At 60.0% G+C, this 55,028-nt stretch carries 56 protein-coding genes, 3 tRNA genes and 1 pseudogene (2 of these 60 cut by a window edge); 39 read left to right on the forward strand and 21 right to left on the reverse strand.

The genetic code is table 11. From position 1 onward, the window contains the following. The 3 genes from mscM to rsgA form a co-directional block, all read right to left on the reverse strand. Positions 1 to 1,170: the 5' portion of a miniconductance mechanosensitive channel MscM gene (gene mscM, locus ACJ8MK_RS19095; protein WP_033648710.1), read on the reverse strand. Its footprint begins 2,178 nt before the window's first position; 1,170 of the gene's 3,348 nt are visible here — the first part of the coding sequence; the start codon lies at positions 1,168 to 1,170; its stop codon lies off the left edge, out of view. A gap of 13 nt (positions 1,171 to 1,183) precedes the next feature. After that, positions 1,184 to 2,077: an archaetidylserine decarboxylase gene (asd, locus tag ACJ8MK_RS19100; RefSeq protein ID WP_033636775.1), complete on the reverse strand. Its 894-nt coding sequence runs from the start codon at positions 2,075 to 2,077 to the stop codon at positions 1,184 to 1,186. Positions 2,078 to 2,153: 76 nt separating this feature from the next. Then, entirely contained in the window at positions 2,154 to 3,203 is a 1,050-nt protein-coding gene (rsgA, locus tag ACJ8MK_RS19105) for a small ribosomal subunit biogenesis GTPase RsgA (protein WP_033638924.1), read from the reverse strand. Positions 3,204 to 3,443: 240 nt separating this feature from the next. Between rsgA and orn the strand changes: the two genes are divergently transcribed. The 4 genes from orn (at position 3,444) to ACJ8MK_RS19125 (ending at position 4,528) form a co-directional block, all read left to right on the forward strand. Beyond that, positions 3,444 to 3,989, forward strand: a complete 546-nt coding sequence (gene orn / locus ACJ8MK_RS19110) for an oligoribonuclease (protein ID WP_033636776.1) — start codon at positions 3,444 to 3,446, stop codon at positions 3,987 to 3,989. A 191-nt stretch (positions 3,990 to 4,180) separates the two neighbouring features. Further along, positions 4,181 to 4,256 (forward strand) — tRNA-Gly (locus ACJ8MK_RS19115). Between the two features lie 66 nt (positions 4,257 to 4,322). Further along, positions 4,323 to 4,398, forward strand: a tRNA-Gly gene (locus ACJ8MK_RS19120). A 54-nt stretch (positions 4,399 to 4,452) separates the two neighbouring features. Beyond that, a tRNA-Gly gene (locus tag ACJ8MK_RS19125) sits at positions 4,453 to 4,528 on the forward strand. Between the two features lie 311 nt (positions 4,529 to 4,839). Here ACJ8MK_RS19125 and queG read toward each other — a convergent pair. Beyond that, complete coding sequence (gene queG, locus ACJ8MK_RS19130; protein WP_033648708.1) at positions 4,840 to 5,979, reverse strand: tRNA epoxyqueuosine(34) reductase QueG; 1,140 nt, start codon at positions 5,977 to 5,979, stop codon at positions 4,840 to 4,842. Between queG and nnr the strand changes: the two genes are divergently transcribed. The 16 genes from nnr to ACJ8MK_RS19210 all read left to right on the forward strand — a co-directional run bounded on the left by nnr (position 5,978) and on the right by ACJ8MK_RS19210 (position 24,639). Next, complete coding sequence (gene nnr / locus ACJ8MK_RS19135) at positions 5,978 to 7,492, forward strand: bifunctional ADP-dependent NAD(P)H-hydrate dehydratase/NAD(P)H-hydrate epimerase (protein ID WP_060419651.1); 1,515 nt, start codon at positions 5,978 to 5,980, stop codon at positions 7,490 to 7,492. The genes queG and nnr overlap by 2 nt on opposite strands. A 10-nt stretch (positions 7,493 to 7,502) precedes the next feature. After that, complete coding sequence (gene tsaE, locus ACJ8MK_RS19140; protein ID WP_033648706.1) at positions 7,503 to 7,973, forward strand: tRNA (adenosine(37)-N6)-threonylcarbamoyltransferase complex ATPase subunit type 1 TsaE; 471 nt, start codon at positions 7,503 to 7,505, stop codon at positions 7,971 to 7,973. 7 nt (positions 7,974 to 7,980) lie between these two features. Then, on the forward strand, positions 7,981 to 9,813 hold the full coding sequence (amiB, locus tag ACJ8MK_RS19145) for an N-acetylmuramoyl-L-alanine amidase AmiB (RefSeq protein ID WP_033648705.1): 1,833 nt from the start codon (positions 7,981 to 7,983) through the stop codon (positions 9,811 to 9,813). Between the two features lie 22 nt (positions 9,814 to 9,835). Continuing rightward, entirely contained in the window at positions 9,836 to 11,719 is a 1,884-nt protein-coding gene (mutL, locus tag ACJ8MK_RS19150; protein ID WP_442517977.1) for a DNA mismatch repair endonuclease MutL, read from the forward strand. After that, positions 11,712 to 12,653, forward strand: coding sequence for a tRNA (adenosine(37)-N6)-dimethylallyltransferase MiaA (gene miaA, locus ACJ8MK_RS19155; protein ID WP_442517978.1), 942 nt, complete (start codon positions 11,712 to 11,714; stop codon positions 12,651 to 12,653). Before mutL ends, miaA begins: the two co-directional genes overlap by 8 nt. A 114-nt stretch (positions 12,654 to 12,767) precedes the next feature. Then, positions 12,768 to 13,076 carry an RNA chaperone Hfq gene (hfq, locus tag ACJ8MK_RS19160; protein WP_004933678.1) on the forward strand — a complete coding sequence of 103 codons (309 nt, stop codon included), beginning with the start codon at positions 12,768 to 12,770 and terminating at the stop codon, positions 13,074 to 13,076. 98 nt (positions 13,077 to 13,174) lie between these two features. Further along, complete coding sequence (hflX, locus tag ACJ8MK_RS19165; protein ID WP_004933675.1) at positions 13,175 to 14,455, forward strand: ribosome rescue GTPase HflX; 1,281 nt, start codon at positions 13,175 to 13,177, stop codon at positions 14,453 to 14,455. Positions 14,456 to 14,523: 68 nt separating this feature from the next. Next, on the forward strand, positions 14,524 to 15,774 hold the full coding sequence (gene hflK / locus ACJ8MK_RS19170; RefSeq protein ID WP_033636782.1) for an FtsH protease activity modulator HflK: 1,251 nt from the start codon (positions 14,524 to 14,526) through the stop codon (positions 15,772 to 15,774). A 3-nt stretch (positions 15,775 to 15,777) separates the two neighbouring features. Further along, positions 15,778 to 16,782: a protease modulator HflC gene (gene hflC / locus ACJ8MK_RS19175; RefSeq protein ID WP_033648702.1), complete on the forward strand. Its 1,005-nt coding sequence runs from the start codon at positions 15,778 to 15,780 to the stop codon at positions 16,780 to 16,782. A gap of 63 nt (positions 16,783 to 16,845) precedes the next feature. Beyond that, positions 16,846 to 17,046 carry a DUF2065 domain-containing protein gene (locus tag ACJ8MK_RS19180; RefSeq protein WP_004933666.1) on the forward strand — a complete coding sequence of 67 codons (201 nt, stop codon included), beginning with the start codon at positions 16,846 to 16,848 and terminating at the stop codon, positions 17,044 to 17,046. 98 nt (positions 17,047 to 17,144) lie between these two features. Then, positions 17,145 to 18,443 carry an adenylosuccinate synthase gene (locus tag ACJ8MK_RS19185; RefSeq protein ID WP_033648701.1) on the forward strand — a complete coding sequence of 433 codons (1,299 nt, stop codon included), beginning with the start codon at positions 17,145 to 17,147 and terminating at the stop codon, positions 18,441 to 18,443. A gap of 233 nt (positions 18,444 to 18,676) precedes the next feature. Continuing rightward, positions 18,677 to 19,102, forward strand: a complete 426-nt coding sequence (gene nsrR, locus ACJ8MK_RS19190) for a nitric oxide-sensing transcriptional repressor NsrR (protein WP_033636784.1) — start codon at positions 18,677 to 18,679, stop codon at positions 19,100 to 19,102. A gap of 59 nt (positions 19,103 to 19,161) precedes the next feature. Next, a complete protein-coding gene (gene rnr, locus ACJ8MK_RS19195) occupies positions 19,162 to 21,636 on the forward strand; it encodes a ribonuclease R (RefSeq protein ID WP_060422749.1) in 2,475 nt (824 codons plus the stop codon). Positions 21,637 to 21,697: 61 nt separating this feature from the next. Next, complete coding sequence (rlmB, locus tag ACJ8MK_RS19200) at positions 21,698 to 22,429, forward strand: 23S rRNA (guanosine(2251)-2'-O)-methyltransferase RlmB (protein ID WP_004933653.1); 732 nt, start codon at positions 21,698 to 21,700, stop codon at positions 22,427 to 22,429. Between the two features lie 116 nt (positions 22,430 to 22,545). After that, entirely contained in the window at positions 22,546 to 24,174 is a 1,629-nt protein-coding gene (locus ACJ8MK_RS19205) for an isovaleryl-CoA dehydrogenase (RefSeq protein WP_033654894.1), read from the forward strand. A gap of 66 nt (positions 24,175 to 24,240) precedes the next feature. Continuing rightward, positions 24,241 to 24,639, forward strand: a complete 399-nt coding sequence (locus ACJ8MK_RS19210) for a DUF350 domain-containing protein (RefSeq protein ID WP_033636787.1) — start codon at positions 24,241 to 24,243, stop codon at positions 24,637 to 24,639. Here ACJ8MK_RS19210 and ACJ8MK_RS19215 read toward each other — a convergent pair. Beyond that, positions 24,636 to 24,911: a DUF1471 domain-containing protein gene (locus ACJ8MK_RS19215; protein ID WP_033638652.1), complete on the reverse strand. Its 276-nt coding sequence runs from the start codon at positions 24,909 to 24,911 to the stop codon at positions 24,636 to 24,638. The genes ACJ8MK_RS19210 and ACJ8MK_RS19215 overlap by 4 nt on opposite strands. A gap of 122 nt (positions 24,912 to 25,033) precedes the next feature. After that, a complete protein-coding gene (gene bsmA, locus ACJ8MK_RS19220; RefSeq protein ID WP_033648696.1) occupies positions 25,034 to 25,342 on the reverse strand; it encodes a biofilm peroxide resistance protein BsmA in 309 nt (102 codons plus the stop codon). Positions 25,343 to 25,468: 126 nt separating this feature from the next. Between bsmA and yjfP the strand changes: the two genes are divergently transcribed. Both yjfP and ACJ8MK_RS19230 read left to right on the forward strand, forming a co-directional pair. Next, on the forward strand, positions 25,469 to 26,221 hold the full coding sequence (gene yjfP, locus ACJ8MK_RS19225) for an esterase (RefSeq protein ID WP_442517979.1): 753 nt from the start codon (positions 25,469 to 25,471) through the stop codon (positions 26,219 to 26,221). Between the two features lie 123 nt (positions 26,222 to 26,344). Beyond that, entirely contained in the window at positions 26,345 to 26,707 is a 363-nt protein-coding gene (locus ACJ8MK_RS19230) for a hypothetical protein (RefSeq protein WP_126191948.1), read from the forward strand. A 95-nt stretch (positions 26,708 to 26,802) separates the two neighbouring features. Here ACJ8MK_RS19230 and ACJ8MK_RS19235 read toward each other — a convergent pair whose 3' ends face one another. Together ACJ8MK_RS19235 and ACJ8MK_RS19240 are read right to left on the reverse strand one after the other, a co-directional pair. Then, the gene (locus tag ACJ8MK_RS19235) at positions 26,803 to 27,069 is read right to left on the reverse strand and encodes a DUF1471 domain-containing protein (protein ID WP_033636793.1); all 267 of its coding nucleotides are present in this window, start codon (positions 27,067 to 27,069) and stop codon (positions 26,803 to 26,805) included. 10 nt (positions 27,070 to 27,079) lie between these two features. After that, positions 27,080 to 27,286, reverse strand: coding sequence for a hypothetical protein (locus ACJ8MK_RS19240; RefSeq protein ID WP_125863085.1), 207 nt, complete (start codon positions 27,284 to 27,286; stop codon positions 27,080 to 27,082). A gap of 236 nt (positions 27,287 to 27,522) precedes the next feature. Between ACJ8MK_RS19240 and rpsF the strand changes: the two genes are divergently transcribed. The 5 genes from rpsF to ACJ8MK_RS19265 all read left to right on the forward strand — a co-directional run bounded on the left by rpsF (position 27,523) and on the right by ACJ8MK_RS19265 (position 29,436). Then, the gene (gene rpsF / locus ACJ8MK_RS19245; protein WP_004933634.1) at positions 27,523 to 27,921 is read left to right on the forward strand and encodes a 30S ribosomal protein S6; all 399 of its coding nucleotides are present in this window, start codon (positions 27,523 to 27,525) and stop codon (positions 27,919 to 27,921) included. Between the two features lie 8 nt (positions 27,922 to 27,929). Further along, the gene (gene priB / locus ACJ8MK_RS19250; RefSeq protein ID WP_049233092.1) at positions 27,930 to 28,247 is read left to right on the forward strand and encodes a primosomal replication protein N; all 318 of its coding nucleotides are present in this window, start codon (positions 27,930 to 27,932) and stop codon (positions 28,245 to 28,247) included. A 4-nt stretch (positions 28,248 to 28,251) separates the two neighbouring features. Further along, complete coding sequence (gene rpsR, locus ACJ8MK_RS19255) at positions 28,252 to 28,479, forward strand: 30S ribosomal protein S18 (protein ID WP_000135199.1); 228 nt, start codon at positions 28,252 to 28,254, stop codon at positions 28,477 to 28,479. 39 nt (positions 28,480 to 28,518) lie between these two features. Continuing rightward, positions 28,519 to 28,971: a 50S ribosomal protein L9 gene (rplI, locus tag ACJ8MK_RS19260; RefSeq protein ID WP_004933629.1), complete on the forward strand. Its 453-nt coding sequence runs from the start codon at positions 28,519 to 28,521 to the stop codon at positions 28,969 to 28,971. 111 nt (positions 28,972 to 29,082) lie between these two features. Continuing rightward, positions 29,083 to 29,436, forward strand: coding sequence for a DUF488 domain-containing protein (locus tag ACJ8MK_RS19265; protein ID WP_049195403.1), 354 nt, complete (start codon positions 29,083 to 29,085; stop codon positions 29,434 to 29,436). A 3-nt stretch (positions 29,437 to 29,439) separates the two neighbouring features. Here ACJ8MK_RS19265 and ACJ8MK_RS19270 read toward each other — a convergent pair whose 3' ends face one another. After that, positions 29,440 to 30,111 (reverse strand): OapA family protein, encoded by a 672-nt coding sequence (locus ACJ8MK_RS19270; protein ID WP_442517980.1) that lies wholly within the window; start codon positions 30,109 to 30,111, stop codon positions 29,440 to 29,442. A gap of 267 nt (positions 30,112 to 30,378) precedes the next feature. Here ACJ8MK_RS19270 and fklB point away from each other — a divergent pair, with 267 nt between their 5' ends. Beyond that, positions 30,379 to 30,999, forward strand: coding sequence for an FKBP-type peptidyl-prolyl cis-trans isomerase (gene fklB / locus ACJ8MK_RS19275; protein WP_004933618.1), 621 nt, complete (start codon positions 30,379 to 30,381; stop codon positions 30,997 to 30,999). Positions 31,000 to 31,042: 43 nt separating this feature from the next. Here fklB and ytfE read toward each other — a convergent pair whose 3' ends face one another. Further along, complete coding sequence (gene ytfE, locus ACJ8MK_RS19280) at positions 31,043 to 31,708, reverse strand: iron-sulfur cluster repair protein YtfE (RefSeq protein ID WP_033648691.1); 666 nt, start codon at positions 31,706 to 31,708, stop codon at positions 31,043 to 31,045. A 114-nt stretch (positions 31,709 to 31,822) separates the two neighbouring features. Further along, positions 31,823 to 33,775, reverse strand: a complete 1,953-nt coding sequence (locus tag ACJ8MK_RS19285) for a bifunctional 2',3'-cyclic-nucleotide 2'-phosphodiesterase/3'-nucleotidase (RefSeq protein WP_060426716.1) — start codon at positions 33,773 to 33,775, stop codon at positions 31,823 to 31,825. A 254-nt stretch (positions 33,776 to 34,029) separates the two neighbouring features. Between ACJ8MK_RS19285 and cysQ the strand changes: the two genes are divergently transcribed. Beyond that, a complete protein-coding gene (gene cysQ, locus ACJ8MK_RS19290) occupies positions 34,030 to 34,770 on the forward strand; it encodes a 3'(2'),5'-bisphosphate nucleotidase CysQ (RefSeq protein WP_033638653.1) in 741 nt (246 codons plus the stop codon). Between the two features lies 1 nt (position 34,771). Here the strand turns inward: cysQ and ACJ8MK_RS19295 are convergent, their stop codons facing one another. After that, positions 34,772 to 35,329: a YtfJ family protein gene (locus ACJ8MK_RS19295; RefSeq protein WP_033636799.1), complete on the reverse strand. Its 558-nt coding sequence runs from the start codon at positions 35,327 to 35,329 to the stop codon at positions 34,772 to 34,774. A gap of 330 nt (positions 35,330 to 35,659) precedes the next feature. Here ACJ8MK_RS19295 and ACJ8MK_RS19300 point away from each other — a divergent pair, with 330 nt between their 5' ends. After that, positions 35,660 to 35,866, forward strand: a complete 207-nt coding sequence (locus ACJ8MK_RS19300) for a DUF1107 domain-containing protein (protein ID WP_033636801.1) — start codon at positions 35,660 to 35,662, stop codon at positions 35,864 to 35,866. A 73-nt stretch (positions 35,867 to 35,939) separates the two neighbouring features. Here the strand turns inward: ACJ8MK_RS19300 and ACJ8MK_RS19305 are convergent, their stop codons facing one another. Both ACJ8MK_RS19305 and msrA read right to left on the reverse strand, forming a co-directional pair. Next, entirely contained in the window at positions 35,940 to 37,265 is a 1,326-nt protein-coding gene (locus ACJ8MK_RS19305; RefSeq protein WP_033636802.1) for a hemolysin family protein, read from the reverse strand. A 180-nt stretch (positions 37,266 to 37,445) separates the two neighbouring features. Next, positions 37,446 to 38,087, reverse strand: coding sequence for a peptide-methionine (S)-S-oxide reductase MsrA (gene msrA / locus ACJ8MK_RS19310; RefSeq protein ID WP_033648689.1), 642 nt, complete (start codon positions 38,085 to 38,087; stop codon positions 37,446 to 37,448). A 304-nt stretch (positions 38,088 to 38,391) separates the two neighbouring features. Here msrA and tamA point away from each other — a divergent pair, with 304 nt between their 5' ends. From tamA to ACJ8MK_RS19325, 3 genes are read left to right on the forward strand one after another with little or no spacing between them, the layout of a single operon-like run. Continuing rightward, positions 38,392 to 40,110, forward strand: coding sequence for an autotransporter assembly complex protein TamA (gene tamA / locus ACJ8MK_RS19315; protein ID WP_194243329.1), 1,719 nt, complete (start codon positions 38,392 to 38,394; stop codon positions 40,108 to 40,110). Continuing rightward, positions 40,107 to 43,925 (forward strand): autotransporter assembly complex protein TamB, encoded by a 3,819-nt coding sequence (gene tamB, locus ACJ8MK_RS19320; protein ID WP_442517981.1) that lies wholly within the window; start codon positions 40,107 to 40,109, stop codon positions 43,923 to 43,925. Before tamA ends, tamB begins: the two co-directional genes overlap by 4 nt. Positions 43,926 to 43,927: 2 nt before the next feature. After that, the gene (locus tag ACJ8MK_RS19325; RefSeq protein WP_033648686.1) at positions 43,928 to 44,275 is read left to right on the forward strand and encodes a gamma-glutamylcyclotransferase family protein; all 348 of its coding nucleotides are present in this window, start codon (positions 43,928 to 43,930) and stop codon (positions 44,273 to 44,275) included. Between the two features lie 54 nt (positions 44,276 to 44,329). On the opposite strand, the gene ppa is transcribed toward ACJ8MK_RS19325, so the two are convergent. Beyond that, positions 44,330 to 44,860 carry an inorganic diphosphatase gene (gene ppa, locus ACJ8MK_RS19330; RefSeq protein ID WP_004933594.1) on the reverse strand — a complete coding sequence of 177 codons (531 nt, stop codon included), beginning with the start codon at positions 44,858 to 44,860 and terminating at the stop codon, positions 44,330 to 44,332. A 260-nt stretch (positions 44,861 to 45,120) separates the two neighbouring features. Between ppa and ACJ8MK_RS19335 the strand changes: the two genes are divergently transcribed. After that, positions 45,121 to 46,674, forward strand: coding sequence for a methyl-accepting chemotaxis protein (locus ACJ8MK_RS19335; protein WP_041037590.1), 1,554 nt, complete (start codon positions 45,121 to 45,123; stop codon positions 46,672 to 46,674). A gap of 45 nt (positions 46,675 to 46,719) precedes the next feature. Here ACJ8MK_RS19335 and fbp read toward each other — a convergent pair whose 3' ends face one another. Then, a complete protein-coding gene (gene fbp / locus ACJ8MK_RS19340; protein WP_004933587.1) occupies positions 46,720 to 47,724 on the reverse strand; it encodes a class 1 fructose-bisphosphatase in 1,005 nt (334 codons plus the stop codon). A 169-nt stretch (positions 47,725 to 47,893) separates the two neighbouring features. Between fbp and mpl the strand changes: the two are divergent. After that, positions 47,894 to 49,268 (forward strand): annotated as a pseudogene (mpl, locus tag ACJ8MK_RS19345) (UDP-N-acetylmuramate:L-alanyl-gamma-D-glutamyl-meso-diaminopimelate ligase). 197 nt (positions 49,269 to 49,465) lie between these two features. Here mpl and yhcN (ACJ8MK_RS19350) read toward each other — a convergent pair. The 3 genes from yhcN (ACJ8MK_RS19350) to argR form a co-directional block, all read right to left on the reverse strand. Further along, entirely contained in the window at positions 49,466 to 49,729 is a 264-nt protein-coding gene (yhcN, locus tag ACJ8MK_RS19350; protein ID WP_033638654.1) for a peroxide/acid stress response protein YhcN, read from the reverse strand. Between the two features lie 120 nt (positions 49,730 to 49,849). Continuing rightward, positions 49,850 to 50,113: a peroxide/acid stress response protein YhcN gene (gene yhcN / locus ACJ8MK_RS19355; RefSeq protein WP_033638655.1), complete on the reverse strand. Its 264-nt coding sequence runs from the start codon at positions 50,111 to 50,113 to the stop codon at positions 49,850 to 49,852. 403 nt (positions 50,114 to 50,516) lie between these two features. Continuing rightward, a complete protein-coding gene (gene argR, locus ACJ8MK_RS19360) occupies positions 50,517 to 50,987 on the reverse strand; it encodes a transcriptional regulator ArgR (RefSeq protein WP_004933572.1) in 471 nt (156 codons plus the stop codon). Between the two features lie 464 nt (positions 50,988 to 51,451). Between argR and mdh the strand changes: the two genes are divergently transcribed. After that, positions 51,452 to 52,390 carry a malate dehydrogenase gene (mdh, locus tag ACJ8MK_RS19365; protein ID WP_033636811.1) on the forward strand — a complete coding sequence of 313 codons (939 nt, stop codon included), beginning with the start codon at positions 51,452 to 51,454 and terminating at the stop codon, positions 52,388 to 52,390. 66 nt (positions 52,391 to 52,456) lie between these two features. On the opposite strand, the gene ACJ8MK_RS19370 is transcribed toward mdh, so the two are convergent. Beyond that, a complete protein-coding gene (locus ACJ8MK_RS19370) occupies positions 52,457 to 52,717 on the reverse strand; it encodes a helix-turn-helix domain-containing protein (RefSeq protein ID WP_033636812.1) in 261 nt (86 codons plus the stop codon). 181 nt (positions 52,718 to 52,898) lie between these two features. Here ACJ8MK_RS19370 and ACJ8MK_RS19375 point away from each other — a divergent pair, with 181 nt between their 5' ends. Beyond that, entirely contained in the window at positions 52,899 to 53,255 is a 357-nt protein-coding gene (locus ACJ8MK_RS19375; protein WP_033655297.1) for a DNA-binding protein, read from the forward strand. 48 nt (positions 53,256 to 53,303) lie between these two features. On the opposite strand, the gene ispB is transcribed toward ACJ8MK_RS19375, so the two are convergent. Further along, positions 53,304 to 54,275 carry an octaprenyl diphosphate synthase gene (ispB, locus tag ACJ8MK_RS19380; protein WP_033636815.1) on the reverse strand — a complete coding sequence of 324 codons (972 nt, stop codon included), beginning with the start codon at positions 54,273 to 54,275 and terminating at the stop codon, positions 53,304 to 53,306. Positions 54,276 to 54,545: 270 nt separating this feature from the next. Here ispB and rplU point away from each other — a divergent pair, with 270 nt between their 5' ends. Both rplU and rpmA read left to right on the forward strand, forming a co-directional pair. Further along, entirely contained in the window at positions 54,546 to 54,857 is a 312-nt protein-coding gene (gene rplU / locus ACJ8MK_RS19385) for a 50S ribosomal protein L21 (RefSeq protein WP_004933561.1), read from the forward strand. A gap of 17 nt (positions 54,858 to 54,874) precedes the next feature. Beyond that, positions 54,875 to 55,028 carry the 5' portion of a 50S ribosomal protein L27 gene (gene rpmA, locus ACJ8MK_RS19390; RefSeq protein WP_004933559.1) on the forward strand. 104 nt of this gene lie beyond the right edge of the window, so 154 of the gene's 258 nt are visible here — the first part of the coding sequence; its start codon is at positions 54,875 to 54,877; its stop codon lies beyond the right edge, outside the window.

Below are 55,028 nucleotides of genomic sequence, written 5' to 3' on the forward strand. Positions count from 1 at the left end.
GCGCTGGGTGCGCAGCTGGGCATCGACGATGCGCTGCTCCTGGTTGGTCAGCGCGCTGCCGTCGTCGCGCTTGAATTCGCGCTGCGACAGTTTTTCCAGCTGAGTTTCAAACTGCAGGCGCTGCACGCGCAGCTGAGCCATGTCGCCGTCCAGCTGTTGCGGCTTGGGCATTTCCGGCAGCGTCGCCACCTGGGCGCGCAGGGTTTCCCCCAGCGCCGACGACGAACCGAGCCACTGGGCCTGCTCGATGATGGTGCTCAGCGCCTGGCGCACCTGCAGCGTCTGCGCCGCCGCCTGCCGCTGCTGCGATGAAATCAGATCCATGCGCTGCGCCTGGCTGTTCAGCGCGGCGGACAGTTCGCGGTTGATCTGCAGCTGTTGGCTGATGCTTTTTGGCAAATCGCCGTTCTGCTCGGCCAGCTGCTCGGTTTTTTCCAGCGCCTGTTCCGCTTCGCGTTGGCGCTGGGCGTTGAGGTTGTTGCGCAGCGCCTGCAGCTGAACGTCTATTTTCTCGTGGCGCTTTTTATAGACTTCGGCGCGCATGCGCGCCAGCTCCTGCCGGTTGTTGGCCGACAGCTGCGCCAGTTCCAGCTCGTCCACTTTGGCCTTGCGCGCCGCGGCTTCGGTCTGCAGCAGGGCCAGGGCGGCCTGCGCGTACGGCGTGGTCGGGTTGGCGGGCTGCGCCTGCAGGCGGCGCTGCACTTCCGTCAGCGCACGGCGGGCGTCGGTCTGCTGCTGCGGCAGCTGGCCGAGCGAATCGCTGATTTCCCGCGTGCGATCCTGCTCTTGCTGCAGCAGGCGCGCCTGTTCCAGCAGCAGACTGCTGGTTTGCAGGATCTGCTGTTCCAACTCGGCGGCCGGCAGATCGTCGCCGTTCGGCAGGATCTTGTTGCTTTCCAGCACCAGCTGGCGGCGCAGTTCCTGCGTCATCTTCGGGAAATCGTCGATCACCCTCTGATACTGCTCGGAGCGAGTCTGCGACTCTTTACGCTCCGCCAGCCAGTTGAGGGCGCTTTGCAGCGCCTCGGTGGTCTCCGCCTGATTCGGCGCGTTTTTGCTGCTTTCCGCCTGCTTCAGCTCTTGCTTGAGCTGGGTCTCGGTCGGCAGGGGAGCGGCCAGCGCCGGTTGCCACAGCAGGCAACCGAGCAAAAGCGTGATGATCAGGCGCACGGCGTCGATTCCTTTAGAGCGGGGTCTGTGGTGTTTCAGCGGCGGCCGGGATTTCGGCGAACGCCTCACCCATGCGGGTGACGGTGCCGTTTTGCAACTGCGGCGCGAGCTGCACGCTGCCTGCGGTAAACAGATTGATCACCGTGGAGCCAAGCTTGAAGCGGCCCATCTCGGCGCCTTTTTCCAGCGCGATGGCGCCCTCTTCACCGGCGGCCGGGTAGGTCCAGCGTTTGATGATGCCTTCGCGCGGCGGCGTGACGGTGCCGGCCCAAACGGTTTCGATGCTGCCGACGATGGTGGCGCCGACCAGAATTTGCACCATCGGCCCGATGTCGGTGTCGAACACGCAGATCACGCGCTCGTTGCGCGCGAACAGGTTAGGCACGTTGGCGGCGGTGAGCGGGTTGACCGAGAACAGATCGCCCGGCACATAGATCATTTCGCGCAGCACGCCGGCGCATGGCATGTGCACGCGGTGGTAATCGCGCGGCGCCAGATAGGTCGTGGCGAACAGGCCGTTGCGGAACGGTTCGGCCAGCAGGTAGTTGCCGGCCAGCAGCGCTTCCAGGCTGTAGTGATGGCCTTTGGCCTGGAAGATTTGATCGTCGCGGATCGGGCCGAGCTGGCTGATGGCGCCATCGGCGGGCAGCGCCAGCCAGTTGGCGTCGGCGATGATTGGGCGTGCGCCATCGCGCAGCGGGCGCACGAAGAAGTCGTTGAAGGTGGCGTAAGACGCCAGGTCCGGATTTTGCGCTTCCTGCATGTCCACGCGGTAGAAGCGGGCGAAGGCCTTGATCACCAGTTGGGTCAGCCAGCCGGCCCGTTTGTCGGCGCCCCAGCCCGCCAGGCGGGTCAGCGCCAGCTTCGGTAGCCAATATTGCAATTTAATCTTGATGCTATCCAGCACGTTAACCTCGTGAATCAGGGTAAAGGGCGCGCATTGTAACGAGGGCCTCGCCATCGTCAATGCCCGCCCGTCAGTGTCAGTCTGCGGCGTCCGTGAAGTTCTTGCGAACCTTCACCTGCGCCATGCTTTCCAGAATGCGGTGATAGTTGTCGAAACGCTCTTCCGCGATATCGCCTTTCTCCATCGCCGCGCGGATGGCGCAGCCGGGATCGGTATCGTGGCGGCAGTCGCGGAATTTGCAACCGCCTAAATAATCACGGAATTCGACAAATCCGCGGGTGATTTGTTCCGGCTCCAGGTGCCACAGGCCAAACTCTCGCACCCCCGGGGAGTCGATCACGTCGCCGCCGTGCTGGAAATGGTACAGCCGCGCGGCGGTGGTGGTATGTTGCCCGAGGCCCGATACGTCGGAAACCTGATTTACCAGAATTTGCTCTTCGGACGGCGGCAGCAGCGCATTCAGCAGGCTGGATTTGCCGACGCCGGACTGGCCGGCGAAGATGCTGATGCGCCCGGCCAGCGCCTGTTCGAACTCCGCCATGCCTTCCCGCGTCTGGCTGGAGACTTCCAGCACCCGGTAGCCAATCTTGCGATAGATATCCATCATGCCGTCGACCAGCTTGCGCGCTTCGGCGTCCAGCAGGTCGATTTTGTTGAGCACGATCAGCGGCTCGACTTCGAGCGTTTCGCAGGCCACCAGATAGCGGTCGATGATGTTCAGCGACAGCTCGGGCAGGATCGCCGACACGATGACGATCTGATTGATATTGGCGGCGATCGGCTTCACGCCGTCGTAGAAGTCCGGGCGCGTCAGCACCGAGGTGCGTTCGTGCACCGCTTCCACGATGCCCTTCACCCCTTCATGGGCGCCCAGGCCGGGGCGCCACACCACGCGATCGCCGGTGACCAGCGAACGCAGCGTACGGCGGATATTGCAGCGGTGCTGAGTGCCATCCGGCGCCTCAACGTCGGCGTGCATGCCGAAACGGCTGATGACGACGCCTTCCTGCGGCTCGCCCAGTTGGGAATCATCCGGTTCCGGTTTGTTATCAGCGCGCTTCAGACGGCGCTGATGGTTCGCCTGCACGCGGCGTTGCTGACCTTTGGACAGTTTGTTCTTACTCACTGCGCCTCACTTGACTCGATTTTATACCTTTACACGTACGGCGGCGGTTGGGGCCTTCCCCGGCCGCAGCCTTGAACCCGTCGGGGTATATGTCGCCCAGGGCGACCAAAAAGACTATGATACACGCTATTTTATATTAAATAACCGTTGTTAGCCGTCGGCTGCGGCGCGTCGCCACCGGCGGCGCCCGCCGTCTCGTCCGCACAGCGTTTTTCTCTCGGCTTTTAGGCAGGAAACATCATGACAGGAAACGAAAATAACCTGATTTGGATCGATTTGGAGATGACCGGGCTGGATCCCGAGCGTGACCGCATCATCGAGATCGCCACGCTGGTCACCGACGCCAACCTGAACATCCTGGCGGAAGGGCCGGTGATCGCCGTGCATCAGTCCGACGAACAGCTGGCGCTGATGGACGAGTGGAACGTGCGCACCCATACCGGCAGCGGGCTGGTGGAGCGGGTGAAAGCCAGCCGCCAGGACGATCGCGCCGCCGAGCTGGAAACGATAGCCTTCCTGCAGCAGTGGGTGCCGGCCGGCAAATCGCCGATCTGCGGCAACAGCGTGGGCCAGGATCGCCGTTTCCTGTTCCGCTATATGCCGGAGCTGGAGGCCTACTTCCATTACCGCTACCTGGACGTCAGCACGCTGAAGGAGCTGGCGCGCCGCTGGAAGCCGGAAATTCTCGCCGGCTTTAAAAAGCAGGGCACCCATCAGGCGCTGGACGACATTCGTGAATCGGTGGCCGAACTGGCGTATTACCGCGAACATTTCATCCAGCTCTAAGGTGCGAGGGCCTCTGCGGGGAAAAAATGCCGGTTTTAGCCGCTTAATTCGCCAATCTGGCGCTTTAATCGGCAATCAAACAAAAATCGCGTTTTTTTGCTTTCAGGGGCTTGCGGCAAAAAGGATTTCTCGTATAATGCGCACCCCGTACCGATGAAGAATTTCGTAACGTTCCACCATCGATACGCCGGGCGGGAATAGCTCAGTTGGTAGAGCACGACCTTGCCAAGGTCGGGGTCGCGAGTTCGAGTCTCGTTTCCCGCTCCAAATTCAACAATGTCGCGATGCGGCATGATGAATAAATAAAGCAGTATCAAGCAGTACCTATGCGACGCGGGAATAGCTCAGTTGGTAGAGCGCAACCTTGCCAAGGTTGAGGTCGCGAGTTCGAGCCTCGTTTCCCGCTCCAAAAATTCAAAGGTCACGCCAGTGTTTGGTGGCCGGATGCCAAAAGCATCTCAATGCGGGAATAGCTCAGTTGGTAGAGCACGACCTTGCCAAGGTCGGGGTCGCGAGTTCGAGTCTCGTTTCCCGCTCCAATTTTCTCTTCGTTTCAAACTCAAATCCAACGCCTTATCCGGCGCGGGTTTTTGTCCCGTTTTACACGCCTGGTAAAAATGTTGTGAACAGAGTTATCCACAGCCTCTGCACATAAACTCGCCTGCCTGAAAAATCAACGTCATACAAATTAAATATTTATCTATTTGATTTATAAGTTTATTTATTTATCCCAAAACGTTATGCCGATCACTTGCTCTTTTTGTTGCAGTTGAAAGACAACGTGTTTTTATTTTTATGCACAAATCCACAGAGTGAGTATTCCGGCGCTACGTCCGAATGGCGCACGCCGTCAGGCATCCCTTGGCAAACCTTTTTCCACAGCCCGTATCAGCCGTTTTTTCTGCGCCGTTTGCACCTCGATGCCCTGCGCTTCGCGGCGGGCGAGCTGTTGCGCCAGCGCCCAGTGGATATGTTCGTCCAGCATGGCGTTCTGGCCCAAACGGGTGCGCAGTGCGAGCACGATGCCGTCCTCGTAGGGCGCATTGCCCAGCGCCACGGCGATATTGCGCAGCCAGCGCAGGTGGCCGATGCGGCGTATCGCCGAGCCTTCGGTGATGCGCAGGAATTTTTCCTCCGTCCAGTTGAACAGATCGATCAACTGCGGCGCATGCAGCGCGGCGCGCGGGCTGAAATCGTCTTCGTCGGTAAGCTGCGAAAAGCGGTTCCACGGGCATATCAGCTGGCAGTCGTCGCAGCCGTAGATGCGGTTGCCGAGCAGCGGGCGGAACTCCTCCGGGATCGCGCCTTCCAGCTCGATGGTAAGGTAGGAGATGCAGCGCCGGGCGTCTACGGTATAGGGGGCGACGATGGCGCCGGTCGGGCAGGTGGTGATGCAGGCGACGCAGCGGCCGCACTGCTCTTCCTGCGGCTGGTCTACCGGCAGCGGCAGATCGATCAGCAATTCGCCGAGGAAAAACCACGACCCGGCTTCACGGTTGAGAATTAGTGAGTGTTTACCAACCCAGCCAATGCCCGCCTTGGCGGCCAGCGCGCGTTCCATCACCGGCGCAGAATCGACAAAGGGGCGGAAATTCAACTCGCCGCAGTAGGCCTGGATCTGATCGCCCAACTTTTTCAGGCGCTGGCGCAACAGCTTGTGATAGTCGCGCCCCAGCGCATAGCGGCTGACGTAGCCCAGCTGCGGATTTTGCAAGGTGCTGGCAAATGCCGCCTTGGCCGGCAGGTAGTTCATGCGTACGCTGATCACTCGCAGCGTGCCCGGCAACAGTTCGTGAGGGCGTGCGCGCAGCATGCCGTGGCGCGCCATCCATTCCATTTCGCCGTGGTACTGTTTGTCGAGCCAGGCCTGCAGCTTCGGCTCTTCAAGGCTCAAATCGGTATCGCAGATGCCAACCTGCTGGAATCCTAGCGATTGCCCCCATTGCTTGATATGTTGGGCGAGTTGATGGAGATCGAGGGGGTGCGTCATGACGGGCCACAGTGAAAAAGCATACGCTGACAGTTTACCACACTCTGTCTGGCCTGCGGATTGGATCCGTCGCTCGGAACCCGCAGCGGCGGCCTCGCTCGGTATTTCTCTTTACGATTTGATGCAGCGCGCCGGTCAGGCGGCCTACGCGCTGGCGCGCAACGCGTATCCCTCCCGCGACCACTGGCTGGTGCTGTGCGGCCACGGCAACAACGGCGGCGACGGCTATGTGGTGGCGCGCCTGGCGAAGGCGGCGGGCGTGCAGGTGACGCTGATCGCCTGCGACGGCGCACGGCCTTTGCCACCGGAAGCCGCAGCGGCCCGCGAGGCCTGGCAAGCCGCAGGCGGCGACATTCTGCCGGCGAGCAGCCGCTGGCCGGCGTCTGTTTCTCTCATCATCGACGGCCTGTTAGGTACCGGCCTGGGCAGCGCGCCGCGTGCGCCCTACGACGCGCTGATCGAGGCCGCCAACCGCCATTCGGCACCGGTGGTGGCTCTTGACATCCCGTCCGGCCTGCTGGCGGAGAGCGGCGCGGCGCCGGGCGCGGTCGTGCGTGCCGCGCACACCGTCACGTTCATCGGCCTCAAGCCGGGGTTGCTGACCGGCCAGGCGCGCGACTGGGTCGGGCAACTTCATCAGAATGCGCTAGGCTTATCGGGTTGGTTGGCGAAGCAACCGGAGCAGATTCAGCGGCTTACCGCCGAGGTGTTGCCGCGTTGGCTGCATCCGCGCCGTCCCTGCGCCCATAAGGGCGAGCATGGCCGCCTGCTGTTGGTGGGCGGCGATCGCGGGTTCGGCGGCGCCATTCGCATGGCGGCAGAGGCGGCGCTGCGCAGCGGGGCTGGATTGGTGCGAGTGCTTACTCACATAGAGCATGTCGCGCCGCTGTTGGCGGCCCGGCCTGAGCTGATGGCGCAGGCGCTGGACGAGGCGACGCTGCGGCAGGCGATGCAATGGGCGGATGTGCTGGTGATTGGCCCGGGTCTGGGCCAGGCTGAGTGGGGCAAAAACGCCCTGAACGTGCTGCAAACCAGCGATAAACCGGCCTTGTGGGACGCCGATGCGCTGAACTTGCTGGCATTAAATCCCGAGAAACGGCAGAATCGCGTGATGACTCCGCATCCTGGAGAGGCGGCGCGGTTGTTGAGCTGCAGCACTGCCGACATCGAGAGTGATCGCTTACTTGCCGTGCGCAAGCTGACGGCGCGCTACGGTGGCGTGGCGGTGCTGAAAGGCGCAGGTACGCTGATCGCCGATGAGCAGGGGCAGATGGCGATCGCCGATGTCGGCAACGCCGGCATGGCCTCCGGCGGCATGGGCGATGTGCTGTCGGGCATCATCGGCGGTTTGCTGGCGCAAAAGCTCTCGCTGTATGATGCCGCCTGTGCGGGCTGCGTTGTACACGGCGCGGCCGGCGATCGCGTAGCGGAAAGACAAGGAACAAGAGGCATGTTGGCGACCGATTTACTGCCGGACATCCTTCATTTCGTTAACCCTGAGTGGGCAAAATAGACTTTATCGAATGAAAGAACTCGTTTTACCTCTGCCGGACGAGGCAGCGACTGTCGCTTTGGGCACCACTTTGGCCCAGGCCTGCGATCGCGCCAGCGTCATCTATCTCTACGGCGACCTGGGCGCCGGTAAAACCACCTTCAGCCGTGGTTTCCTGCAGGCGTTAGGGCATCAGGGCAACGTCAAAAGCCCGACCTACACGCTGGTGGAACCCTATGCCTTGCAGCCGCTGGCGGTGTATCACTTCGATCTGTATCGCCTGGCCGATCCGGAAGAGCTTGAATTCATGGGCATTCGCGATTACTTCGCGCAAGACGCCATCTGCCTGGTCGAATGGCCGCAGCAGGGCACCGGCGTGCTGCCGGAGCCGGATCTGGCGCTGCATCTTAGCTATCAGGGCGAGGGGCGAGAGGCGAAGATCGAGGCGATTTCCGCATACGGCAGCCAGCTGTTAGACCGCATTCATGGATCACAGGGATGATGCTGCAATGACGCACGTGTTGAAAAAATTTGCGGTCATCATGCTGATCGCCGTGCTGGGGCCGCTCGGCGCGTTGAACGCGCTGGCGGCGTCCTCGCTGTCCGATATCAAAGTGTCCAACGCCCAACGCGAAGCGACGGTGTCGGTGAGCTTCAATGGCCCGCCGGACTATGCGTTTTTCCCGCTGCACGGCCCGGAACGCGTGGTGCTGGACGTTAACCAGAAGGGCAAGGTCGGCGGTCTTCCGCTCAATTTCAGCGGGCAAAACCTGGTGAAAAGCATTCGTTCCAGCGCGCCGAAAGACGCGCAGAGCGTGCGCCTGGTGTTTGATCTGACCCAGCGCGCCAAAACCCGCGTCGCCACCCGCCAGAACGGCGGCGTGCATACCGTGGTGTTCACCATTACGGCCGAAGGCGGCGCCAATACCGTGGTGCGTAAAGCGCCGGTGCAAACGCCTGCGCCGGTTGCGGTCAATCCACCGCCGCGTCAGGCGCCGGTCACGGTCAGCCAGCCACCGCGCCAGGCGCCGGTCGCGGTGCGTGAAGCGCCGGAGCCGCCGCTGCGCAAAGCGCCGACAGGATCGAATCCCTTCACCAATAAACAGACCGTGGTCGCAGGCACCGCCACAGAGGTCACGCCGCGCAGCAGCCGCGTTTCCGCCGGTTCCGGCGATCGGGTGGTGGTAGCGATCGACGCCGGCCACGGCGGCCAGGATCCGGGCGCCATTGGCCCGAGCGGGCTGAAAGAAAAGAATGTCACCATCGCCATCGCGCGCCGCCTGCAGGCGATGCTGGACGCCGATCCGCAGTTCAAACCGGTGCTGACCCGTACCGGCGACTATTTCATCTCGGTGATGGGGCGCTCCGATGTGGCGCGTAAACAGGGCGCCAACGTGCTGGTCTCCATCCACGCCGACGCCGCGCCAAACCGCAGCGCCAGCGGGGCCTCCGTCTGGGTGCTGTCCAATCGCCGCGCCAACAGCGAAATGGCCGGCTGGCTCGAACAGCATGAGAAACAGTCCGAGCTGCTCGGCGGCGCCGGCGATCTGCTGGCCAACAGCCAGGCTGACCCTTACCTGAGCCAGGCAGTGCTGGATCTGCAGTTCGGCCACTCGCAGCGCGTGGGATACGACGTGGCGGTGAAAGTGCTGCAGCAGCTGCAGAGTGTCGGATCGTTGCATAAACGCCGGCCGGAACACGCCAGCCTGGGCGTGCTGCGTTCGCCGGATATTCCCTCGCTGCTGGTGGAAACCGGATTTATCAGCAATAGCACGGAGGAGCGGCTGCTGGGCAGTAGCGCGTATCAGGAGAAGATTGCCAGAGCCATTCATAACGGCCTGCGCAGCTACTTCCTGGCGCATCCGCTGCAAGCCGACCCAAAGGTGGAAAACCGACCGCTGGACGTCGCAGCGGCGGTTAACACCTCAACACCAGACGTGCGCCAGCCTGAGCCTATCGTCAGCTCGGCCGGCGCGAGCCGCAGCGTAAGCGGCAAGACCCGGATCCACGTGGTGAAGCGGGCGGAAACGCTGTCCGGCATCGCCGACAGCTACGGCACCACCATGGCGGCGCTGCGTGATCTGAACAAACTGAAAAAAGACGGCGTGTGGGTAGGGCAACGTCTGAAGGTGCCGGCGGGGAAAGCCGCCGCCGTCACCACCACCGTCGCCAAGGCGAAAACGCCGGCGAAGAAAACGTCTAAACATAAAGTGGCCCGCGGGGATACGCTCTCCTCCATCGCTTCTCGCTACGGGGTCAGCGTCGGCGATCTGAAACGGGTCAATAATCTGAAGTCGGACGTCGCGCCGCTGGATCGGACGCTGACCATTCCGCAGGCCTAGCGCCATCGCTACAGGAGCCAGCATGCCTATCCAGGTGTTACCGCCGCAGCTTGCCAACCAGATTGCCGCCGGAGAGGTGGTTGAACGCCCCGCGTCGGTCGTCAAGGAGCTGGTGGAAAACAGCCTGGACGCCGGCGCGACGCGCATCGATATCGATATTGAACGCGGCGGTGCCAAGCTGATCCGCATTCGCGACAACGGCTGCGGCATCGGCAAGGACGATCTGGCGTTGGCGCTGGCGCGGCACGCTACCAGTAAAATCAGCACGCTCGACGATCTGGAGGCTATCGTCAGCCTCGGTTTCCGCGGCGAAGCGCTGGCCAGTATCAGCTCGGTTTCCCGTTTGACCCTGACGTCGCGCACCGCCGAGCAAAGCGAGGCGTGGCAAGCCTATGCCGAAGGGCGCGAGCAGGCGGTGACCGTCAAACCCGCCGCGCACCCGGTCGGGAGCACGCTGGAAGTGCTGGATCTGTTTTACAATACGCCGGCGCGCCGCAAGTTCATGCGCACCGAAAAAACCGAATTCGGCCATATCGATGAAGTGGTGCGGCGCATTGCGCTGGCGCGTTTCGATGTGGCGATCAACCTCAGCCACAACGGCAAACTGATCCGCCAATACCGGGCGGCGAAAGAAGAGAGCCAGCACGAACGCCGTTTGGGCAGCATCTGCGGCCCGGCGTTTTTGCAGCATGCGCTGAACATCGACTGGCAGCACGGCGATTTGAGCATCCGCGGTTGGGTGGCGGATCCGGCCGGGGCGCGCCAGCTGGGTGAAATGCAGTATTGCTACGTCAACTGCCGCATGATGCGCGATCGCTTGCTCAATCACGCTATTCGTCAGGCCTATCAGGATCAGCTGAAGGACGATCAGCAGCCCGCTTACGTGCTGTATCTGGAGGTCGATCCGCATCAGGTGGACGTCAACGTTCATCCCGCCAAGCACGAGGTGCGTTTCCATCAGGCGCGGCTGGTGCACGATTTTATCTACCAGGCGGTAACCACCGTGCTGCAGCAGGCCGGTCAGACGCCGCCGCTGCCGCTGGCGGAAACGCCTGACGAAGCGCCCGCGCCGGTCTGGCAGCCGGAGAACCGCATCGCCGCCGGCGGCAACCATTTTTCTCAGCCTGCGCCGCGCCGTGAAACGCCGCCACCGGCCGGCACCGCCCGCGAGCGGGCGCCGCAGCCGGGTTGGCAAACGGCGGGCGGTTACCAGAAACGCGAAGGCGAGCTGTACGGTAAACTGATGCAGCCCGCCGCCGAGCCGCAGGCCGATGCCGCGCCGGAAGTTTCGAGCAAGCCGCCGCTGTTCCCGCCGGCGAAAGCCGCAGCGGAAACGCCGTTGGCGGGCGGCCAACACAGTTTTGGCCGGGTGTTGATGATCCATCCGCCGTGCTACGCGCTGATTGAGCAGCGCCAGCAGCCGGCGCTGCTCAATCTGGCGGTAGCCGAACGCTGGCTGCGCCAGGCGCAGCTCAACCCGCCGGCGGAAGGGCTGCGGCCGCAGCCGCTGCTGATCCCGATTAAGCTGACGTTGGAGAAGCGCGAAGCGGCGGCCATTGCGCGGCATCAGGCGCTGCTCGTGGCGATGGGGCTGGATCTGCAGACGGATCACGGCCGTGTGACGCTGCGCGCAGTGCCTTTACCATTACGCCAACAAAATTTACAAAAACTGATACCCGAACTGTTAGGCTATCTGGCCGAACATCAGGAGATGTCGCCCGCGGTGCTTGCCACCTGGCTCGCTCGCCGTCTTGGCAGCGAACATGAACAGTGGAACACCTCGCAAGCGATACAATTGTTGACCGACGTTGAACGACTTTGCCCGCAGCTGGTCAAATCGCCACCGAGCGGACTTTTACAACCCGTTGATTTACAGGCCGCACTGGCGGCCCTCAAGCATGACTGACACTGAAATGACACCACGTCCCCCGGCTATTTTCATCATGGGGCCGACCGCCTCGGGCAAGACCGCGCTGGCGATCGCGCTGCGCGAACGCCTGCCGGTGGAACTGATCAGCGTCGATTCCGCGCTGATTTACCGCGGCATGGATATTGGCACCGCCAAGCCGAGCGCCGAAGAATTGGCGCAGGCGCCGCATCGGCTGATCGATATCCGCGATCCCGCCGAAGCCTACTCGGCTGCGGAGTTTCGCACCGACGCGCTGAAGGAGATGGCCGACATCACCGCCGCCGGGCGCATTCCGCTGCTGGTCGGCGGCACCATGTTGTATTTCAAGGCGTTGCTGGAAGGATTGTCGCCGCTGCCGTCCGCCGATCCCGCGGTGCGCGAGCGCATCGAACGGCAAGCGGCGGAGCAGGGCTGGGAGGCGTTGCATCGGCAGTTGCAGGCGATCGATCCGGTCGCGGCATTGAGAATTCATCCGAATGATCCGCAGAGACTGTCCAGAGCACTGGAAGTTTTTTTTATTTCGGGTAAAACTTTAACGGAACTGACTAAAATTTCGGGTGAATCGTTGCCGTATCAAGTTCACCAATTTGCGATAGCGCCGACCAGCCGTGAGTTGATCCATCAACGCATCGAGCTGCGGTACCATCAAATGTTGGCGGCGGGTTTTGAGACGGAAGCGCGTGCACTTTTCGCACGGGGTGATTTGCATACGGACTTGCCCTCCATTCGCTGTGTCGGTTACCGCCAGATGTGGTCATACTTGTCTGGTGAAATTAGTTACGATGAGATGGTTTATCGTGGTATTTGCGCAACACGTCAGTTGGCTAAACGCCAGATGACCTGGTTACGGGGTTGGGAGTCGGTCCATTGGTTGGACAGTGAAAAGCCGGGAGAGGCTTTGGACTCGGTGACACAGGTTGTTAGTGCATAGGTTGGGTGATTGTGTACAATTGCTGAGTATTCAGCGCGCAAATTTTTTACGTCGTTTATTTTAGAGCCGACAGGTTCTTAGTTACAAACAACAAGCAAATAAGGAAAAGATAGAATGGCTAAGGGGCAATCTTTGCAAGATCCGTTCCTGAACGCATTGCGTCGTGAACGTGTTCCGGTTTCTATTTATTTGGTGAATGGTATTAAGCTGCAAGGCCAGATTGAGTCTTTTGACCAGTTTGTCATCCTGTTGAAGAACACGGTTAGCCAGATGGTGTACAAGCACGCTATCTCTACCGTTGTCCCGTCTCGCCCGGTCTCGCATCACAGCAACAACCCGAGCGGCGGTTCAAGCAACTATCACCATGGCAACAATCCGTCTGCGCAGCAACAGCCGCAGCAGGAAAGCGATGACGCTGAATAAAGCGCGTTGCAAGTCAACCATGACGGGGAGCATAAGCAGCCGCGGGCTGTTTATGTCCCCCAAACTCACGGTGAGTGTCCGTTTGAGAGGTTGCACGCTTGTTTGACCGTTATGAAGCCGGTGAGCAGGCCGTACTGGTTCATATCTATTTCTCGCAAGACAAAGATACGGAAGACCTCAACGAGTTCGAATCGTTGGTTTCCTCAGCCGGTGTCGAAGCTTTGCAAGTGGTGACCGGTAGCCGCAAAGCCCCGCATCCGAAGTACTTTGTCGGCGAAGGAAAGGCCGAAGAAATTGCAGATGCGGTGAAAGCCAGCGGCGCGTCTGTTGTCCTGTTTGATCATTCCCTTTCCCCGGCGCAGGAAAGAAACCTCGAGCGCCTGTGCGAATGCCGGGTGATCGATCGCACCGGGCTGATTTTAGACATCTTCGCCCAGCGTGCCCGCACCCATGAAGGTAAGCTGCAGGTGGAGCTGGCGCAGTTGCGTCACATCGCCACGCGTCTGGTACGCGGCTGGACGCACCTGGAGCGGCAAAAAGGGGGGATTGGCCTGCGCGGACCGGGGGAAACCCAGCTTGAGACCGACCGTCGCCTGTTGCGCGATCGCATCAGCTTGATTCTGCGCCGCCTGGAGCGGGTAGAAAAGCAGCGTGAACAAGGCCGACGCGCGCGGACCCGCGCCGATGTGCCGACCGTATCGCTGGTGGGCTACACCAACGCCGGCAAATCCACCCTGTTTAACCGAATAACGTCTGCCGAGGTGTATGCGGCGGACCAGCTATTTGCCACCCTGGATCCTACGTTGCGGCGCATTGACGTGCCGGACGTGGGGGATACCGTGTTGGCGGATACCGTAGGCTTTATCCGGCACCTGCCGCACGATCTGGTGGCCGCCTTCAAGGCGACGCTGCAGGAAACGCGCCAGGCATCTCTGCTGCTGCACGTCATCGATGCCGCAGATCCGCGCGTCGATGAGAACATCGAAGCGGTGAACACCGTGCTGGCGGAGATAGACTCGGATGAAATCCCTACACTGTTAGTGATGAACAAAATAGATATGCTGGACGATTTTGTGCCGCGTATCGACCGCAACGACGAAAACCTGCCGATCCGGGTGTGGCTGTCCGCCGCCAGCGGAGAGGGTATTCCGTTGCTGTATCAGGCGTTGACGGAGCGCTTATCGGGGGAGATCGCGCATTACGAATTGCGCTTACCGCCACGGGCAGGCCGTCTTCGCAGCCGTTTTTACCAGCTTCAGGCGATTGAAAAAGAGTGGAACGAGGAGGACGGCAGCATTGGCGTGGTGGTGCGAATGCCGATCGTCGAATGGCGTCGTCTCTGCAAGCAAGAACAGGACCTGATTGACTTTATCGTATGATCATATCCTGTTACATTTATGCTTCGCGAAAGCCTGAAGTACCCAATCACAGAATATGGAGCTAAAACATGGCGTGGAATCAGCCCGGTAATAACGGACAGGACCGCGACCCGTGGGGGAGCAGCAATAACAATGGCGGCAACTCTGGCGGTAACAACAAAGGCGGTCGTGATCAAGGGCCACCTGATTTGGACGATATCTTCCGCAAACTGAGCAAGAAATTGAGCGGTTTCGGCGGGGGCAAAGGCTCCAACAGCAATAGCGGCGGCACCGGCACCTCTGGTCCGGGCTTCAGCGGCCGCATTATCGGTATCGCGGCGGTGGCCGTGGTGGTGATTTGGGCCGCCAGCGGCTTCTACACCATCAAGGAAGCCGAGCGCGGCGTCGTGACGCGTTTCGGCAAGTTCAGCCACCTGGTGCAGCCGGGCCTGAACTGGAAGCCGACCTTCATCGACGACGTGCGTCCGGTGAACGTGGAGTCCGTGCGCGAGCTGGCGGCGTCCGGCGTGATGCTGACCTCCGATGAAAACGTGGTGCGCGTGGAAATGAACGTGCAGTACCGCGTGACCAACCCGGAAGCGTACCTGTTCAGCGTCGTCAATGCCGACGACAGCCTGAGCCAGGCGACCGACAGCGCCCTGCGCGGCGTGATCGGCAAATACTCGATGGACCGCATCCTGACCGAAGGCCGTACCGTGGTGCGTAACGATACGCAGCGCATGCTGGAAGAGACCATTCGTCCTTACAACATGGGCATCACGTTGCTGGACGTCAACTTCCAGGCGGCGCGTCCGCCGGAAGAGGTGAAGGCATCCTTCGACGATGCGATCGCCGCGCGTGAGAACGAGCAGCAATACATCCGTGAAGCGGAAGCTTACGCCAACGAAGTTCAGCCGCGTGCGAACGGCCAGGCGCAGCGTCTGCTGGAAGACTCCAAGGCTTATAAGGACCGTACCGTCCTGGAAGCCCAGGGTGAGGTGGCGCGCTTTGCCAAGCTGTTGCCGGAATACAAGTCCGCACCGCAGATCACCCGCGAGCGTCTGTATATCGAAACCATGGAAAAAGTGCTGGGCCATACCCGTAAGGTGTTGGTGAGCGACAAAGGCAACAACCTGATGGTGCTGCCGCTGGATCAGATGCTGCGCGGCCAAGGCGCGGCGCCGGAGAGCGGCAACAAGGATACCAGCCTGATTCGCCTCAATCCGAATCCTGCGCCGGCTGCCAACAGCAGCGCCCCGCGCACCAGCGGCGGTTCGATTATGGATCAGCGCCGGGCGAATGCGCAGCGTGACGACACCACTCGCGTAGGGAGAGAGTAATCAATGCGTAAGTCTTTTGTAGTTATTGTCCTCGCGGTGCTGGTGGTGCTGTACGCTTCGCTGTTCGTGGTGCAGGAAGGCCAGCGCGGCATCGTGCTGCGCTTCGGCAAGGTTCTGCGCGACGGCGAAAACAAGCCGCTGGTGTATGCGCCGGGTCTGCACCTCAAGATCCCGTTCATTGAGACCGTGAAGAACCTGGATGCGCGCATCCAGACCATGGACAACCAGGCCGATCGCTTCGTGACCAGCGAGAAGAAAGACCTGATCGTCGACTCCTATCTGAAGTGGCGCATCAGCGACTTCAGCCGTTACTACCTGGCGACCGGCGGCGGCGACGTCTCCCAGGCCGAAGTGCTGCTGAAACGCAAGTTCAGCGACCGTCTGCGTTCCGAAATCGGCCGCCTGGACGTGAAAGACATCGTGACCGACTCGCGCGGCAAGCTGATGTCCGACGTGCGTGACGCGCTGAACACCGGCACCGTGGGTGACGGCGAAGAAGTGGCGACCACCGAAGCCGATGACGCTATCGCCTCTGCGGCGGCGCGCGTTGAGCGGGAAACCACCGGCAAACAGCCGCAGGTTAACCCGAACAGCATGGCGGCGCTGGGCATCGAAGTGATCGACGTGCGTATCAAGCAGATCAACCTGCCGGCCGAAGTGTCCGACGCCATCTACCAGCGTATGCGCGCCGAGCGTGAAGCGGTAGCCCGTCGTCTGCGCTCGCAGGGCCAGGAAGAAGCCGAGAAGCTGCGCGCCAGCGCGGACTACGAGGTGACCCGCACCTTGGCTGAAGCCGAGCGTCAGGCGCGTATCACCCGCGGTGAAGGCGATGCCGAAGCGGCCAAGCTGTTCGCCAACGCGTTCAGCCAGGATCCGGACTTCTATGCCTTTATCCGCAGCCTGCGTGCCTATGAAGCCAGCTTCAAGGACAACCAGGACGTGCTGGTACTTAGCCCGGACAGCGATTTCTTCCGCTACATGAAGTCGCCTGATAGCCTGCGCAAGTAAGCGCGGCAGGCAATCTGATCGAGGGCCCGTTTTCGCGGGCCCTTTCTCGTTTTTGGGGGATGTATGAACTCAACGATTTGGCTGGCGCTCGGGCTGGTTCTGGTGTTGGAAGGATTAGGGCCGATGCTGTTTCCGCAGGCCTGGCGCAAAATGATTGTGGCGATGTCGCAGTTGCCGGACGCGACGCTGCGGCGATTTGGCGGTGGAATAGTGGTTGCGGGCTGCGTGATCTACTACATGTTGAGCGGCCGCACGGGTCTTTAAAGTCTAGCCCAAAATTTATGCAATCGTATGCTAAAAGTGCTGAAAATCGAAAATTACGGTGGTAGAATCCATTTTTAAGCAATCGGTGATTTTGAAAAATGGGTAAGAACGTCGTCGTACTGGGCACCCAATGGGGTGACGAAGGTAAAGGCAAGGTTGTAGACCTGCTGACTGAACGGGCTCAATATGTTGTGCGCTACCAAGGTGGCCATAACGCTGGCCACACTCTGGTAATCAACGGTGAAAAAACCGTTCTTCATTTAATTCCTTCAGGTATTCTGCGTGAAAACGTCACCAGCATCATCGGCAACGGTGTTGTTCTGGCGCCGGACGCATTGATGAAAGAAATGGGTGAACTCGAAGCGCGTGGCATCCCGGTACGCGAACGTCTGTTACTCTCTGAAGCTTGCCCGTTGATCCTGCCTTACCACGTTGCGTTGGATAACGCGCGTGAGAAAGCGCGCGGCGCAAAAGCGATCGGCACCACCGGTCGCGGTATCGGCCCGGCTTACGAAGATAAAGTCGCTCGTCGCGGCCTGCGCGTTAGCGACCTGTTCAACAAAGAAACCTTCGCCGTTAAGCTCAAAGAGATCGTCGATTACCACAACTTCCAGCTGGTCAACTACTACAAAGTTGAAGCCGTCGATTATCAGGCGACGCTGGACTACGTGCTGTCTATCGCCGACATCCTGACCGCCATGGTGGTTGACGTTTCCGAACTGCTGGACGGCGCGCGCAAGCGTGGCGACCTGATCATGTTCGAAGGCGCTCAGGGCACCCTGCTGGATATCGACCACGGTACTTACCCGTACGTTACCTCTTCCAACACCACCGCCGGCGGCGTGGCTACCGGTTCCGGCATCGGCCCGCGTTATGTGGACTACGTGCTGGGCATCGTGAAAGCCTACTCCACTCGCGTGGGTGCAGGCCCGTTCCCAACCGAACTGTTCGATGAAACCGGCGAGTACCTGTGCAAGCAGGGTAACGAGTTCGGCGCCACCACCGGCCGTCGTCGTCGTACCGGCTGGCTGGACGCGGTAGCGGTGCGTCGTGCCGTGCAGATCAACTCCCTGTCCGGCTTCTGCCTGACCAAGCTGGACGTCCTGGACGGCCTGAAAGAAGTGAAGATCTGCGTGGGCTACCGCATGCCGGACGGCCGTGAAGTGGATACCACTCCGCTGGCGGCTGAAGGCTGGGAAGGCATCGAGCCTATCTACGAAACCATGCCAGGCTGGAGTGAAACCACCTTTGGCGTGAAAGAGCACAGCAAGCTGCCTCAGGCTGCGCTGAACTACATCAAGCGCATCGAAGAAGTGACCGGCGTACCGGTAGATATCATCTCTACCGGCCCGGATCGCAGCGAAACCATGATCCTGCGCGACCCGTTCGACGCATAATCAGGCTTTGCGGCATTAAACAAACCGGGCGCGTCCCGGTTTGTTTTTATCCTGACTCCCTCCGATTGCGGTTTCACGTCAAAAAATCCTTTCATAAACCCGCCTTAGGGCGCGGGATTCGCTAAATAATTAGCGACGAACTCTCCGGCTGGTTTATTATCCAATGAGTAATCTTTTGAATAGCGCCGAAAAGCGGCGTATCAGACGGGTAAAACGATACCCAGAGGTAAGATGTGCAGTTAACAAGTTTTACTGATTATGGCCTGCGGGCGTTGATCTACATGGCCTCGTTGCCGCAGGACAAGATGACCAGCATCTCGGAAGTGACCGAGGTTTACGGCGTGTCTCGCAACCATATGGTGAAGATCATCAATCAGTTGAGCCGGGTAGGTTTTGTCACGGCGGTGCGCGGCAAGCATGGCGGCATTCGCTTGGGCAAACCGGCCGAGAGCATTCGCCTCGGCGACGTGGTGCGGGCGCTGGAGCCGCTCGCGCTGGTTAACTGCAGCAGTGATTTTTGCCACATCACCCCTGCCTGCCGATTGAAGCAGGTGCTCCACCAGGGCGTACAGAATTTCCTTGAAGAGCTGGATAAGCATACGTTGGCCGACATGGTCGAAGACAATCCGCCGCTCTACAAGCTATTGCTTGTCGAATAAAACGACGTTGAGAAGACAAGGCTCAACGTCATCCTGCTGATGACAACGGAGGAACCGCAATGTCACAAGATCCATTCCTGGAACGAGAAGCAGAAAAATACGAATCCCCTATCCCCAGTCGTGAATATATCCTGGCCCATTTGGCGAAAAGAGAAACGCCGGCCAGCCGCGAAGAACTGGGCAACGAACTGGGCCTCAGCGGTGAAGAGCAGCTGGAAGCGCTGCGTCGCCGCCTGCGCGCCATGGAGCGCGATGGCCAGTTAGTGTTTACCCGCCGCCAGTGCTACGCGCTGCCGGAACGTCTGGATCTGCTGCGCGGCACGGTGATCGGCCACCGCGACGGCTACGGCTTCCTGCGCGTTGAAGGCAGCAAAGACGATCTGTACCTGTCTGCCGAACAGATGAAAATGGCGATACACGGTGACGTGGTGCTGGCGCAGGCGCTGGGCGCGGATCGCAAAGGGCGCCGCGAAGCGCGCATCGTGCGCGTGCTGGTGCCGAAAACCAGCCAGATTGTCGGCCGCTTCTTCATGGACGCCGGTACCGGCTTCGTGGTGCCGGACGACAGCCGTCTGAGCTTCGATATTCTGATCCCGGCGGACAGCGTCAGCGGCGCGCGCATGGGCTTTATGGTGGTGGTGGAGCTGACTCAGCGCCCGACCCGCCGCACCAAGGCGGTCGGCAAGATCGTCGAGATCCTCGGCGACAAGATGGGCACCAGCATGGCGGTGGACATCGCGCTGCGCACCCATGAGATCCCGCATACCTGGCCGCCGCAGGTGGAAAAACAGGTGGCCGATCTCAGCGAGCAGGTGCCGGAAGCGGCCAAGAAGGGCCGCGTCGATCTGCGCAAGCTGCCGTTGGTGACCATCGACGGTGAAGACGCACGCGACTTCGATGACGCCGTGTACTGTGAGAAGAAACGCGGCGGCGGCTGGCGCCTGTGGGTGGCGATCGCCGACGTCAGTTACTACGTGCGCCCGCGCACCGCGCTGGACGACGAAGCGCGCAGCCGCGGCAACTCGGTGTACTTCCCGTCGCAGGTGATCCCGATGCTGCCGGAAGTGCTGTCCAACGGGCTGTGCTCCCTGAACCCGCAGGTCGATCGCCTGTGCATGGTGTGCGAGATGACCATCTCCGCCCAGGGGCGCCTGTCCACGGCCAAGTTTTACGAGGCGGTGATGAGCTCGCACGCTCGCCTGACCTACAACAAGGTGTGGCACATTCTGCAGGGCGATCAGGAGCTGCGCGAGCACTACCATCCGCTGGTCAAGCACCTGGAAGAGCTGCACGTGATGTACAAGGTGCTGGATAAGGCGCGCGCCGAGCGCGGCGGCATCGCGTTTGAAACCGAAGAAGCCAAGTTCATTTTCAACGCCGAGCGTCGCATCGAGCGCGTGGAGCCGACGGTGCGCAACGACGCCCACAAGCTGATCGAAGAGTGCATGATCATGGCCAACGTGGCGGCCGCGCGCTTCGTCGAGAAACGCAACGAGCCGGCGCTGTACCGCGTGCACGATCGTCCGAGCGACGACCACATCTCCGCGCTGCGCAGCGTGCTGAGCGAGCTGGGGCTGACGCTGGGCGGCGGCAACAAGCCGCAGCCGAAGGACTATGCGGTGCTGATGGATGAAGTGTCCGAGCGCCCTGACCACGAAATGCTGCAAACCATGTTGCTGCGCTCGATGAAGCAGGCGATTTACGATCCGGAAAACCGCGGCCACTTCGGCCTGGCGCTGGCGTCTTACGGCCACTTCACCTCGCCAATCCGTCGCTATCCGGATCTGGCGCTGCACCGCGCGATCAAATATCAGCTGGCCAAAGAACACGGCGAGCCGAAAGAGCGCTGGACGCCGACCGGCGGCTGGCACAGTGAATTCGAAGAGATGCTGCAGCTGGGCGAACACTGCTCGATGACCGAACGCCGCGCGGACGAAGCGACGCGTAACGTCGCCGACTGGCTGAAGTGCGACTTCATGCAGGATCACGTCGGTGAAGTGTTCAGCGGCATCATCTCCAGCGTGACCGGCTTCGGTTTCTTCGTGCGCCTGAACGATCTGTTCATCGACGGGCTGGTGCACGTATCAACGCTGGATAATGATTACTATCGCTACGATAATATCGGCCAGCGCCTGATCGGCGAATCTTCCGGCACCGTCTATCGCCTGGGGGATACGGTGGAGATCCGCGTGGACGCGGTGCATATGGACGAGCGCAAGATTGACTTCGCGCTGGTGTCCAGCACCCGCAAAGCGCGCGGTGAAGGTAAAACCGAGCGCGATCGCGCCAAGAAGGGCGGCCAGCGTACGCTGCGCGACAACGGCAACGCGGGGCGCGGCAAGCGCCGCGGCGGCAAACCGCCGGCCAACTTCGAGCCGGACAGCGCCTTCCGCAAGCAGGATGACGCCAAGCCCGCGGACAACGTGAAGAAGGCGAAAAAGAAAGCCAAGAAAGCGTCCGACAAAACGCGGAAAATCGCGGCGGCGACCAAAGCCAAACGCGCAGCCAAGAAGAAAGGTGCCGAGCAGGCTTAACCTGCCGCACATCGTTATCATCGGCCGGTTATCGCCGGCCGCACGAATTTAAAAGAGCATCATGAGCGAAATTATTTACGGCATCCACGCCGTCAAAGCCCTGTTAGAGCGCGATCCGCAACGCTTCCTGGAAGTGTTTATCCTGAAAGGCCGCGAAGATCGCCGCCTGCAACCGCTGATCGCCGAGCTGGAAGCGACCGGCATCGTGATCCAGGTGGCGAACCGCCAATGGCTGGATGACAAGGTTGAAGGCGCGGTGCACCAAGGGATCATCGCCCGGGTGCGCGAGGGGCGTCAGTATCAGGAGAACGATCTGCCGGGCCTGCTGGAAAGCGTGGAGACACCGTTCCTGCTGGTGCTGGACGGCGTGACCGACCCGCACAACCTCGGCGCCTGCCTGCGCAGCGCCGACGCTGCCGGCGTGCACGCGGTGATCGTGCCGCGCGACCGTTCCGCCCAGCTGAACGCCACCGCCAAGAAAGTGGCCTGCGGCGCCGCCGAAAACGTGCCGCTGATCCGCGTGACCAACCTGGCGCGCACGCTGCGTCTGCTGCAGGAAATGAACGTTTGGGTGGTGGGCACCGCCGGCGAAGCCGACCATACGCTGTATCAGAGCAAAATGACCGGCCCGATGGCGCTGGTGATGGGCGCGGAAGGCGAAGGCATGCGCCGTCTGACCCGCGAACACTGCGACGAACTGATCAGCATCCCGATGGCCGGCACCGTCTCTTCGCTGAACGTGTCGGTCGCCACCGGCATCTGCCTGTTCGAAGCGGTGCGCCAGCGCGGCTGATTCTTCTGACGGGGGCTTAGTGCTCCCGTTAATTCCCCCTCTTGTGATCCCGCCTGCGGCAGAAATCTCTGCGCCGACCATACTTACTCCTGACGCTTTTCTCAGGGAGCACTCTCATGGTCTGGACTACGCACACCGTTTTTAACCAACCCAAGCCGCTGGGCAACAGCAACCTGTTTCTCTCCGATACGCCGCTGCGCGAAGCGTTGCAGCGCGAGCAGGGCGGCTGGGATGCCGAGGTATTGGCCTCGCTGGGCCAGCAGCTCGGCACCCAGGAGTCGCTGGAGCTGGGGCGCCTGGCCAATGCCAATCCGCCGGAGCTGCTGCGCTACGACGCCACCGGCCAGCGGCTGGACGACGTTCGCTTTCACCCCGCCTGGCATATCCTGATGCAGGGGCTGATCGCCAACCGGGTGCACAACCTGCCCTGGCAGGAGGATGCGCGCATCGGTTCCTTCGTGGCGCGCGCCGCGCGCTTTATGCTGCATGCGCAGGTCGAGGCCGGCACGCTGTGCCCGGTGACCATGACCTTCGGCGCTACGCCGCTGTTGCTGCAGGCGTTACCGGCCGAGTTTCGCTCCTGGCTGACGCCGCTGCTGTCGGATCGTTATGACGCTCACCTGCTGCCTGGCGGGCAAAAGCGCGGCCTGCTGATCGGCATGGGCATGACGGAGAAACAGGGCGGCTCCGATGTGCTGAGCAATACCACCACCGCCGCGCCGCTCGGCGCGCGCGGGCCGGGTGAAGCCTACCGGCTGGTGGGGCACAAGTGGTTCTTCTCGGTGCCGCAGAGCGATGCGCACCTGGTGTTGGCGCAGGCCGAAGGCGGGTTGTCCTGCTTCTTCCTGCCGCGCATTTTGCCGGACGGCAGCCGCAACGCCATTCGCCTGGAGCGGTTGAAAGACAAGCTGGGCAACCGTTCCAACGCCAGCAGCGAAGTGGAATTTCAGGACGCCACCGCCTGGCTGCTGGGGGAGGAGGGCGACGGCGTGCGGCATATCCTGAAGATGGGCGGCCTGACCCGTTTCGACTGCTCGCTCGGCAGCCACGGTCTGATGCGCCGCGGGTTGTCGGTGGCGCTGTATCATGCGCTGCAGCGGCAGGCGTTCGGCAAGCTCTTGATCGAACAGCCGCTGATGCGTCAGGTTCTGGCGCGCATGGCGCTGCGGCTGGAAGGGCATACCGCGTTGCTGTTCCGGCTGGCCCGCGCCTGGGAGAGCCGCAGCAATGAGGGCGAACTGATCTACAGCCGCCTGCTGACCCCGGCGGCCAAATACAGCATCTGCCGCCAGGGCATGCCGTTCATCGCCGAGGCGATGGAGGTGCTGGGCGGCATCGGCTACTGCGAAGAGAGCGAGCTGCCGCGCCTGTATCGCGAGATGCCGGTCAACAGCATCTGGGAAGGTTCCGGCAACATCATGTGTCTGGACGTGTTGCGCAGCCTGCACAAACTGCCGGGCGCGCTCGAGATGCTGCAGTTCGAACTGCAGCCGGTGCGCGGCCAGAATCGGTTGTTCGATCATGCCTGGCGGCAGTGGCAGCAGCGCGCCCGGCAACCGAGTGAGGAGATGGGGCGGCTGCTGACCCAGCAGCTGTTCGATCTGTGCTGCGCCGCGCAGCTGCTGCAGCACGCCAGCCCGCAGGTAGCCGACGCCTGGTGCCATCTGACGCTGGATCACCGCGGCGAGAGCCTGCTGTCGGCCGAGGTGTGCGAACTGCTGCTGAACCGCGCCATCGGCGGTTAGGGAAAAGGGTGGCGCACGGCGGCGAAAACCTTTTTAATTCAGTCTCACTCTGACAGGAAAATGCACATGGATATTCTCAGCGCGTTGGCGGCGTTCGCCTCTTACTTCTTCAGCGGTTTCGCCATGGTTTTGGTGTTTCTGTTCGTCTATACCCGCATCACCCCGCACGACGAATGGGCGTTGATCAAGGCCGATAACCAATCCGCCGCCTTTGCTTTCATCGGCGCTTGCCTGGGGTATGTGATCCCGTTGGCCAGCGCGGCGATCAACTCGATCAGCCTGCTGGATTACCTGCTGTGGGGCGTGGTGGCGCTGGTGGTGCAACTGCTGTTGTTCGCGGCCGTGAAGATCTACATGCCGCGCATCAGCGACAAGATCGAAGCGAACCACCTGGCCGCCGGGATTTTCCTGGGGGGCGTCTCCGTCAGCGGCGGCGTGTTGAATGCGGCTTGCATGAGCTACTAAAGGTATAAGATGGCCGAGGCGCGCCAGCCAAGCGGGTGCGCCTGTTCTTCCATCCGCAGGATGCGGTAATAGCTGGCGCCGTGCTGGCCGGCGGTGCGGGCGATGGCCTGCTCCGCCTCCTGCGGTGAACCGGGCAGATCGTTAAAGGTGATCTCGGCGATTTCACTGAGCGGCGTCACGCGATCGGCGGGCGCCAGTTCGGCGGACTGTGCGCCGGTGCTGAGCAGCCCTACTGAAAGCAGGAGGGAGGTGAGTGCGGTGGAGCGTTTCATGGCGTTCCCCTTCGTCAGATCCTGAATCGCACCCGCAACATGCGGCATGCTGTCCGCCAGTGTGCAACACCCTACTTCAGCCTGTGCAAAGCCAGTGTAAATCTGCTTAAAAAATCCCCGCCTTACCGATACAGGATCGCCTGGGAATACCATTGGCCCGGCACGACGGTTTCGCTGTTCATGATGATCACGTAATACCGGGCGCCGGCGGCGGTGGCCTTGCGCTGGATCTCCGCTTCCACGTCCATCGGGCTGCCGCGCACTACGGCGGTGACGGTACCTATCTTCACCAGCTCGGCGGTCTGCGCGCGGACGATCTCCTGCGCCTGTGCGGTGGGCGGCGGCGGCGGTTTCGGCGTGGTGGTCATGATGCCGCAGGCGGAAAGCTGTGCGGCCAGCGTCAGGATGATGAGTGTACGGACAAGCGTCATGATGACCTCGGAAGAGCCGGTAGATGGCTTCAGTGTAACGCAATATAAGCTGGAACAGATTGAGCTAACGCTGGCCGGCGCAAGTTTGTCATGATGAGTGCCAACAGGTGCGTTGAGGATGAACGGATGATCGAAATTCATGACGAGCGGGCGCGCGATATCGCGGTGATCCATGCGGTGCCGGCGGGGCAGTATCATCGGCCGTTGCCGACGGTGTTCTTCTGTCACGGCTATACCTCGTCGAAAGAGGTGTACGCCTACTTCGCCTATGCGCTGGCGCGCGTCGGTTTTCGGGTGGTATTGCCGGATGCCGATCGGCACGGCGAGCGGTTCGACGGCGATGAGGCGCGGCGTCTGGCCACGTTTTGGGAGATCCTGCGCAGCAATATCGACGAGCTGCCGCAGATCAAGGCGCACTTCGAGCGGCTCGGCCTGATTGCCGACGGGCGTATCGGCGTCGCCGGCGCCTCTATGGGGGGCATGACCGCGCTTGGCGCCTTCGCGCGCTTCCCGTGGGTCCGGGCGGCCGCCAGCCTGATGGGTTCCGGCTATTACCGTTCGCTGGCGCAAACGCTGTATCCGCCGTTGGGCGCAGAGGGCGAGGCGCTCTCGCCGGCGGCGTTTGCGGCGCGCACCGCCGTGCTGGCGGAATATGAGCTGGAGGGGCGTTTGGAGACGATCGCCGGGCGGCCGCTGCTGCTGTGGCACGGCGAGACGGACGACGTGGTGCCGGCGGCGGACAGCCTGCGTTTGGCGGCTGAACTGCGCCGGCAAGGTGCGGACAGCCGTCTGACGTCGCTCGTCGAACCGGGGGTGAAGCACCGCATCACGCCGCTAGCGCTGTCCGCCACGGCCGACTTCTTCCGCCGCGAGCTGTAATGCTCCGCCGGGTGCGATGCAGGGAATTGCAGCGCTCTGTGCCTGCTGTTTCGGCCATCATTTGGCCGAATAAAGGGGAGAATGCCAGCGTGAATTCTTTCAGGGCAGCAAGGAGCAAAGGGCATGATAAAAAACATCGGCAGTGCGGCCGGTTTAATGGGAACGATGAAAGCACGCGCTGAGCTTAACTCAGCGGCCTTCAGCGAGATGTTGGGGGCCGCCGACGGCAAGGCGCGGCAAAACAAGGCGAATCCGCTGTCGCGCATCACCGCGCAGACGATGCAAAACGTGACGGCGCTGTTCGCCTCCGCGGCGAAAGCGGCGCCCACTCACCCCGCGGCAGCCGGTGCGCTCTCGTTCGAACAGCGGGCGACGCTGGCGGAAAGCGCAGAGCTGCTGCAAACGCGAACGAACTATCTGCGGACGGCGCTGCAATTGCACAATCCGGGCAAGGCGTTCAGCATGCCGGCGCTGCTCAAGCTGTGATGAGGAAAGCGGAGCGCCCAACGGGCGGCGCTCCGGTGCGGACTGAACGGGCTTTCTGATGAAGCCCTGGGGATTTCCCTGGCGTGGCTTGTCTCTTAGCGATACAGCTCGGCGCTGACGTGCATCGTGCTGTTGTCGCCCGGTTCGTGCAGGGCGATGATGCGATAAGAGGTCGCGCCGCGTTGATCGGCGATTTTACTGACCTGGCTGCTGGCGTCATCCGGCGAAACCACGTTCTGGTTCAGGGTGACGAAGCCGACGCTCTGGCGTTGATCGGCCTGGTGCGACGTGATCTCCGTGGCGGCCATTACGTTGGCGGAGAACAGGGCGGCCAGCGCCGTTGCGAGAATGATGCGTTTCATAGTGCCTCTCTTACTTTTTGCCGTTACGGCCTGACAGCGAGTGTCGCTGCGGCAAAAAGTCATTTATCTGCATTGAATAACCTGGAATCTTTTTCGTCGCGCTGTCTGCGGCGGATATGGTTAATTTTAGTCCGTTGCGGCGGATTAAAAAGCGGGGTCTTTTGATGGCCTCTTTCAAAAAAAGTGAAATAGATTTGTGACTCAGCGCTGATTTCATTGAAAGATTTTTGAAACCGATGGATCGGCGTACATAGGTTCTCCCACGAGCAAATCGTGCTATTTCCCATAACGCCTCGCATTAACGCGAATAAAACCCACGCAGTCCTTGAGTTTCCCGCCCTGCGTCAGTATGATTACGCGTCATTTTTCAGCCGCACACTAAACACGTTCCTTGCTTCCATGGGCCGCGGTTGACCCTGACAGGAGGCTGAATAATCCGTAAGGAGCAATTCGATGCGTCATTACGAAATCGTTTTTATGGTCCATCCTGACCAAAGCGAACAGGTTCCGGGCATGATCGAGCGTTACAGTGCTACCATCACTAACGCGCAAGGTCAGATTCACCGTCTGGAAGACTGGGGCCGCCGTCAGCTGGCTTATCCGATCAACAAACTGCACAAGGCTCACTACGTTCTGCTGAACGTTGAAGCGCCGCAGGAAGCGATCGATGAGCTGGAAACTAACTTCCGCTTCAACGACGCCGTTATCCGCAGCATGGTTATGCGCGTTAAGCACGCGGTAACTGAAGCATCTCCGATGGTTAAAGCGAAAGACGAACGTCGTGGCGATCGCCGCGAAGACTTCGCTAACGAAACCGCAGATGATGCAGATGCTGGGGATTCTGAAGAGTAATTGCCGCCGTGACGGCTAATCGTCTGGTTTTGTCGGGCACTGTGTGCAAGGCGCCGGTTCGAAAAGTGAGTCCTTCCGGGATACCGCACTGCCAATTTGTGCTAGAGCACCGTTCGCAGCAGATGGAAGCCGGATTCAGCAGACAAGCATGGTGCCGAATGCCCGTGGTTGTCAGCGGACAACAGTCACAAGCACTAACTCAAAGATTAACGGTCGGCAGTCAGATTACCGTGCAAGGCTTTGTAAGCTGCCATCAAGGGCGCAACGGGCTGAGCAAATTGGTTCTGCATGCCGAGCAGATTGAATTGATAGATTCTGGAGACTAGCCAAATGGCACGTTATTTCCGTCGTCGCAAGTTCTGCCGTTTCACCGCGGAAGGCGTTCAAGAGATTGACTATAAAGACATCGCTACGCTGAAAAACTACATCACCGAAAGTGGTAAAATTGTACCGAGCCGTATCACCGGTACTCGTGCAAAATATCAGCGCCAGCTGGCCCGTGCTATCAAGCGCGCGCGCTACCTGTCTTTGTTGCCGTACACTGATCGTCATCAGTAATCGGCCACTGTCCATTAACGACTTTGAGAGGATAAGGTAATGCAAGTTATTCTGCTTGATAAAGTAGCAAACCTGGGCAGCCTGGGTGATCAAGTTAACGTTAAAGCGGGCTACGCTCGTAACTTCCTGGTACCACAGGGCAAAGCTGTTCCTGCTACCAAGAAAAACGTTGAGTTCTTCGAAGCACGCCGTGCTGAACTGGAAGCCAAACTGGCTGACGTTCTGGCTGCTGCTGAAGCTCGCGCAACCAAGATCAACGAACTGGGTTCAGTCACCATCGCTTCCAAATCTGGCGACGAAGGTAAACTGTTCGGCTCTATCGGCACCCGCGACATCGCTGACGCAGTGACTGCGGCAGGTGTTGAAGTTGCCAAGAGCGAAGTTCGTCTGCCGAACGGCGTTCTGCGTACCACTGGCGAGCACGAAGTGCACTTCCAGGTACACAGCGACGTGTTCGCACAGCTGAATGTAGTTGTGGTTGCAGAAGCGTAATTTACGCTGCTGTTAACCCGGTTAAAACGCCAGCCTCGCGCTGGCGTTTTGCTTTTCTGCGCCCGGCAAAACGCGCTACGCTTGAAGACGGGATAAAAAGGAGAGCGTGCGATGGCAAAGATTACGCTACAGCGGGTTTACGATTTCAGCGCGCCGGCGCCGGAACACTGTTATCTGATAGACAGGCTATGGCCGCGCGGCATCAGCAAGGAGCGGCTGACGGGCGTGCAGTGGCTGAAACAGGTGGCGCCGGATGATGAGCTGCGCAAGTGGTTCCATCAGCATACCGACCAGTGGGCGGTCTTCGAGGCGCGTTACCGCCAACAGCTGGCGGCCAACGACGCCTGGCAGCCGCTGGTGGCGCTGTTACGGCAGGGGCAAGCGCTGACGCTGCTGTATGGCAGCAAAGATACCGAGCACAACCAGGGCGTGGTGCTGCGCGAGTTTTTGCTGGCGCAGCTGTAGGGATTAGCGTTCCCGGCGGTAGCTGCCGTCGGCCTGGCGGCGGAACAGCGCTTGGCTGTTGTCCACCGTGGTCACCGACAGCGCGTTAATCATGCCGTTGGCACCGCGTTCGATGCGCACTTCCTGGCCGGCTTTCATGTTGCTCAGCGGCTTGTCGCCGCCTTCCACCTGCGCCATGGCGAACACTTCATTCACCGGCAGATTGTTGTCGCGAAACAGCTGCGCCAGGGTCTGGCCGGGCTGAATTTGGTAACGCTGCCAGTTGCCCGCCGGCGTCGGTTCGTTGGCTGGAGTGGCGCCGCCGCCGCTTTGCCGCTCGGCCTGCAGCGGCACGCTGGTTTCCTGCTGGGATACCGGGAACGGCTGTCTTTCGGACGAGTAGGGCCACAGCAGGGCCAGCAGCAGGATAGCGCCGAAAATCAGCACCCAGCGGCGGTGAAAGTAGGGCAGCGGCTCCATCCAATGGAAACCGTCCGGCAGATGCCAGACTTTGGCCAGCAGCGCTTTGACCAGCTGCATTTTGTCGTTGGCCGGCGGTGGCTCCGATGGCGGTTCCGCGCCTTCAGACGTGGGTGCGGCGCCCGGTTTCAGGCGCTGGCTGACGTTCAGCCAGGTGCGCAGCAGCGGCTGGTAGATGCGGGTGGTTTTCCTTCTCCTGGGCGCGATTCTGCCCATGGTGACCTCTCTTCGACGGCGAAATAATGAGCGCGGCGCGGCAAGCGCGTCGCCTGCCCGATATCCTGCTTTCAGTATAGTCCGCTAACTGATTGAAGTGAAAGGCGGCTGAGCGGCAGGGCCGGGGTTTGCGGCTGCGGGCGTTAACAGAAGGTTATTGTTTCTTTTTCTACGACAAAAGTCATCATTCTCCACACAAGATTTTACCCGGCATTGACGCGCTGTTATGCTGCGCTTTCGACTTTTTACAGACTTAAGGAAAACCCCATGACAACCCCTTCTTTTGACAGCGTTGAAGCGCAAGCAAGTTACGGGATTGGTTTACAGGTCGGCCAGCAGCTGCAAGAGTCCGGGCTGGAAGGTTTGCAACCGGAAGCTTTGCTGGCGGGCCTGCGTGACGCGCTGGAAGGGAATGCCCCGGCGGTTCCGGTAGACGTGGTGCACCGTGCGCTGCGTGAAATCCACGAGCGTGCGGACGCGGTGCGCCGCGAGCGCCAGCAGGCGATGGCCGTTGAAGGCCAGAAATTCCTGGACGACAACGCCAAGCGCGACGACGTGACGCTGACCGAGTCCGGCCTGCAGTTCTCCGTGCTGGAGCAGGGCAACGGCCCGATCCCGTCCCGTCAGGACCGCGTGCGCGTGCACTACACCGGTCGTCTGATCAACGGCGACGTGTTCGACAGCTCGGTCGAGCGCGGCCAGCCGGCAGAATTCCCGGTCAGCGGCGTGATCCCAGGCTGGATCGAAGCGCTGACCCTGATGCCGGTCGGCTCCAAATGGCAGCTGTATATCCCGCATAACCTGGCCTACGGCGAGCGTGGCGCAGGCGCGTCCATCCCGCCGTTCAGCGCGCTGGTGTTCGACGTCGAGCTGCTGGAAATCCTGTAATCCCACCGAGGATTGCTCCGGGCGCCTTCGTGGCGCCCTTATTTTATGCGCCGCGCAGCGCGCGCGGGAACAGCAGATTGTTTTCCAGGCTGATGTGCTCCATCAGATCGCCGATAAATTCATCGATGCCGGTGTACAGCGCTCGCCAGGTGGTGCAGGCGCCCTCCGGCGGCGTCACGTTATCGGTGAGGAACTTCACCACTTCCAGCTGCTCACCCGCCTCGTCATGTTCATGCTCCATCACCGAAATCGGTCCGGCGGCCTGCGGCCCCATGCCCTGTTTGATCAGCGGGAACAGGATCTGCTCCTCTTTCATCATGTGATTCTCCAGATCCAGGCGGATCAGGTTCAGCTGCTTCGCCAACCCGCGCGGGCAGCTGGGTTTGTCGCCGTGCACGCGTTCGACTTTTTCCGCCATCAGCACCAGTTCTGCCAATTGCTCGCGGTGCCGCTGATGAAAGCGCGGCAGAATGTAATCGATCACCTCACCGAGCGGCGCTGTGCGCCAGTCCCGGCTTTGTTCCGGCGTGGCGGCGAGTGCGGCCAGCGCGTTCTCCAACTGGTCGATGTCCAGCCCTTTACGCTCGGCGGCGCGCGCCAGCGACTGCCGGCCGCCGCAGCAGAAATCCAGCTGATGCTGGCGAAACAGCCGGGATGCTCGGGGAATGGCGATGGCGAGCGCGCCAAGGGATTGGTTGCGGTAATCCATGGTAGTGCCTCTTTAAACGAAGGAATCTAATAACATGCATTTTAAATGCAATTTAAAGGGCGCGCCAGTGGGAAAATAGCGAAGATGGCCGGGGGGATTGCCCCGGCCGGGTGATTATTTCGCGCTTAAATCGATGCGATAGACCGTGAAGCCGATACGGTCATTGCCCTCGGCGGTCATCGGATATTGAGCGTGCTCCTTGATAAACGCCGTCGCTTTGTCCGACGGCGAAGTCTCGAAGCGGATATCCAGCGGCTGTTGGCTGCTGAAGGTCGCCAAACGCCAGTTGTTGTCCGCCTGCGGATGCACCGCGCCGTGCCGTTGGGTTTCGGCGCTGATGTAGGCCGCCAGCACCGAACGGTTCTCATCCGGCGAAGCGAAGGCGATGTGTTTGTCGCCGGTGCCGGCAAACTTGCCGCCGTAGGCGCGGTAGTTGTTGGTGGCGACCAGGAAGGTGGCGTTCGGATCGATCGGCTTGCCGTTGAAGGTCAGCTGCTTGATGCGCTCCGCCTTGTCGTTGATCAGCTGGCATTCGCCGTCGTAGCGTGCCGGCTGGCTGACGTCGATCTGGTAGTTGACGCCGTCGATCACGTCGAAGTTATAGGTGCGGAAGCCGTCCCAGTTGATCAAGCCCTGCGGCTTGGCGCTGTTGACGTCGATCTGGTTGAACTGGCCGGCGGAGCACTCCAGCCACTCTTTCACCTCTTTGCCGCTGGCCTTCACTACTACCAGGGTATTGGGGTAGAGATAGAGATCGGCGGCGTTGCGGAAGGTGAGCTGGCCCTTTTCCACTTCGACGAAGCTGGCCGGATCGTTCTTGCGGCCGCCGACCTTGAACGGCGCCGCCGCCGACAGCACCGGCAGATCGGCCAGATCCGGATCGCCCTGAATGTAATGTTCAACGTAGGCCTTCTGCGCATTGTTGACGATCTGCACCGTCGGATCGTCCTGCACCAGCGCCAGGTAGCTGTACATGTTGCCGTCGGATTTGCCGATCGGCTGGCTGACGAACTCGCGCGTGCCCTTGTGATCGTCCGCCAACACTTTCACCAGCGCGGTATCTTCCGCCGCCAGCGATTTCTTGTTCTCTTTGTCGTAGATCGGCCGCGCTTCCGCTTTGGCGGCGGTCACTTTCCAGCTGCCGCCATCGTTGTTGAGCTGCAGGTCGACCACGCCGAGATGATCGCCCCATTGGCCCGGCATCACCGCCGGTACGCCGTTCAGCAGGCCTTTATCGATATCCGCGCCTTTGATGTTGGCGAAGTCCTTGCTCGGGAACACCGCATGGGCGTGGCCGAACATGATGGCGTCGATGCCCGGTACCTGGCTGAGGTAGTAGACCGAGTTTTCCGCCATTGCCTTGTAAGGCTCGCTGGACAGCCCGGAATGCGGGATCGCCACCACCAGATCGGCGCCCTGTTTACGCATTTCCGGCACGTAGCGCTTGGCGGTGGCGGTGATGTCGTCCACCGTCACTTTGCCCTGCAGGTTAGCTTTATCCCACACCAGGATCTGCGGCGGCACGAAGCCGATGTAGCCGATGCGCAGCGTATGCGCCTTGCCGTCGCGGTCCTTCACCGGCGTATCGACGATGATGTAGGGCGTGAACAGCGGTTTTTGCGTTTTGGCGTCGATGACGTTGGCGTTGATGTACGGGAATTTGGCGCCGGCGATGGCGTTCTTCAGGTAGTCCAGCCCGTAGTTGAATTCATGGTTGCCGATGTTGCCGACCACGTAGTCCAGCGTGTTCATCGCCTTATAGACCGGGTGCACGTCGCCCGGCTTCAACCCCTTGGCCGCCATGTAGTCGCCGAGCGGGCTGCCCTGAATGATGTCGCCATTGTCCACCAACACCGCGTTGGTGGCCTGTTGGCGCGCCTGCTGGATCAGGCTGGCGGTGCGCACCAGGCCGAACTTGTCGGTCGGCGTGTCCTTGTAGTAATCGAAGTCCATCATGTTGCTGTGCAGATCGGTGGTTTCCAGCACGCGCAGATCGACGGTCGCCGCCTGCGCCGAGGCGCACACCAGCAGCGCAAGCGCGGACAGCGTCAGTGGATGCTTCATCATTTGGGGGCTCTCCATTCCATTATTCGAGTGTTATCGCAGAGGGAAATGTAATTAACATTGCTTGCCACAGTAAACTGTGAAGTGTGGCAGAAAACGGCGGCAGGTAACGCGGGGAAGTTCACAGTTGTGCCCAACAAGATCTGAGGAATTCCCGGGGGTTAGCCGGTTGAGATGGATATTCGGCGTAAAAAAAACTAGTCTGCTAGCAGAGACAGAGGGAAATTTCCCACGGAGATGCAGAGTTGAGGTGCATGATGTTAGAGCGAATTTGCCAACTGTCCCGCGAGGCGGGGGCGGCGATCATGGCGGTGTACGACGGTGAACAACCGCTTGATGTCGCACAGAAAAAAGATGATTCACCGGTGACGGCGGCCGATCTGGCGGCGCATCACATCATCAAGCGCGGCCTGGCGGCGCTGACGCCGGAGGTGCCGCTGCTGTCGGAAGAAGATCCGCCGGCGTGGGAAGAGCGCCGCAGCTGGACGCGTTACTGGCTGGTCGATCCGCTGGACGGCACCAAAGAGTTCTTGCACCGCAACGGTGAGTTCACGGTCAATATCGCCCTGATTGAAGAGGGGCAGGCGGTGATGGGCGTGGTGTACGCGCCGGCGATAGACGTATTGTATCTGGCGGAGCGCGGCAAGGCCTGGAAAGAAGAGAAGGGCGTGCGGCAGGCGATCGGCGTCAGCAACGCGCATCCGCCGCTGGTGGTGGTGAGCCGCTCGCATATCGACGACGAGCTGAAAGATTATCTGCAGCAACTGGGCGAGCACCAGACCGTGTCCGTCGGTTCCTCGCTGAAGTTTTGCCTGGTGGCGGAAGGCAAGGCACAGCTCTATCCGCGCTTCGGGCCGACCAACATTTGGGATACCGCCGCAGGGCATGCGGTGGCGGTGGCCGCCGGGGCGCAAATTCACGATTGGCAGGGCAAGCCGTTGCTCTATACCCCGCGTGAATCCTTCCTCAACCCCGGCTTCCGGGTGTCGCTGTTCTGAGTTAGTTCGCCAACAGCTGGTGCAGCTTGGACATCACCTGCTGCACCTCTTCCGGCGTCAGCGCGCCGTCTTTGGCAAACTGAATGCGCCCTTGCTTATCCAGCACCACGATGGCGGAGCCTTTCGGCTGCAGATCCCAGGCCTTGCGCACGTTACCGTCGCTGTCGACGATAAACTGCGACCACGGGAACTCCTTCTTGCTGTCTTCAATGCTGCTGCGCACGAACATCGCGGTGCCCATCAGGGCATCGTCGGTGTTGACGATTGTCGTCGTTTGGTAACGATCGTGTGGTAGCTTCGCCTTCTTGATCGCTTCAATCAGTGGGTCGTTCATGTCTTTGGCGGAGCTGCGGCCGGCAATATGTTGTATCACTCGCACTTTTCCACTGAGCTGCGCGCTGTTCCAGTTCTGGTAGCTAAAATTACCTTCAGCGTAATTGAGCTCTCCTTTGTCGCTGACGCCGACCGGCGCCACGCGCTGCTGGAGCTGGAAGTTGTGCGCGGAAGCGAAAAGCGGGGCGAGCAGCAGGGATACCATCAGCATGCGACTTGTTTTCATGCTTTCTCCTTGTAATGGGGGGAATTTGTGCGACAGCACTTCGACAGCCTAAAGCATAGGATGTGATAAGAGGTCTGTCCTGTTAACCGGATCGCAGATTTTCCCTTGGTTCGCTAATCATCAGATTTTGAAGGGATATCCTGAAAACGTTATAAATTATCATATACAATTCTGTCAAAAAGTGTAAATCCAGTGCAGATCACCGGGCAGAAGTGAACGATCTGGTCTTTACTGGGTCTACTACATGCAATCAAGTTGCGTTCTGAATTTCGAGGCTGCCACCTTTGGCGGCTCGCTGAGCGCATGGATCAACGGGAGGAGCGTAAAAGAATGAGAATCTTCCAGCGTTATAACCCTTTGAAAGTGGCGAAGTACGTTAAGACCCTGTTTCGCGGAAGGCTGTATATCAAGGACGTGGGCGCATTTGAATTCGACGAGGGGAAAATCCTGCCGCCGAAGATTCGCGACAAGCGCCATTTCAGCGTGATGTCTGAAGTGAACCGTCAGGTGCTGCTGCTGCAGGCCGAGATGGGGTGAACACCTCGCTGACAGCGGTAAAAAAATGCGGCCCCGATGGGGCCGCTGATGTTTTTGTCTTATCGCCGTCAAGCTACGGGGTGTCTTCCGGCGCTTTCGGCAGCACCGCCGCCGGTTTGTCGCTCAGCCGGGTGACCAGCAGCTGGTCTATCTTGTAGCTGTCGATATCCACCACTTCGAACTTGTAGCCGGCGTATTTGACGAAGTCGGTGCGTTTCGGGATCTTGCGCAGCATATACATCATAAAGCCGCCGATGGTCTCGTAGTTGCCCGCCTGCGGGAACTCGTCGATATCCAGCACGCGCATCACGTCGTCGATCGGCGTGCCGCCCTCAATCAGCCATGAGCTTTCGTCGCGCGCCACGATCTGCTCTTCCTGGCCCTGGCCGACCAGATCGCCCATCAGCGTGGTCATCACGTCATTGAGGGTGATGATGCCCACCACCAACGCATATTCATTGAGGATCACCGCGAAGTCTTCGCCGGCGGTCTTGAAGCTTTCCAGCGCTTCGGACAGCGTCAGCGTATCCGGCACGATCAGCGCCGAGCGGATCTGCACGCCGCTGCTCAGCACCAGGCTCTGGTTGCCCAGCACGCGGTTCAGCAGGTCTTTGGAGTCGACGTAGCCGACCACCTGATCGATATGGCCGTCGCACACCAGGAACTTGGAGTGCGGATGGGTCGAGACCTTCTCCTTGATGCTCTCTTCGCTTTCGCGCAGGTCGAAGTACACCACGCTTTCGCGCGAGGTCATCGAAGACGGCACGGTGCGCGATTCCAGTTCGAACACGTTTTCAATCAGCTCATGTTCCTGCTTGCGCAGCACGCCCGCCAGGGCGCCGGCTTCCACCACCGCGTAGATGTCGTCGGAGGTGATGTCGTCCTTGCGCACCATCGGCAGCTTGAACATACGGAAGATCAGGTTGGCCATGCCGTTGAAGAACCACACCAGCGGGCGGAAGATCATGATGGAGAAACGCATCGGGTTGATGATCCGGACGGCGACCGTCTCTGGTGCAATCATACCGATGCGCTTCGGGGTCAAATCGGCGAACAGGATAAACAGGCTGGTCACCAGCACGAAGGAGCAGATGAAGCTGACCTGTTCCGCCAGTTCGGGCGACAGGAAACGATCGAACAACACCTTGAAGGTGGGAGAGAAAGCCGCGTCGCCGACGATACCGCCGAGGATGGCCACGGCGTTCAGGCCGATCTGCACCACGGTGAAGAAGATGCCTGGGGTTTCTTGCAGTTTAAGCACTCTGGCGGCGTTGACGTTGCCTTCGTCCGCCATCAGCTTCAGTTTGATCTTGCGCGAGGCGGCCAGAGAGATTTCCGACAGTGAGAAGAACGCACTCACCGCGATCAGAAAAAGAATCAGTAAAATACTGTTTAACATAATCTATCCATACGTGCCGACGGGATGCCGGCGCTCTTGAGGAAGGGTAGTACATAGTAAAAAAAGCAGCGATAACAACCAGAAGGGAAGCTATCGGGCCGCAGAAGCGGCCCGCACAGTATAGCAGTTGCCCCACAGGGGCCGCCAGCGGTTAAAAAAGTGCCGCCGGCCGGCATCGGATCAGCCCTGCGGCGGCAGGCAAACGCCGATGCCGCCCAGCCCGCAGTAGCCTTCCGGATTCTTGAACAGGTACTGCTGATGATCGTCTTCCGCGTAATAGAACGGCAGCGCCGGCGCGATCTCGGTAGTGATGACGCGCTTGTCGCCCGCCGCCTCCATCGCCTGCTGGAAGCGCTGCAGGCTGCTTTCCGCCTCGGCCTGCTGCTCCGGGCTCAGCGTATAAATCGCCGAGCGGTACTGGGTGCCGACGTCGCCGCCTTGGCGCATGCCCTGCGCCGGATCGTGATTTTCCCAGAACACCTGCAGCAGCTGTTTGTAGCTGACGACCTGCGGATCGAACACCACGCGCACCACTTCGGCGTGGCCGGTCTGGCCGCTGCACACTTCGCGGTAGGTCGGGTTCGGCGTGTAGCCGCCGCTGTAGCCGGCGGCGGTGCTGTAGACGCCCGGCTGCTGCCAGAACAGGCGCTCAACGCCCCAGAAACAGCCCATGGCGAAGATCGCCACCTCCATGCCTGCCGGCACCTGGGTCATCGAGTGTTCGGTGACCACGTTGAGCGTTGCGACAGGCATTGGCGTGGTGCGGCCAGGCAGCGCGCTTGCCTTATCGACGGTTTGTGATTTATCAAAAAATGGCACCACGGTTGACTCCTGTTGTCACAGTAAGAATTGACCCTACATGGGGGCGGTTCGGTTGTATCTCACCGCGTCTTTGCCCACAATAAGTGGCAAGTTGAGTTTATGTATAAGCTTAACGCAGTATTTTGAGCGCCAAAAGTGAAGAATTCGCCTGTTGCGCGGTGGTGGCAAGCGCGGCGGGCGGCGTCCGGAACAAGGTTGAAGAGGGCTGCCGTCATGATAGCGCGGAGTCTGCCCTGGCCCCGGAGCGAACACCATAACAGGAAAGTAAAATCAATAAGGAGAACACGTGCCAAAGTACCCGGTCATGTGCTTGATATCTGTGTTGCTTGCGGCACCTGCGGCCTATGCGGCCAACGTGCGCTTGCAGGTGGAGGGGTTAAGCGGAGAGTTGGAAAAAAACGTCCGGGTGCGGCTGTCGTCGATCACGCCTGAAGAGGTCGGCACCGACGGGCGCTTCCGCGCGCGGGTGGATGAGGCGGTGCGCCAGGGGCTGCGCGCGCTCGGCTATTACCAGCCGACCATCGAGTTTACGCTGGACGATCGGCCGGGGATGTCGCGCCCGGTGCTGCACGCCAAGGTCAATCCGGGCGAACCGGTGCGTATCGCCGGCGCCAACATCGTGCTGGAAGGCGGCGCGAAGACCGATGAGGACTACCTGGCGCTGGTGAAGAAGGGGCGGCCGACCATCGGCGAGATCCTCAACCACGGCAAGTATGACAGTTTCAAAGGCTCGCTCACCGGCCTGGCGCTGCGCAAAGGCTACTTCGACGCCGACATGACCAAAAGCCAGCTCGGCGTGGCCGAAGATCTGCACAAGGCGTTTTGGGATATCGATTTCAACAGCGGCGAACGTTACCGCTTCGGCAAGGTGAAATTCACCGGTTCGCAAATTCGCGAAGACTATCTGCAAAATCTGGTGCCCTTTCATCAGGGGGATTACTACAGTTCGGAGGATTTGGCCGAGCTGAACCGCCGTTTGTCCGCCACCAACTGGTTCAACTCGGTGGTGGTGTCCCCTGATTTCAACGATGCCAAAGAGAACAAGATTTTGCCGTTGGACGCGCTGGTGACGCCGCGCACGCGCAACACCGTCGAAACCGGTATCGGCTACTCCACCGACGTCGGCCCGCGGGTGAAAGGCACCTGGAAAAAACCCTGGCTCAACGATCGCGGGCATAGTCTGGAAACCAGCGCCAGCGTGTCGGCGCCGGAGCAGCAGCTGGATCTGACCTACAAAATCCCGTTGCTGAAGAACCCGCTGGAGCAGTATTACCTGCTGCAGGGCGGCCTCAAGAACGTCGATCTTAACGACACCAAGTCCGTCACCTCCAAAGTGGTGGCCTCGCGCAACTGGGATCTTTCCAGCGGCTGGCAGCGGGCGATCAACCTGACCTGGCGCTGGGATAACTTTACCCAGGGTAACGTCAGCAACACCACCATGCTGCTGTATCCTGGCGTCAGCTTCAGCCGCACCCGTTCGCGCGGCGGTCTGATGCCGACCTGGGGCGACAGCCAGCGCTACTCTATCGACGTGTCCGACACCTCCTGGGGCTCCGGCGTGGACTTTGCGCTGATGCAGGCGCAGAACGTCTGGATCCGCACCCTGGCCGACAAGCATCGTTTTGTGGCGCGCGGGCAGGTGGGCTGGATAGAAACCAACGACTTCGACAAGGTGCCGCCGGATCTGCGCTTCTTCGCCGGCGGTGACCGCAGCATTCGCGGCTACAAGTACAAAGACATCTCGCCGCGCGGTGACGACGGCAAGCTGACCGGCGCCTCCAAGATGCTGACCGGCTCGCTGGAGTACCAATACAACGTGACCGGCAAATGGTGGGGGGCGATGTTCGTCGACTCCGGTGAAGCGGTGAACGATATCAAGAAGAGCAACTTCAAGACCGGCGCCGGCGTAGGCGTGCGCTGGCAGTCGCCGGTGGGGCCGGTGAAGCTGGATATCGCCGCGCCTGTGGGAGACAAGGACACCCACGGGATGCAGTTCTACATCGGTTTGGGGCCTGAACTATGAGCCTGGTTAAAAAGATTTGTCTCGGATTTCTGGTCGTTCTGCTGTTGCTGATCGGCGGCCTGGCCTTCCTGATAGGCACCACCACCGGTTTGCATATGGTCATCAACGGCGCGGCGCGCTGGGTGCCGGGGCTGGAGATCGCCGGCGTCAGCGGCGGCTGGCGCGATCTGACGCTGAAGGGCGTGAAGTATCAGATGCCGGGCGTGACGGTCAACGCCGGGCAGTTCCATCTGTCGCTCGATCTCTCCTGCTTTAAGCGCAGCTCGCTGTGCGTCAATGCCTTGACCGCCCAGGATGTGGACGTGGCGGTGAACACCAAAGAGATGGCGCCTTCCGCGCCGGTGGAGGAGAGCAGTGAGCCGACCACCAATCTCAGCACGCCTTACCCGATCACGCTGCGCCTGTTGGCGTTGAACAACGTCAAGGTCACCGTCGACGACACCGCCATCTCGCTGGCCGAGTTCCGCACCGGCGCGCAGTGGCAAGAGCGCGCGCTGACGCTGATGCCGACCAAGATCGGCTCGCTGCTGATCGCCTTGCCGAAAACCCCGCAAAACCCGCTGCCGGAAGCGGTGCAGCCGGCGGTCGAGGTGGCGAAAAAGGTCGGCGAGCAGGTTACCGACGCGGCGAAGCCGGCACCTCAGCCGGAAGAGAAGCCGCTGGGCGAAACGCTGAAGGAACTGTTCGCCAAACCGCTGTTGCCGGATCTGCCGGACATCCGCCTGCCGCTGGATATCACCGTCAAAGAGATCAGCGGCGAGCAGCTGCGCTTGACCGGCGATACCGACGTGCTGATCACGAGCCTGTTGCTGCAGGCCAGCACGCAGGATCAACATATCCAGCTGGACAACTTCGACGTGAAGTCGCCGCAGGGCACGCTGTCGCTGCAGGGGCAGGCGACACTGACCGGCGACTGGCCGGTGTCCCTGACCGCCAACAGCGCGCTGAACATCGAACCGCTGAAGGGCGAGAAGGTGAAGCTGAACGTCGGCGGCGGGCTGCGTGACGAGCTGAAGGTGGCGCTGAACCTGTCCGGCCCGGTCGGCGCCCAGCTCGATGTGCAAACCCGGCTGGCCGAAGCCGGCCTGCCGCTGGCGCTGACGTTGCAGAGCAAGCAGCTGAAATGGCCGCTGAGCGGCGAGGGGCAGTATCAGGTCAACGATTTCCGCCTGCGCTTTAACGGCAAGGCGACCGACTACGCGCTGTCGACGCGCGCCAATCTGAAAGGCCAGGACTTGCCGCCGGCGGTGCTGACGCTGGACGGCAAAGGCAACGTCGAGCAGTTCAAGCTGGAGCGCCTGCGCTTGGCGGCGCTGCAGGGCAATACCGATCTCACCGCGTTGGTGGACTGGAGCAAGGCCATCAGCTGGAACTCGCAATTGACGCTGAGCGGCATCAATACCGCCAAGCAGTGGCCGGAATGGCCGGCGAAACTCGACGGCAAGATCACCACGCGCGGCAGCCTGCACGGCGGCAGCTGGCAACTGCAGGTGCCGGTGCTGCAGCTGGACGGCAACGTGAAGCAGAACAAGGTCACGGCGCGCGGTACGCTGAGCGGCAACGCCGCCGGGCAGTGGAAAATCCCCGGCATCGATCTGGCGCTGGGGCGTAACCAACTGAATGTCAAAGGGCAGCTGGACGAGAAGAGCTGGAACCTGGACGCCAACATCGACGCGCCGCGTCTGGACGGCGCGCTGCCGGGCCTGGGCGGCACCGCCAAAGGGCTGCTGAAGCTGCGCGGCAATCTGCAGGCGCCGCAGCTGCTGGCTGATTTGACCGCATCCGGCCTGCAGTGGCAGGCGCTGCGCATCAACCGCGTGAAAATAGACGGCGACGTGCGCTCCACGGATCAGATTCAGGGGCAGTTGGCGGTACGCGTCGAGCAGCTGAAGCAGGATGCGCTGGAGGTCAGCCTGCTGACCCTCGACGCCAAGGGCAGCGAGAAGCAGCACCAGCTGCAGCTGAAGATCGACGGCAAACCGGTCTCCGGCCAGTTGGCGCTGCAGGGCAGTTTCGATCGCCAGCAGCAGCGCTGGCGCGGCAATCTGAACAACACTCGCTTCGATACGCCGGTCGGGGAATGGCGCCTGACGCGCGCCATCGCGCTGGACTACCTGAACACCGAGCAGAAAATCAGCGTCGGGCCGCACTGTTGGCAGAACCCGAACGCCGAGCTGTGCGTGCCCAAGACCATTGAAGCCGGCCAGAGCGGCCAGGCCAGCGTGGTGCTCAACCGGTTCGATCTGGCGATGATCAAGCCGTTCCTTGGCCCGGAAACCGCCCTGAGCGGGGTGTTCACCGGCCGGGCCGACGTCAGCTGGAAACCGGGCGGCGCGCTGCCGGAGGCGAAAGTCACGCTGGCCGGCAACGGCGTCAAGGTGGTGCAGCAGGTGCAGGGCAACGCGCTGCCGATCGCCTTCGACACGCTGACCCTCAACGCCGGCCTGAACAACGGTCGCGCGCTGGCCGACTGGCGGATCAAGCTGACCAACAACGGCCAGTTCGACGGCAATATCCAGGTGGCGGATCCGCAGGTGCGGCGCACCATCAGCGGCAACGTCAATATCACCAACATCTCACTGGCGCTGATCAACCCGGCGCTGATGAAGGGCGAAAGCGCGGCGGGCATGCTGAACGCCAACCTGCGCCTGGGCGGCAGCGCGCAGAAGCCGCTGGTGTTCGGGCGCCTGGCGTTGGATCGGGCGAAGGTGCAGGGGCACTGGATGCCGTTCGATATGACCGACGCGCGGCTGGCGGTGAATTTCAACGGCATGACCTCGACGCTGGAAGGGCTGCTCAGCACCACGCGCGGCCAGCTGAATCTGGCGGGCGACGCCGACTGGCGTGACATCAACGCCTGGCGTGCGCGCATTGCCGCCAAGGGCGATAAGCTACGGGTGACGGTGCCGCCGATGATCCGCATCGACGTGTCGCCGGATCTGGTGTTCGAAGCCACGCCGCAGCTGTTCTCGCTCAACGGCAAGGTCGACATTCCCTGGGCGCGCATCACGGTGCAGGAGCTGCCGGAAAGCGCGGTGGGCGTCTCTTCCGACGAGGTGATGCTGGACGACCAGCTGAAGCCGATTCAACCGAAGACCGCCTCGATCCCGATCAACAGCAATCTGATGATCCACGTCGGCAATGACGTGCGGCTGGACGCTTTTGGTCTGAAAGCCCGTCTGAAGGGCGACCTGAAGGTGGTGCAGGACAAGAAAGGGCTGGGCCTCAACGGCCAGATTGACATCCCTTCCGGCCGCTTCCATGCTTATGGTCAGGATTTGATCGTGCGTAAAGGGCAGCTGATGTTCTCCGGCCCGCCGGATCAGCCGCTGCTGAATATCGAGGCGATCCGCAACCCGGAATCCACCGAGGACGATGTGACCGCCGGCGTGCGCGTGACCGGCCTGGCGGATGCGCCGAAGCTGGAAGTGTTCTCCGATCCGGCCAAATCGCAACAGGAAGCCCTGTCTTATCTGCTGCGCGGCCAGGGCTTGAGCAGCTCCGGCGCCGACGGCAACGCCATGACCTCGATGTTAATCGGCATGGGGGTTGCACAAAGTGGTCAACTTGTGGGTAAAATCGGCGAGGCATTCGGCGTAAGTAATTTGGCTCTGGACACTCAGGGGGTTGGCGACAGTTCCCAGGTTGTCGTGAGCGGCTATGTTCTCCCAGGCTTACAAGTAAAATATGGGGTGGGCATCTTCGACTCCTTGGCCACGCTGACGTTGCGTTATCGCCTGATGCCTAAGTTGTATCTTGAAGCGGTGTCTGGTCTCGACCAGGCATTAGATTTGCTCTATCAGTTTGAGTTTTAGCGATGCGAATAATTGTCTACGGCAGTTTACGGCGCAAACAGGGAAACAGCCATTGGATGACCAACGCCCAATGGCTCGGCGAGCACGAGCTCGAAGGCTATCAGATTTATAATCTGGGCCATTACCCGGCGGCGATCCCTGGAGAGGGCACGATACATTGCGAGGTGTATCGTATTAACTCATCGATTCTGGCAGAGCTGGACGAACTGAAAAGCAACACCAAGGACTATAAGCGCGAGCTGATTCAGACGCCTTATGGGAGTGCGTGGATCTACCTGTACAAACACAGCGTGGACGGTTACCCGCGAATTACCAGCGGTGACTGGCTGAAGCGTCTCGACGAACAGTAAGAAAAAAAAACACCGCTCAATGAGCGGTGTTTTTTCATCGGACGGCGGCGAGAATTACTTCTTGGCAGCGCGTTCGAAGGAGGCGATGATTTCCGCTTTAGCTGCGGCAGCGTCTGCCCAGCCTTCCACTTTCACCCATTTGCCTTTTTCCAGATCTTTGTAGTGCTCGAAGAAGTGAGCGATCTGGGCTTTCAGCAGTTCCGGCAGGTCGTTCACGTCTTTCACGTGATCGTACTCTTTGGTCAGCTTGCTGTGCGGTACCGCAACCAGCTTGGCGTCTTCACCGGCTTCGTCGGTCATCTTCAGCACGCCAACCGGACGGCAGCGGATCACGGAGCCCGGCTGCAGCGGGTATGGGGTTGGGACCAGCACGTCAACCGGGTCGCCGTCCAGAGACAGGGTGTGGTTGATGTAGCCGTAGTTGCACGGGTAGAACATCGCGGTGGACATGAAACGGTCAACGAACAGCGCGCCGGTTTCTTTGTCGATTTCGTATTTGATTGGATCGGCGTTGGCCGGGATTTCGATTACTACGTAGATGTCTTCCGGCAGGTCTTTGCCAGCAGGGACCAGATTCAAGCTCATGTCGGTTTCCTTTAATCATCAAACCAGAAATGGAGTGGCGGCTATTATAGCGGACTCTTTTGCGATTTCCTGCCCTTTTCATCGTCGAAAACCCAGTGCGCCGGCGCACGGAGAATTTCCAGATTAATCCCGCCGCGGCATGAAGTTTTGCCTCCGCCTGCCGATAACTTCAACAAACAATAATGAGCCAGCAAAGCTGGCTCCGCGTTTTGCCACCCCTACTACGTCTGATCTCACTATTCTGAAGCCGGGAAGAACTCATGCTAAAAAAGATTACGGTGAAGGCTGGGCTGATCGCCCTGCTGAGCCTGATGACCATGCTGCTGATCATGGTCAGCGTTATTGGCGTCAACGCGATTAACGAAGGATCGCGCTCGATCCATACCTTAAACCAGATCCTCGGCGAAGAGCTGGGCTCGCTGGCCAACAGCTCCAACCTGACGCTGCGCGCCAGAACCGCCGCCTCGCTGGCGGTGCGCCAACGGGAGATCGGCCAGACTGATGTCTCCGACGCCACCGTGGGCCGCATCTACGGTTACCTCGAGCAGTCGAACAAGGAAATGGCGCGCTTTGTCGGCGTCGGCACCGTGACCGAGCGCGGCCGCGAACTCTCCAACCGCCTGCAAAACAGCTACCGCGCCTATCTGGATCAGGGCGTGAAGCCGATGGCTGCCGCCATCAAGGCCGGCAAAATCGATGAGTATTATCATATTCAGGAAACGCGAATCTCCGCGTTGAGCATCGCGTTTGAAAAGGATCTCAGCGATTTCCGCAGCTTCGCCATGAAGCTCGGCGCGCAGCAGGTGTATGACGCGGAAAGCAATGCCAGTACCAAGATCACGCTGATCGTGGTGGCGGGCCTGCTCAGCGTGCTGCTGGCGGTGCTGGCCTGGTTCGCGCTGCGGGTGATCATTCTGCGTCCGCTGGACGAGTCCATCGCGCAGCTGGAACACATCGCTGGCGGCGATCTGACCCATGAGATCCGCGGCGAGGGCGATACCGAGATGGGCCGCCTGGTGCGAGCGATGCAGCGCATGCAGCAGGCGCTGGCCAGTTCGGTCAGCAAAGTGCGCGACGCCAGCAGCCAGATCGACACCGGTTCACGCGAACTGGCGGCCGGCAACCTGCATCTGGCGCAGCGCACCGAAGAATCGGCCGCTTCGCTGGAAGAAACCGCCGCCAGCATGGAACAGCTGACTTCGACGGTGAAAATGAACGCCGAGAACTGCGAGCAGGCCAATCAGCTGGCGCTGAGCGTGTCCGATATCGCCAACCAGGGCAGCGAGGTGGTCAGCCAGGTGATGAGCAAGATGCAGGCGATCACCGACAGTTCGCGCCGCATCGCCGACATCATCAGCGTGATGGACGGCATCGCCTTCCAAACCAATATCCTGGCGCTGAACGCGGCGGTGGAAGCGGCGCGCGCCGGCGAACAGGGCCGCGGTTTTGCGGTGGTGGCCGGTGAAGTGCGCAATCTGGCGCAGCGCAGCGCCCAGTCGGCGAAAGAGATCAAAGGGTTGATCGAAGCGTCGCAGAACCGGGTGCAGGAAGGCGAGCAGATGGTGGAGTCGGCGGCGCAGACCATGAGCGGCATTACCGGCGAAGTGGGCCGGGTGACGGCGTTGATGCGTGAGATCTCGGCGGCGACACGCGAACAAAGCAGCGGTATCGAACAGGTGAACCTGGCGGTGGCGCAGATGGATCAGGTGGCGCAGCAGAATGCGGCACTGGTGGAAGAGTCGGCGGCGGCGACGCGCTCGCTGGAAGATCAGGCTCAGCTGCTGGCGCAGAGCATGGCTGCGTTCAAGCTGTAAGGCGATAAGGGTTCGGCGCGGCGCCGAACCCTTGCAAAGAACGCGTTACTCGTCCGGGTTTTCGGCGATGAAGCGTTCCGCGTCTTCTACCATCGACTTGGTGCCGACGAAGAATGGCGCACGCTGGTGCAGTTTCACCGGCGTGATGTCCAGAATGCGGTTTTTGCCGTCGCTGGCCTTACCGCCGGCCTGTTCGGCCAGGAACGCCATCGGGTTGCATTCGTACAGCAGGCGCAGCTTGCCTTGCGGATGGCTGGCGGTGCTTGGGTAGATGTAGATGCCGCCTTTCAGCAGGTTGCGGTGGAAGTCCGCCACCAGAGAACCGATGTAGCGCGAGGTGTAAGGGCGCTGCGTCGCTTCATCCTGCTCCTGGCAGTATTTGATGTATTTCTTCACGCCGAGAGGGAACTTGATGTAGTTGCCTTCGTTGATGGAATACATGTTGCCGCTCGCCGGGAAGCGCACTTTCTCGTGGGAGAGGCAGAATACGCCCAGAGACGGGTCGTAGGTGAAGGCGTGGACGCCGTAACCGGTGGTGTACACCAGCATGGTGGACGAACCGTAAACCACATAACCCGCTGCGACCTGGGCGCTGCCCGGCTGCAGGAAGTCTTCTTCGGTCACCGGCGTGCCGACCGGCGTGATGCGACGGTAGATAGAGAAAATCGTACCGACCGAGACGTTGACATCGATGTTGGACGAACCGTCCAACGGATCCATCAAAACGACATACTTGGCATTTTCAGCTCGCTCGCCGTCGAATATCACGATTTCATCTTCTTCTTCGGAAGCGATACCCGCAACTTCACCACGCGCTTTCAACGCCGCTTTCAGTTTTTCGTTCGCGTACAGGTCCAGTTTCATCTGAACTTCGCCCTGTACGTTGGACACCCCGCTGGTGCCCAGAATATCAACCAGGCCGGCCTTGTTGATGTCGCGGTGGATGATTTTGGCGCCCAGTTTAATTGCAGAAAGTAACGCGGTCAGCTCGCCGGTGGCGTGAGAGAAGTCGTGCTGTTTCTCGACGATAAATTCGCCTAACGTTTTCATGACACAATCCCTGAATCTACGGATGGATAGCGGCCTGTTAACAAACCGCCAACGTTTTCGCGTGCAGTGTAGCCCAAAGATGCGCGCTATTCATAGGCAAATCCATTTCTTCTGGACGATTCTGAGCGTTAGAATATGCCGACATTCGATGCACTCACATGAGAAACCTATGCGCATTCACATTCTTGGGATCTGTGGCACCTTTATGGGCGGGTTGGCGATGCTGGCGCGCTCACTGGGGCATGACGTCACCGGTTCGGACGCCAACTCCGCCGATGAGCACGCTGCTGGAGAACCAGGGGATCGATCTTATTCAGGGTTATGATCCGGCCCAGCTGGATCCGGCGCCGGATCTGGTGATCATCGGCAACGCCATGACGCGCGGCAACCCGTGCGTGGAGGCGGTGCTGGAACGTGGCATCCCTTACGTTTCCGGCCCGCAGTGGCTGCACGATGCCGTGTTGCGCGATCGCTGGGTACTGGCGGTCGCCGGCACCCACGGCAAAACCACCACCGCCGGCATGGCGACCTGGATCCTCGAGGCCTGCGGCTACCAGCCCGGCTTCGTCATCGGCGGCGTGCCGGGCAACTTCGACGTATCGGCGCGCCTTGGCGGCAGCCCGTTCTTCGTGATCGAGGCCGACGAATATGACTGCGCGTTCTTCGACAAGCGCTCCAAGTTCGTGCACTACAGCCCGCGCACGCTGATCATGAACAACCTGGAGTTCGACCACGCCGATATCTTCGACGATCTGAAAGCCATCCAGAAACAGTTCCACCACCTGGTGCGTCTGGTGCCGGGCAAAGGCAAGATCATCCTGCCGGACAACGACAGCCACCTGAAGCAGGTGATGGCGATGGGCTGCTGGAGCGAGCAGGAGCTGGTGGGGGAAGAGGGCACCTGGCGCGCACAGAAGCTGACGCCGGACGCCAGCCATTACGCTGTGTTCCTCGACGGCGAACAGGTCGGCGAAGTGAACTGGGCGCTGGTGGGCGAGCACAACATGCATAACGGCCTGATGGCCATCGCCGCCACCCGCCACGTCGGCGTGCAGCCGGCGGACGCCTGCCGCGCGTTGGGCGATTTCATCAACGCCCGCCGCCGCCTGGAGCTGCGTGGCGAAGCCAACGGCGTCACGGTCTACGACGACTTCGCGCACCACCCGACGGCGATCCTGGCCACTCTGGCCGCGCTGCGCGGCAAGGTCGGCGGCACGGCGCGCATTCTGGCGGTGCTGGAGCCGCGATCCAACACCATGAAAATGGGTATCAGCAAAAACGATCTGGCGCCTTCGCTCGGCCGCGCCGACGAGGTGTTCCTGTTCCAGCCGCACCACATTCCGTGGCAGGTGGCGGAAGTGGCGGATGCCTGCGTGCAGCCGGCGCACTGGAGCGCGGATCTCGACACGCTGGTGGACATGGTGGTGAAAACCGCACAGCCGGGCGATCACATTCTGGTGATGAGCAACGGCGGCTTCGGCGGCATTCACGATCGCCTGCTGGACGCGCTGGCGAAAAAGCAGGAACCGAAAGTCACCTACTGATCGCTCAGCCGCATCAGCCACATCAAGGGCCGCATTCGCGGCCTTTTTTACGCCCATAAAAAAGCCCTCGCGAGCGAGGGCAACGGGGTTCGTCGGATAGGACGACGAGAGGGTCTCTGGGAAATCGGCGTTTGCGTCAGAACTCGGCAGTGGCAGTGACGAGGGTAATCAGCTCTGCAAAGCCGTTCCCAGAGTTGTTATTTGTAAATCTCGGCGGTGGCGTGGTAGTTGCCTTCGTTACGCGCTTCGATCACGCGGTAGGCGGTCGCGCCTTTCGCGTCGGCTTTCTCCGACAACGCTTGGCGAATGTCGGTCGGCGCGCCGTCGATGCCGCTGACGGTGATGGTGCCGATAGATTGCAGATTGGCGGTCTGATCGTTAGTCACCAGTTGGGCGGCGGAGGCGCCGAAGGAGATGACAGACAGCAGGCCGAATGCAGCGAGAGTAGTTTTCATGTTCATGATAGCGATCCTTGGTCATAACAGCCTGGAAGGGCTTGGCAGCGATTTTTATTCTTGAAGGCCGTTATGACAGCGTTTGATTCCAGAGATGTATTGCCCGTTGCCGGGTAATGCCGGTACTTATTTGTAGATTTCAGCGGTTGCGTGGAAGCTGCCGTCATTGCGGGCTTCGATTACGCGGTAAGCGGTCGCCCCTTTGGCGTCGGCTTTGTCGGACAGCGCCTGGCGGATGTCGGAAGGCGCAGCGGCGACGCCGCTCACGGTGATTACACCGGCCGGCTGCAGTTTTGCGGCCTGAGTTGCATCAATAGATTGTGCTGCGAATGCACCAAAGGAAAGCATGGACAGAACGCTCAGGGTTGCAACGGTAGCTTTAATTTTCATCATCTCACCTCATCGTATTCTTTTATCAGTTCCAACGAACTGTGATTCAGTTCACGAAAATGAGTATACAGCTAGTAACGCGAAAAATTAATAGTTAGCTAACAGTTGCTAGTGAAACTTTAACCTTATGATCCTTATTTTTTATAACTGTAAGGAATAAAAAACGCTCACAAAACGATCTTTTGATGTTAAATTTATGTAATTTCAATAAGGTAAGTGCTTTTGACCAAAAGTGCGGAAGATCACAGTGGGTACTGCTGGTTACATGTAGATGTCATGGAAATGTGTTGCTGAGGGATAAAAAAGCAGTGTTAAACGCGGTTGAAGACGGGAAAGGTAACGTGAGAGTTAAAGAAGCGCTAACAAAGTGCGGGCTAAAGCCGCACTTTGTTAGCGCCAGGTTTCACAGCTCTTGCTCGAACACGCCCAGAATAGCCTCATGCAGTTTCTGAGCGGTAAAGCCGTTGGACGGGGTGACGAAAATCGTGTCGTCGCCGGCAATCGTGCCGAGGATGCCCTGGGATTTCCCCAATGAGTCGAGCAGGCGGGCGATCAGCTGCGCGGCGCCCGGGCTGGTGTGGATCACCACGACGGCGTCGTTATGGTCGACGTCCAGCACCAGATTCTTCAATGGGCTGGTGGTGGTCGGCACGCCGAGTTCGGCAGGAAGGCAATACACCATTTCCATTTTGGCATTGCGCGTACGTACCGCGCCGAACTTGGTCAGCATGCGCGATACTTTGGATTGGTTAATGTTTTCGAAGCCTTCTTCTTGCAGCGCCAAAACGATCTCGCCTTGAGAACTGAATTTTTCTTCTTTCAATAACGCTTTGAACGTCTTGATCAGATCTTCCTGTTTTGCGGGATTACGCATTTTGCACCGTGGAATGTTGATAGTGGAAGTCATGATTATGCATATAGATGAATTTTTATGCAACAAAGGCCGACCCAAAGAAAATAAGCATGACCGGGCGGCGAGGAAAGGGCGGCATTTTAACAAAATCCGGCCGCGATGAATATGCCCTTTTGGCGACGGAAAATCGGCCCGCAGTGGTAAATAAAATGTTATTAAAATGATGTTGTTCTGATGTTGCGTAAGGGTGTAATGTAACGGCCGGTTAACTTGCTCGTGAATAACCTCGCACTATTTTTGATTAGTGTGCGCTATGCCCTTCATGCGTAAGCGATTTAATCTAAAATGGGCGCGACAGCGGCCGTTTTATTACACCTGCAGGCAAAAATTGGCTAATTTATTGTTTTGAAAGGTGTAATGACTTAAGGTCCGTAACCAACACATTCACGGCGCTTTATATATTTAAGATAATAAAGGAGTATAGGATGAAAGTTGCAGTTCTCGGTGCTGCTGGCGGTATCGGCCAGGCCCTCGCCCTTCTACTCAAAACCCAGCTTCCTTCAGGTTCTGAACTCTCTCTCTACGACATTGCCCCCGTTACCCCAGGCGTTGCCGTCGACTTAAGCCACATCCCAACCGCAGTTAAAATCAAAGGCTTCAGCGGCGAAGACGCGACCCCGGCTCTGCAAGGTGCGGACGTGGTGCTGATTTCCGCCGGCGTGGCCCGTAAGCCAGGCATGGATCGCTCTGACCTGTTCAACGTTAACGCCGGCATCGTGCGTAACCTGATTGAACAAGTGGCGAAAACCTGCCCGAAAGCCTGCATCGGCATCATCACCAACCCGGTTAACACTACGGTCGCCATCGCGGCGGAAGTGCTGAAAAAAGCCGGCGTTTACGACAAGAACAAACTGTTCGGCGTGACTTCGCTGGATATCATCCGTTCCAACACCTTCGTGGCCGAGCTGAAAGGCAAGCAGCCGGAAGAGCTGAACGTGCCGGTCATCGGCGGCCACTCTGGCGTGACCATCCTGCCTCTGCTGTCGCAGATCCCAGGCGTGAGCTTCACCGATCAGGAAGTGGCGGATCTGACCAAGCGCATTCAGAACGCCGGCACCGAAGTGGTGGAAGCCAAAGCCGGCGGCGGGTCTGCAACGCTGTCCATGGGCCAGGCGGCCGCCCGTTTCGGTCTGTCTCTGGTGCGTGCGCTGCAGGGCGAAAAAGGCGTTGTGGAATGCGCTTACGTTGAAGGCGACGGCAAATACGCTCGCTTCTTCGCACAGCCGCTGGTGCTGGGCAAGAACGGCGTTGAAGAGCGCAAGGATATCGGCACCCTGAGCGCCTTCGAGCAGAAAGCGCTGAACGAGATGCTGGACGTGCTGCACAAAGATATCGAACTGGGCGAGAAGTTCATCAATAACTGATCGACGCCGATAGTCAGCCGATAAACGCCGCCGGACGCTGTTCCGGCGGTTTTTTTTGCTCCGCGTTCACGATTTGATGCGCGCCTTGCGATCCAGCAGGCAATCGCTGTGCGGATCGTAATAGCGGCTTGGCCAGATCTCCGAGGGGTGGACGCCTATCGCTTCGGCGATCAGCCATTCCCCCTTCGGCCACGGGCGCGACAGCGCGTTGGCCAGCGTCGATGAGCTTAATCCGGCCTTGCGCGACACTGCCGCCAGCGTGGTGCCCTGCTTGCGTAGCGCCGCGATGATATCTGCCGGATGCCAATCTGGGTTCCTTGAATTCATGTTTACATTCCTTTTCTGATTAGCCAAAGTTGCGTTAGTGGTATAACTAACGGGTCAAGGTTAAGCGCATGAACAACGTGAAACGCTTATTCGGAAACCAGAATACCATTAAATTTCCTAAAAAATACCCAAGTAATTTCCAAAAAATGACGTTGCCCACTATTGCCCAGAGATGATGGCTATGAAAAAAGAGTGGTTTGCCGCCAAGGAACTGACAGGCATCGCAGGATTACCTTCCTCACCACAGGGAATCAATCTGATGGCCCGGCGCGAAGGCTGGATCAGCCGCAGGCGTAAAGGCGTGCAGGGAAAAGCGTTGGAGTACCATATCGACAGCCTGCCTTCAGACGTGCGTAACCTGCTGGTGCTGAAGGAAGACGGGGCGGCATATGACGTAGAGCGTCAGGATCCGTTGGCGGTCTGGATCGAGTATTACTACCATTTGACGGAAAGCGAGCGCGAGAAAATGGTGGCTTTCCTGATGCGGGAAGGGATCGGCGGCCTGCTGGCGCGTATCGACGAAGAGAGCAATACCTAGGCAGGCCCGCGTATGCGGGCCTGATGGTTTTTAAGAAACATTAATTTCTTAAAAGTCGCGTTGCACCGCCAGATGGGCCAGGCCCTCCAGCGCCGTGCGGTGCTCCGATGCCGGCAATGCCTGCAGCGCGGCGATCGCCTTGTCGGCCTCTTCCTCGGCGCGTTTGCGGGTGTATTCCAGCGAACCGCATTGCTGCATCGCCTGCAGCACCGGCTCCAACAGGTGACGGCCGTTGCCTTGCTCAATCGCGCCGCGGATCATGTCACGCTGGGCGTCGTCGCCGTTGTGCATCGCGTGCAGCAGCGGCAGGGTCGGTTTCCCTTCGTTCAGATCGTCGCCGGTGTTTTTGCCCAGGGTGCTGCCGTCGGCGCTGTAGTCGAGCAAATCGTCGATCAGCTGGAAAGCGGTGCCGAGGTAGCGGCCATAGTCTTGCAGCGCCCGTTCTTGCTCAGCGCTGGCGCCGGACAGGATCGCCGACGATTGCGCCGCCGCCTCAAACAGACGGGCGGTTTTGCTGTAGATCACCCGCATATAGCTTTCTTCGCTGATGTCGGGATCGTGCACGTTCATCAACTGCAGCACTTCACCTTCGGCGATGACGTTGACCGCTTCCGACATCAGCGCCAGCACGCGCAGGGATTCCAGGCTGGTCATCATCTGGAAGGCGCGGGTGTAGATAAAGTCGCCGACCAGCACGCTGGCGGCGTTGCCGAACGCCGCGTTGGCGGTGGCTTTGCCGCGGCGCATGTCCGATTCGTCAACGACGTCGTCATGCAGCAGCGTGGCGGTATGGATGAATTCGATCAGGGCGGCCACGGTGACGTGCTTGCTGCCTTCATAGCCCAATGCCCGCGCCGCCAGGACGGCGATCATCGGCCGGATGCGCTTACCGCCACCGCTGATAATGTAATAGCCAAGCTGATTGATGAGCGTGACATCGGAATTCAGCTGTTCGAGAATTGTTGCGTTCACGGCCGCCATATCTTGCGCGGTTAACTCGGTAATTTGCTCTAGGTTCATTGTATTTTTTTCAGCTGTGTTTCTCTTCACCGCGTTGAGATCGCTGCTCACATCGGTACATGGCGGTAACTGTCCCTATGATTGTACTTGAAAAACGGTTCAGATAAACGCCACGAAAGAAACTGCGCTTTTTTTCTTCTTTTTTCTTGTTCTGGTCTTATTCTGCTCTTGTCATGCGCTGCTTTTTTGCGTAGAATTCGCGCCCTATTGTGAATATTTATAGCGCGCTCTGAACTAACACAGTCGGGCACGCGGAAAGCGGAGTTTTATATGTACGCGGTTTTCCAAAGTGGTGGTAAACAACACCGAGTAAGCGAAGGTCAGACCGTTCGCTTGGAAAAGCTGGACATCGCAACTGGTGAAGCGGTTGAGTTTGACCAGATTCTGATGATCGCTAATGGCGAAGATATCAAAATCGGCGTTCCTTTCGTCGATGGCGGCAAGATCAAAGCTGAAGTCGTTGCTCACGGTCGTGGCGAGAAAATTAAAATCGTTAAGTTTCGTCGTCGTAAACACCACCGTAAGCAGCAGGGCCACCGTCAGTGGTTCACTGACGTTAAAATCACCGGCATCAGCGCTTAAGTTAGGAGAGCGGATTAATGGCACACAAAAAGGCTGGCGGCTCGACTCGTAACGGTCGCGATTCAGAAGCTAAACGTCTGGGCGTAAAACGCTTTGGCGGCGAAGCAGTACTGGCAGGCAGCATCATCGTTCGTCAGCGCGGCACCAAATTCCACGCTGGTACCAACGTGG

This window comes from Serratia sp. CY38905 (assembly GCF_052168875.1).
Classification (GTDB): Bacteria; Pseudomonadota; Gammaproteobacteria; order Enterobacterales; family Enterobacteriaceae; genus Serratia; species Serratia sarumanii.

Coding starts and splice junctions, on each gene's coding strand:
- orn (WP_033636776.1), top strand. CDS start 3,444: ATGACAGGAAACGAAAATAACCTGATTTGGATCGATTTGGAGATGACC.
- nnr (WP_060419651.1), top strand. CDS start 5,978: ATGACGGGCCACAGTGAAAAAGCATACGCTGACAGTTTACCACACTCT.
- queG (WP_033648708.1), bottom strand. CDS start 5,979: ATGACGCACCCCCTCGATCTCCATCAACTCGCCCAACATATCAAGCAA.
- tsaE (WP_033648706.1), top strand. CDS start 7,503: ATGAAAGAACTCGTTTTACCTCTGCCGGACGAGGCAGCGACTGTCGCT.
- amiB (WP_033648705.1), top strand. CDS start 7,981: ATGACGCACGTGTTGAAAAAATTTGCGGTCATCATGCTGATCGCCGTG.
- mutL (WP_442517977.1), top strand. CDS start 9,836: ATGCCTATCCAGGTGTTACCGCCGCAGCTTGCCAACCAGATTGCCGCC.
- miaA (WP_442517978.1), top strand. CDS start 11,712: ATGACTGACACTGAAATGACACCACGTCCCCCGGCTATTTTCATCATG.
- hfq (WP_004933678.1), top strand. CDS start 12,768: ATGGCTAAGGGGCAATCTTTGCAAGATCCGTTCCTGAACGCATTGCGT.
- hflK (WP_033636782.1), top strand. CDS start 14,524: ATGGCGTGGAATCAGCCCGGTAATAACGGACAGGACCGCGACCCGTGG.
- hflC (WP_033648702.1), top strand. CDS start 15,778: ATGCGTAAGTCTTTTGTAGTTATTGTCCTCGCGGTGCTGGTGGTGCTG.
- ACJ8MK_RS19180 (WP_004933666.1), top strand. CDS start 16,846: ATGAACTCAACGATTTGGCTGGCGCTCGGGCTGGTTCTGGTGTTGGAA.
- ACJ8MK_RS19185 (WP_033648701.1), top strand. CDS start 17,145: ATGGGTAAGAACGTCGTCGTACTGGGCACCCAATGGGGTGACGAAGGT.
- rnr (WP_060422749.1), top strand. CDS start 19,162: ATGTCACAAGATCCATTCCTGGAACGAGAAGCAGAAAAATACGAATCC.
- rlmB (WP_004933653.1), top strand. CDS start 21,698: ATGAGCGAAATTATTTACGGCATCCACGCCGTCAAAGCCCTGTTAGAG.
- ACJ8MK_RS19205 (WP_033654894.1), top strand. CDS start 22,546: ATGGTCTGGACTACGCACACCGTTTTTAACCAACCCAAGCCGCTGGGC.
- ACJ8MK_RS19210 (WP_033636787.1), top strand. CDS start 24,241: ATGGATATTCTCAGCGCGTTGGCGGCGTTCGCCTCTTACTTCTTCAGC.
- ACJ8MK_RS19215 (WP_033638652.1), bottom strand. CDS start 24,911: ATGAAACGCTCCACCGCACTCACCTCCCTCCTGCTTTCAGTAGGGCTG.
- bsmA (WP_033648696.1), bottom strand. CDS start 25,342: ATGACGCTTGTCCGTACACTCATCATCCTGACGCTGGCCGCACAGCTT.
- yjfP (WP_442517979.1), top strand. CDS start 25,469: ATGATCGAAATTCATGACGAGCGGGCGCGCGATATCGCGGTGATCCAT.
- ACJ8MK_RS19230 (WP_126191948.1), top strand. CDS start 26,345: ATGATAAAAAACATCGGCAGTGCGGCCGGTTTAATGGGAACGATGAAA.
- ACJ8MK_RS19235 (WP_033636793.1), bottom strand. CDS start 27,069: ATGAAACGCATCATTCTCGCAACGGCGCTGGCCGCCCTGTTCTCCGCC.
- ACJ8MK_RS19240 (WP_125863085.1), bottom strand. CDS start 27,286: ATGAAATCAGCGCTGAGTCACAAATCTATTTCACTTTTTTTGAAAGAG.
- rpsF (WP_004933634.1), top strand. CDS start 27,523: ATGCGTCATTACGAAATCGTTTTTATGGTCCATCCTGACCAAAGCGAA.
- rpsR (WP_000135199.1), top strand. CDS start 28,252: ATGGCACGTTATTTCCGTCGTCGCAAGTTCTGCCGTTTCACCGCGGAA.
- rplI (WP_004933629.1), top strand. CDS start 28,519: ATGCAAGTTATTCTGCTTGATAAAGTAGCAAACCTGGGCAGCCTGGGT.
- ACJ8MK_RS19265 (WP_049195403.1), top strand. CDS start 29,083: ATGGCAAAGATTACGCTACAGCGGGTTTACGATTTCAGCGCGCCGGCG.
- ACJ8MK_RS19270 (WP_442517980.1), bottom strand. CDS start 30,111: ATGGGCAGAATCGCGCCCAGGAGAAGGAAAACCACCCGCATCTACCAG.
- fklB (WP_004933618.1), top strand. CDS start 30,379: ATGACAACCCCTTCTTTTGACAGCGTTGAAGCGCAAGCAAGTTACGGG.
- ytfE (WP_033648691.1), bottom strand. CDS start 31,708: ATGGATTACCGCAACCAATCCCTTGGCGCGCTCGCCATCGCCATTCCC.
- ACJ8MK_RS19285 (WP_060426716.1), bottom strand. CDS start 33,775: ATGATGAAGCATCCACTGACGCTGTCCGCGCTTGCGCTGCTGGTGTGC.
- cysQ (WP_033638653.1), top strand. CDS start 34,030: ATGTTAGAGCGAATTTGCCAACTGTCCCGCGAGGCGGGGGCGGCGATC.
- ACJ8MK_RS19295 (WP_033636799.1), bottom strand. CDS start 35,329: ATGAAAACAAGTCGCATGCTGATGGTATCCCTGCTGCTCGCCCCGCTT.
- ACJ8MK_RS19300 (WP_033636801.1), top strand. CDS start 35,660: ATGAGAATCTTCCAGCGTTATAACCCTTTGAAAGTGGCGAAGTACGTT.
- ACJ8MK_RS19305 (WP_033636802.1), bottom strand. CDS start 37,265: ATGTTAAACAGTATTTTACTGATTCTTTTTCTGATCGCGGTGAGTGCG.
- tamA (WP_194243329.1), top strand. CDS start 38,392: ATGTGCTTGATATCTGTGTTGCTTGCGGCACCTGCGGCCTATGCGGCC.
- tamB (WP_442517981.1), top strand. CDS start 40,107: ATGAGCCTGGTTAAAAAGATTTGTCTCGGATTTCTGGTCGTTCTGCTG.
- ACJ8MK_RS19325 (WP_033648686.1), top strand. CDS start 43,928: ATGCGAATAATTGTCTACGGCAGTTTACGGCGCAAACAGGGAAACAGC.
- ppa (WP_004933594.1), bottom strand. CDS start 44,860: ATGAGCTTGAATCTGGTCCCTGCTGGCAAAGACCTGCCGGAAGACATC.
- ACJ8MK_RS19335 (WP_041037590.1), top strand. CDS start 45,121: ATGCTAAAAAAGATTACGGTGAAGGCTGGGCTGATCGCCCTGCTGAGC.
- fbp (WP_004933587.1), bottom strand. CDS start 47,724: ATGAAAACGTTAGGCGAATTTATCGTCGAGAAACAGCACGACTTCTCT.
- yhcN (WP_033638654.1), bottom strand. CDS start 49,729: ATGAACATGAAAACTACTCTCGCTGCATTCGGCCTGCTGTCTGTCATC.
- yhcN (WP_033638655.1), bottom strand. CDS start 50,113: ATGAAAATTAAAGCTACCGTTGCAACCCTGAGCGTTCTGTCCATGCTT.
- argR (WP_004933572.1), bottom strand. CDS start 50,987: ATGCGTAATCCCGCAAAACAGGAAGATCTGATCAAGACGTTCAAAGCG.
- mdh (WP_033636811.1), top strand. CDS start 51,452: ATGAAAGTTGCAGTTCTCGGTGCTGCTGGCGGTATCGGCCAGGCCCTC.
- ACJ8MK_RS19370 (WP_033636812.1), bottom strand. CDS start 52,717: ATGAATTCAAGGAACCCAGATTGGCATCCGGCAGATATCATCGCGGCG.
- ACJ8MK_RS19375 (WP_033655297.1), top strand. CDS start 52,899: ATGAAAAAAGAGTGGTTTGCCGCCAAGGAACTGACAGGCATCGCAGGA.
- ispB (WP_033636815.1), bottom strand. CDS start 54,275: ATGAACCTAGAGCAAATTACCGAGTTAACCGCGCAAGATATGGCGGCC.
- rplU (WP_004933561.1), top strand. CDS start 54,546: ATGTACGCGGTTTTCCAAAGTGGTGGTAAACAACACCGAGTAAGCGAA.